The sequence below is a fragment of the Marinobacter sp. NFXS11 genome, from assembly GCF_040148675.1.
GTDB lineage: Bacteria > Pseudomonadota > Gammaproteobacteria > Pseudomonadales > Oleiphilaceae > Marinobacter.
On the sequence record NZ_JAGDDV010000004.1, the window covers coordinates 173015 to 219094 of the forward strand.

The window sequence follows — 46080 nt, forward strand, 5'->3', positions numbered from 1 at the left end:
AAACCGAGGAGTTCTCCGCGACGAATGCCGGTTTCGTAAAGCAGGTGGAAAATCAAAAGATTCCGATACTGGTCACTCTTTGAGCGCCAGGGATTTTCTGGATGGCCAGGCATCAACTTGTTAGTGATGATTTCTATTTGTTCGTCGTTAACCTCGACGTGTTCATTTTTGCCGTGATTTTTCATATTGGGAGCGAGAGATCGCATCGTTGCTTTCACTCGCGCCATTTCTTCCCTTTTGCCACTCTCAGTGGCCAACTGGGAATAAAGCCAATCCATGTACTTTCGGATGGCGGTAACTCGCTGAAAATAAGCCGCTCTCTTTACTTGCATGTAGGCGGTTGGGAGCAACGCTGCGGAGCCAAGCAATTTTTTATGCGTTTCGGCTGTCCACGCGCAGAAGTCCACGAGTCTGTGAATTTCTTTTTCCGATAGGTGCTGATTCTTGGCAAACCGAGCTTCGAGATCGATACCTTCATAGGACAACCAAAGAAATAACACCTTCAGGTTGTGAAGGAACCCCACATGCGTGTTCTTACTCCGCTGACGCATCTCGCTGCTGATGAAAAGGTTTGGGTAATACATCAACAGCCCGTTGTCGGAGATGCTCCCGCGCCTCGTTCCATCCAACATTCTCAACTCGCTTACAGACAAAATCATGCCAACCACCCCATAGTTACAGATTTCATATTACAACTATTAAGCTTGAAAGTCAACGGGCATGCATTACATTTTTTTTCGGCCAGGAATAAAAAAGCCCCGCATCAGCGGGGCCTTAGGTTTTAACGTGAATAGATAACGTTACAAATTACAGAAACTCCGATCTAGAACGGAATGTCATCATCAAAATCGTCAACCGGCTCGGGCATGCTGCCCTGCGAAGGCTGATTGCTGTAGCCACCGGATTGCGGTGGTGGATTGTTCTGCTGTCCAGCCGGCGCGTTGTAGCCGGACTGCTGAGGCCGTCCTGCCGGCGCACCCTGGCTCATTCCGCCTTCGCCGCCACGGCTGTCCAGCATCTGCATCTGGCCATTGATATCCACCACAACCTCGGTGGTATAGACATCCTGCCCTTCCTTGTTCTGCCATTTTCGGGTTTGCAGCTTGCCCTCAATGTAAACCTTTGATCCCTTGCGCAGGTACTGGCCAGCAACTTCGGCGATCTTGCCGAACATGACAACCCTGTGCCATTCGGTTTTTGGCACCAGCTGGCCGGTCTGACGATCCTTGTAGCTCTCGTCTGTTGCAAGGTTCAGGTTTACTACGGCATTGCCGTTGGGGGTGTAGCGGGTATCCGGGTCCTGCCCCAGATTACCGATTAGAATTACCTTGTTTACGCCTCGTGCCATGTTCTGCTCCTGACTCTGTTTTCAGGGACGCCCGCGCTCCGTGCGAACCTCCGGATTTCAAGAATGGTTAGCCTGCCGGACAAAGGTAAAGTCCGCAAGTAACGCTTCATCAAATTGCTGACGATCCACCTTAAGATAGGCGGTGGCAGCGTCTTCCACAATCACCACATCCTGAACGCCCGGAAGGCGGCGGAGATTGTCATCGATGTCGTCGTACTGGTCGTTCATTACCTGATGCAACTGTACCACGAAACTTGTGGTGTGACCGGGCGCGGGCATAGTGAGCGCTATCAGCAGCCAGAGGCCAAGCACTACTACCATGAACCAGAGTACGCCCTGTAGCCCGGCTACCTCCAGGAGGTAGCCGCCGAAAGCGCCCCCCAGAAACGCGCCCATGAACTGGGAGGTGGAGTAGACCCCCATCGCCGTGCCTTTGCTTGCAGCCGGCGCCTCCTTGCTGATCAATGACGGAAGGCTGGCCTCGAGCAAGTTGAAGGCCATGAAAAAGAAAAACAGCACAGCCCAGGCCGCAACCAGGCTGCCGGAAACACCGGTAAACCCGGCAGTAGCCAATGTCAGCAACGCAATCGCGCCGCAAAGCACCGGTTTCATCCTGCGTTTTTTCTCGCCAATGATGATGAACGGCACCATGGCGAAGAAAGACGTGACCATCACGCTCAGGTAAAACCACCAGTGTGAACTGCTGGCAAGGCCAAACTGCTCCTGAAGCATAGAGGGAAACACCAGAAACAGGGCGGTCAGCACCAGATGCAGGGCGAAGATACCAAAATCCAACCGGAGCAGACGACCGTCTGAAAGCACGCGACCCAGCATCTCCCGGGCAGGATGCGTGTCGGGGCTGGTCTTGTGCTGATGGGGCGTCGGAACCAGGCGGTTGACGATCACCAGCGCCACCATGGCCAGCGCGGCCGTGGTGTAGAATATCCCGGACAGTCCCCACCAGGCTCCGAGAAGGGGCCCAAGAACCAGCGATACCGAAAACGACAGGCCAATGGTGATCCCCACCGTTGCCATGGCCTTGGTCCGCTCTTCTTCCCGGGTCAGGTCACTGAGCAACGCCATCAGCACACTGGCGATCGCACCGGCCCCCTGAAGAATCCGACCGGCAATTACAACGTATATGGAATCCGTGGCTCCGGCCAGCAAACTGCCTGCGGCAAAAAGTACCAGCCCGATATAGATCATGCGCTTTCGGCCGACCCGATCAGACAGCATGCCGAAGGGAATCTGCAACAGGGCCTGACTGAGTCCGTAGGCGCCTATGGCGAAACCCAGCAATGCGGGCGTTGCATCCTTGAGATCTTCGCCCAGCAACATGAATACCGGCAGCACCATGAACAGTCCGAGCATGCGCATGGCGTAAACAGACGCCAGGGCCAATACGGAGCGTTTTTCCAGCGCATTCATGGCAATTACGTACCTCAGCCGGGGTTGAAAGCGGTGATATTGAGGGCAGATACCCATCGCAGGCGGCGCATTGTAACAGAAGGGGCGCTGACGGGGGACAACATGAGTGATGCTGGCCCCGGTATCATTTTCGCCGCAGCGGGCCCAACGCGGTATAATTTTCGTTTTTATCCGAGCGAGGTGTTATGGACCATATCCAGATCAAAGGGGCACGAACCCACAACCTGAAGAACATCGACCTGGATATGCCAAGGGACAAACTGATCGTGATTACCGGCCTCTCAGGTTCCGGTAAATCGTCCCTTGCGTTCGATACGCTCTATGCTGAAGGGCAACGACGTTATGTGGAGTCGCTGTCTACCTATGCCCGCCAGTTTCTCTCGATGATGGAGAAGCCGGATGTGGACCATATTGAAGGGCTGTCGCCAGCGATATCCATTGAGCAGAAATCCACTTCCCACAACCCTCGCTCCACCGTTGGCACCATCACAGAAATCTACGATTATCTGCGCCTGCTCTTCGCCCGCGCCGGCGAGCCACGATGCCCCGACCATGGCCAACCCCTGGAAGCGCAAACCATCAGCCAGATGGTGGACCAGGTGGTGGCCATGCCAGAGGACAGCAAACTGATGATTCTGGCGCCGGTAATCCGGGACCGGAAAGGCGAACATCTGCAGGTTATCGAAACCATGCGCAGCCAGGGTTTTATCCGCCTGCGGGTAGATGGCACGGTTTACGATATCGACGACGTGCCGGCCCTGGACAAAAAACGCAAACATCAGATTGATGTGGTCGTCGATCGGTTCAAGGTCAAGCCAGGCCTGGAGCAGCGGCTTGCCGAGAGTTTCGAAACCGCCTTGGGCCTGGCGGACGGGATTGCCCTTGTGGCGTCCATGAGCGGTGAGGGAGAAGAGCACACTTTCTCCGCCCGCTATGCCTGCACCCAGTGCGGTTATGCCCTGAGCGAGCTGGAGCCGAAACTATTTTCCTTTAACAACCCGGCAGGCGCATGCCCTACCTGCGACGGACTGGGCGTTAAACAGTTCTTTGATCCCGAAAAAATTGTCCAGCACCCGGAAGCCACTTTGGCATCCGGCGCCATCAAGGGCTGGGATCGCCGAGCCGTCTATTACTTCCAGATGCTGGGTAGCGTGGCAGATCACTACGGCATCGATCTGGAAACGCCCTGGACGGATCTGCCCGAGGATTTTCGCAACGTACTGCTGTTCGGCTCGGGCGATGAGGATATCCCATTCCGTTATGTGAATTCCCGTGGCCATATCATGGAGAAGGCACATTCATTCGAGGGCATTCTGCCGAACCTCGAACGGCGCTACCGCGAGACCGATTCACAGAGCATGCGGGAAGAGCTCGCCCGCAATCTGAGTACTCAACCGTGCAAAGAATGCGGCGGCTCACGACTGCGCCGCAGCGCTCGCCACGTCTTCATCGAAGAGCACAATATTTCCGATGTCACTCACCTCCCGGTGGGTGAAGCTCATAATTACTTCGAAACCCTCGCTCTACCGGGTCGGAAAGGTGAGATAGCCGAAAAAATACTGAAGGAAGTGCGGCAACGCCTTCAGTTCCTGGTGAACGTCGGGCTGGAATACCTCACGCTCGAACGAAGTGCCGATACACTCTCCGGGGGTGAGGCTCAGCGCATTCGTCTGGCAAGCCAGATCGGCGCAGGCCTGGTAGGCGTTATGTACATTCTCGATGAACCCTCCATCGGGTTGCATCAACGGGACAATGACCGGCTTTTGGCCACCCTCACCCATCTGCGGGACCTGGGCAATACCGTCATTGTGGTCGAACACGATGAGGATGCTATCCGCGCTGCGGATCATGTTATTGATATCGGGCCGGGCGCTGGCGTTCATGGCGGCCAGGTTATCGGTCAGGGCACACCACAACAGATCATCGACAACCCCGATTCGCTTACCGGGCAATACCTGAATGGCGCCCGGGAAATCGCCATCCCCAAACGGCGCAACAAGGGCAGCGGAAAAGCACTGACCCTGTCGGGTGCTACTGGCAACAACCTGAAAGACGTTACCCTCGATTTGCCCCTGGGTATCATGACCTGCGTCACCGGTGTATCCGGGTCTGGCAAGTCCACGCTGATCAACAGCACCCTGTATCCGGTAGCGGCCGCCAAACTCAACAAGGCCACCAGCCTCAACCATGCCCCCTACCAGTCCCTCAAAGGACTGGACCACCTGGACAAGGTCATCGACATTGACCAGAGCCCCATCGGCCGCACCCCCCGCTCGAATCCGGCCACCTACACCGGCCTGTTCACTCCCATCCGTGAACTCTTTGCAGGAACACAGGAAGCCCGCTCGCGGGGCTACAAGCCGGGGCGCTTCTCCTTCAACGTAAAAGGCGGCCGCTGCGAGGCCTGCCAGGGTGATGGCGTCATCAAGGTGGAAATGCACTTCCTGCCGGATGTGTATGTGCCTTGCGACGTCTGCAAGGGCAAGCGATACAACCGCGAGACGCTCGAGGTACGGTACAAAGGCAAGAACATCAACGAAGTGCTGGAGATGACTGTTGAGGAAGGACGCGAGTTCTTCGACGCAGTGCCTTTCCTGGCCCGCAAGCTGCAGACCCTGATGGATGTGGGCCTTTCCTATATCCGTCTGGGGCAAAGCGCGGTGACGCTCTCAGGCGGGGAAGCCCAGCGGGTGAAGCTCGCCAAGGAACTCTCCAAGCGGGATACCGGCAAAACCCTCTACATTCTGGACGAGCCCACAACCGGCCTGCACTTCTACGACATCCAGCAACTGCTAAATGTACTGGAAAGGCTGCGTGACCACGGCAACACCATCGTGGTAATTGAGCATAACCTCGACGTGATCAAGACCGCGGACTGGATTGTCGACCTCGGCCCCGAGGGCGGCTCTGGCGGCGGACAAATTATCGCGGAGGGTACGCCCGAGGACATTGCCGAGAACTCTGCTTCCCATACCGGTCGCTATCTGAAGTCCATGCTGAAGAAGTAATTGGCGGGCATTGGAGAGCTCTGTCGGCCAGGGGATGGGGGTTTATTTTCTGCCGGAAAAAGATGTCTGAGCGAAGCGAGTTATTTTTCCAAAGAAAATAAACCCCCATCCCCTGGCCAGCCACCTAACCTCGAAGACTACGAATTCCCTAAAACCCAGACACAAAAAAACCGGGATCCTCACGGAACCCGGTTTTTTTTGGTTGGCCAAAGCCGAAGATATTAATCCTCGTCTTCGTCCACCTCTTCCGCTTCGATATCCAGCGGACGACCGACCAGCTCAACAAATGCCATCGGGGCATTGTCGCCGGCACGGAAGCCACACTTCAGGATACGAAGATATCCACCCGGACGCTCGTTGTAGCGAGGACCAAGCTCATCAAACAGCTTGGCAACCGCTGCATCGTCACGCAGGCGTGAGAACGCCAGACGACGATTCGCGACCGAATCATTCTTGGAAAGCGTGATCAAAGGCTCAGCTACCCGACGAAGCTCTTTGGCTTTCGGCAGCGTTGTTTTGATCAGCTCGTGTTCAACCAGTGACGCAGTCATGTTACGGAACATGGCCTTGCGATGCGCACTGGTCCTGCTGAACTTACGACCACTCTTACGATGACGCATTGCTCTGATTCCTTACCTTAAACTAATCGGCGATTAACCGCCCAGAACCCGGTCGTCGCCACGAAGGCTAGCCGGCGGCCAGTTATCAAGACGCATGCCCAGTGACAGACCACGGGACGCCAGAACGTCCTTGATCTCGGTCAGCGACTTTTTACCAAGGTTAGGCGTCTTCAACAGCTCAACTTCTGTGCGCTGGATAAGATCGCCGATGTAGTAAATGTTCTCAGCCTTCAAGCAGTTAGCTGAACGCACTGTCAATTCCAGATCATCAACCGGACGCAGCAGGATAGGATCGATTTCTTCCTCCTCCTCAACGCGCTCGGGCTCTTTCTCATGATCGAAATCGACAAACACCGCCAGTTGTTGCTGGAGGATGGTGGCCGCCCGGCGAATTGCTTCTTCCGGATCGATGGTGCCATTGGTCTCCAGGTCGATAACCAGCTTGTCCAGATCGGTCCGCTGCTCTACCCGTGCACTTTCCACGGCGTAAGCCACACGACGAACCGGGCTGAATGTTGCATCCAGCTGCAGGCGTCCGATGGCACGAGTTTCGTCCTCGTCAAGACCGCGCTGGTCCGCCGGCTCATAGCCGCGACCGCGTGCAACACGGAGACGCATGTTCACTTCACCATTCTCGCTAAGGTGACAGATCACGTGCTCCGGGTTGGCAATCTCAACGTCATGATCCAGCTTGATATCACCGGCTGTCACAACGCCCGGGCCTTTCTTGCTGAGCGTAAGCTCGGCATCGTCCCGACCGTTCATTTTTACGGCAACGCCTTTGAGATTCAGAAGAATCTCGATGACGTCTTCCTGGACACCCTCAATGGCGCTGTACTCGTGCAGGACACCGTCAATCTGCGCTTCAGTCACGGCGCAGCCCGGCATCGAAGACAAGAGAATCCGGCGCAGTGCACTGCCCAGGGTATGACCAAAGCCCCTTTCCAGAGGCTCAAGCGTAACCTTGGCACGTGTGGCGCTTGATTCCTTCACGTCAATGGTACGAGGTGTCAATAACTCATGTACTGAACGCTGCATAGACGCCCCTATCTGCTATCGTTGCTAACTGGGCTTTACTTGGAGTAAAGCTCGACGATGAGGTTCTCGTTGATGTCGGCCGGCAGTTCAGTACGCTCGGGTACTGACTTGTAAACGCCGGACATCTTGTTGGCGTCGACCTCTACCCAGCTCACCGCGGCACGGCTTGCAGACAGATCCAGTGCGCCTTTAACACGCAGCTGGTTCTTCGCCTTTTCACGCACGCTCACAACATCACCCGGCCGGACCTGGTAAGACGGAATGTTCACCGACTTATCGTTGACCAGGATCGCCTTGTGAGAGACGAGCTGACGGGCTTCTGCACGGGTAGAACCAAAGCCCATGCGATATACAACGTTATCAAGACGGCCTTCCAGCAGCTGCAGCAGGTTTTCACCAGTTGCACCTTTGCCTCGGGCGGCCTCTTTGTAATAGTTGCGGAACTGCTTCTCGAGAACGCCGTAGATACGACGAACTTTCTGTTTCTCACGAAGCTGTACGCCGTACTCGGACAGACGACCGCGACGCGCGCCGTGCATACCCGGCGGAGTCTCGATGTTGCACTTGGAATCGAGCGCGCGAACACCGCTCTTCAGAAAAAGATCTGTCCCTTCACGACGAGACAGCTTGCACTTCGGGCCTATATAACGAGCCATAATTCACTGTCTCCTGTGTTAGACGCGGCGCTTCTTGGGCGGACGACAGCCGTTGTGGGGAATCGGCGTCACATCTGTGATGTTGGTGATCTTGTAGCCACACGCATTCAGCGCGCGAACTGCAGATTCACGTCCGGGCCCAGGACCCTTAACCTCTACGTCCAGGTTTTTAAGGCCGTATTCAGCAGCCGCATTACCGGCTCTTTCAGCTGCTACCTGCGCAGCAAAAGGTGTACTCTTGCGTGACCCACGGAAACCGGAACCACCAGAGGTGGCCCAGGACAGGACGTTGCCCTGACGGTCAGAAATGGTCACGATAGTGTTGTTGAAGGACGCGTGAATGTGCGCGACGCCATCAACAACCGTCTTTTTCACCTTTTTACGGGTACGTGTACCTGGCTTTGCCATGTTTGCCTACCTGTTACTTACGAATAGGTTTGCGTGGACCTTTACGGGTGCGTGCGTTGGTCTTGGTGCGCTGGCCACGGACCGGAAGGCCATGACGATGACGCAGACCACGGTGGCATCCGAGATCCTTCAAACGCTTGATGTTCATCTGTACTTCACGACGCAGATCGCCTTCGACAGACACCTTGCCCACTTCAGTACGAAGTGATTCAAGCTGCTCGTCGCTAAGGTCTTTGACCTTGACGTCCGGCTTGACGCCGGTTGCATCGCAAAGCTTCTGGGCTGTGGTCTTGCCAACACCAAAGATGTAGGTCAGCGAGACAACAGCATGTTTGTGATCGGGTATATTGACACCGGCTATACGTGCCATCCAAATTACTCCGCGTTCAAAGCTTTGCTGTGTGAATTTTCCGCCACTATAAAAGGGCGCGAAATAATAGCGCCTGACCCCAGGCGGGGTCAAGCGCTATTATTCATACCCTCTACAATGTCAGTTCTGGATCCGATAAGGATCAGCCCTGGCGTTGCTTGTGACGAGGCTCCGAGCAAATGACCCGTACCGAGCCATTGCGACGAATTACTTTGCAGTTACGGCAAATTTTCTTTACCGAAGCGCGTACTTTCATTGTCGACTCCAGTTTTCAAGGGGAACGGGATTAACCGTTCCGACCATAGCCCTTGAGATTGGACTTCTTCATCAGTGATTCATACTGATGGGACATCAGGTGCGACTGAACCTGCGCCATGAAATCCATCACCACGACTACAACAATCAGCAGAGAGGTACCGCCCAGATAGAACGGTACATTCCCGGCCACCATCAGGAACTGAGGGAACAGGGAAACTGCTGCAATGTACATTGCACCGAACAGCGTCAGACGGGTCAGAACACCATCGATATACTTGGCAGTCTGATCACCAGGACGAATGCCCGGAATAAACGCTCCAGAGCGCTTGAGGTTATCCGCAACTTCTTTCGGGTTGTACATAAGGGCTGTATAGAAGAAGCAGAAGAAAACCACTGCTGCTGCAAACAGGATAATGTACAACGGCTGGCTCGGCGCCAGGGCCTGGGATACATCGCTCAGCCATTCCATACCCTCACCCTGACCAAACCACTGCCCCAGCGATGCCGGGAAGAGCAGGATGGACGACGCAAAGATGGGCGGAATCACACCGGCCATATTCACCTTCAGGGGAAGATGACTGGACTGCTGGGCGAACACCCGGCGACCCTGTTGTCGCTTGGCGTAATTGATCGTCAGCCGGCGCTGCCCCCGCTCCATGAAGACCACGAAGCCGATAACAGCAACCGCAAGAACACCAATACCCAGAACTACCAGCAGGCTCATCTCACCATTGCGGGCCTGCTCGAGCGTCTGACCGATAGCACCGGGAAGCCCGGCAACAATACCGGCGAAGATCAGCAAGGAAATGCCGTTACCGACACCCCGCTCGGTGATCTGCTCGCCAAGCCACATCATGAACACGGCACCACTCACAAATGACACGACCGCCACAAAGTGGAAGCTGAAGCTGTCATTGAAGGTGACACCCTGAGATGCCAGACCGACAGAAATACCAAAACCCTGAACCAGGGCAAGGATAACCGTACCATACCGTGTGTACTGGCTGATCTTTCGACGGCCAGCCTCACCTTCTTTTTTCAGCTGCTCAAGCTGCGGACTAACCGCAGTCATGAGCTGCATGATGATAGAGGCCGAGATGTACGGCATGATACCGAGAGCGAAGATACTCATGCGCTCAAGCGCACCACCGGAAAACATGTTGAACATGCTCAGGATTGTGCCCTGGTTCTGTTCAAACAGTGCCGCCAGACGGTCGGGGTTGATACCCGGCACCGGAATGTGGGCACCAATCCGGTACACCAGCAATGCCAGGAAGACAAACCAGAGCCGCGATCGCAGCTCTGCCAGTCCTTTACCCGCGCCCGCAGGCAATGATGCGTTCTTGGCCATTTAGTCCTCGACTCGCCTTAGTCTTCGACTTTACCACCCGCGGCAGAAATTGCCTCGCGCGCGCCTTTGGTTACCCGAAGTCCCTTCACAGTTACCGCACGGCTCAGTTCGCCGGACATGATAACCTTGGCTTCGCGAATCTCCCCGCGAATAATGTCTGCCTTTTTCAGGGCTTCCAGATCCACCACATCGCCTTCAACCTTCGCCAACTCGTTCAGGCGAATCTCAGCAACGTAACGCTGCTGACGGGAGGTGAAGCCAAACTTTGGCAGACGACGGGCCAACGGCTGCTGACCACCCTCGAAACCGGGCGCCACACTGCCGCCGGAACGGGCCTTCAGACCCTTGTGACCGCGACCACCGGTTTTGCCGAGACCGCTACCGATACCACGACCAACGCGCCTTGCGGCCGGACGTGAACCGGGCTCTGGACTAAGTTCGTTCAGACGCATCTTAGTTCTCCTCAACCCGAACCAGGTAATCAACCCGGTTGATCATGCCGCGGATGGAAGGTGTATCTTCCACTTCCACGGTGTGACCGATTTTACGAAGACCCAGGCCCTTCACACACAACTTGTGCTTGGGCTGGCAGCCGATGGGGCTGCGGGTCAGAGTTACTTTGATCGTTTTTGCGTTCGCCATGACTTCAACCCAGAATCTCTTCCACGGTCTTACCGCGCTTGGCTGCAATATCTTCAGGCGCTTGAGTTGCCTGGAGACCCTTGATGGTGGAACGTACTACGTTCACCGGGTTGGTAGACCCGTAACACTTGGACAGTACGTTCTGAACACCCGCCACTTCCAGTACTGCGCGCATCGCACCGCCGGCGATGATACCAGTACCTTCGGACGCTGGCTGCATGTAGACCTTGGAGCCGCCATGCTGAGCCTTGACCGGGTATTGCAGGGTAGTACCGTCAAGCGGAACTTCTACCATATTCTTGCGTGCAGCTTCCATGGCCTTCTGGATGGCAACCGGCACTTCACGCGCCTTGCCACGACCGAAACCAACGCGACCTTTACCATCACCCACTACAGTCAGTGCGGTGAAGGCGAAAATACGGCCACCTTTAACAACCTTGGCGACACGATTGACCTGAACCAGCTTTTCCTGGAGCTCAGGCGCCTTCTGTTCGTTAACGCTCATCTTCTCCACCTCTTAGAATTGCAAGCCAGCTTCACGGGCTGCGTCGGCCAGAGCCTGAATACGGCCGTGATAACGGTAACCGGAGCGGTCAAAAGCAACCTGCTCAACACCTGCTGCCTTGGCACGCTCAGCGATCAGCTGACCGACCTTTTTGGCAGCGTCCACGTTACCGGTTGCACCCTGGCGCAGTTCCTTATCCAACGTGGAGGCAGAAGCCAGCACCTTGCTGCCGTCTGCAGTCGTGACCTGGGCGTACATGTGACGCGGTGTGCGGTGAACGCACAGACGATTGGTTCCCAGTTCACGGATCTTCATGCGCACTTTGCGTGCGCGACGCAATCTTTCGTTATTCGCGCTCATAGTCCCGCCTTATTTCTTCTTGGCTTCTTTGCGTCTGACCTGCTCATCCGCATAACGAACACCCTTGCCCTTATAAGGCTCGGGCGGACGGAACGCGCGGACTTCCGCAGCGACCTGGCCAACCTGTTGCTTGTCGATACCGCGAATCACTACTTCCGTATTGGACGGAGTCTCTGCGGTAATCCCCTCGGGCAGCTCATACTCGACCGGGTGTGAAAAACCCAGTGTCAGGTTGAGCTTCTTACCTTGCGCCTGGGCACGGTAACCTACGCCCGTCAGCTGGAGTTTACGTTCCCAGCCTGTGGAAACACCGGTCACCATGTTGTTAACCAGTGCACGAGTAGTACCAGCAAGAGCGCGGGACTTGGTAGCACCATCACGGGCCGCAAAGCGCAGAACATTTTCTTCCTGCTTTACTTCAACCGCTTGGTGAATGGTGATTTGAAGTGCTCCCTTGGAACCCTTCACATTAATTTCCTGTCCGTTCAGCTTAACCTCAACACCGGAAGGCAGCACGACAGGATTATTGGCAACCCTGGACATGTGTATCTCCTAGAATACGGTGCAGATGACTTCGCCACCCACGCCAGCAGCTCGTGCGGCGCGGTCTGTCATAACGCCCTTGGACGTTGAGACAATCGCGACTCCCAGACCACCGGATACTTTCGGCAGTTCCCCAGCGCCGTTGTACTGGCGCAGACTCGGACGGCTGACCCGCTTGATCTCTTCAATAACCGGCTTGCCGCCGAAGTATTTCAGAGTAATCGTCAGCTCGGGCTTCGCGTCGGCTGAAACGGAGAAATCGTCGACGTAACCTTCGTCCTTCAGGACCTGGGCTACGGAGATCTTCATTTTTGAAGACGGCATCGTAACGTCTGCTTTCGATGCCATCTGTGCATTACGGATACGGGTAAACATATCCGCAAGCGTGTCTTGCATACTCATTGGTATGAGGCTCCTGATCTTTTTAGTTGTGCAGCGGCTTGCCGCACCGCTTACCAACAGGCACCCGACCGAGGTCAGGGTGCCTATCTTACCAGCTTGCCTTGGTCAGGCCCGGAACGTCACCGCGCATGCCGTATTCACGGAGTTTGATCCGTGACAGCTCAAACTTGCGCAGAACGCCGTGGGGGCGACCAGTCACCTGGCAACGATTACGAAGACGCGAAGGAGAAGCATCGCGAGGAAGCTGTTGAAGCTTCATCTGTGCGTCCCAACGGTCATCATCGCTGGTATTCGGGTTCTTGATAATCGCCTTGAGCTCGGCACGCTTCGCTGCAAACTTCGCAACGGTCTTTTCGCGCTTGAGCTCACGGTTTTTCATGGAAACCTTAGCCATTACACTCGTTCCTTATTTCTTGAACGGAAAGCCAAAGGCTTTCAACAGTTCGCGACCTTCATCGTCGGTACCGGCAGTGGTGGTAATGGTGATATCCAGACCACGGATCTTGTCGACTTTGTCGTACTCGATCTCGGGGAAAATGATCTGCTCACGCACACCCATGCTGTAGTTACCGCGACCGTCGAACGACTTGGGATTCAGACCACGGAAGTCACGAATGCGGGGAACCGCAATGTGAACCAGGCGATCAAAGAAGTCCCACATACGCTCACCGCGCAGGGTAACCTTACAACCGATAGGCCAACCTTCACGGATTTTGAAACCCGCGACGGATTTACGAGCCTTGGTAACAACCGCTTTCTGACCTGCCAGGCGCTCAAGATCCGCCACAGCATTCTCAATCAGCTTCTTGTCACCAACCGCTTCGCCGACACCCATGTTAAGGGTGATCTTCTCGATACGCGGCACCTGCATGATGTTCTTGTAGCTGAACTCTTTCTGCAGGGCGGGTACCACTTCCTTACTGTACTGCTCTTTCATGTTAAGCATCGTAACCACCACCGCTTACTGGTTATCGACAGCTTCATTCGTGGACTTGAAGATCCGCACTTTCGCGCCGTCTTCCTTGATCTGGAAGCCTACACGATCGGCTTTGCCGGTCTGCGGATTAAAAATAGCCACGTTGGAAGCCTGGATAGGTGCTTCTTTTTCGACGATGCCACCTGGGGAGCCCAGCATCGGGTTAGGCTTGGTGTGCTTCTTGATCATATTGATCCCTGAAACCACCATGCGGCCATCGTCCTGAACCTTCAGGACTTTACCACGTTTGCCTTTATCTTTCCCCGTGGTGACGATTACTTCGTCATCTCGTTTGATCTTTTTCATAACCGGCCTCTGGTCCTTTAAAGTACTTCGGGTGCCAGTGAGATAATCTTCATGAACTTCTCATTACGCAGTTCACGGGTAACCGGTCCGAAGATACGGGTACCAATCGGTGCGTCCTGATTGTTCAGAAGTACCGCCGCGTTTCCGTCGAAACGGATCAGCGAACCGTCGGGACGGCGAACACCCTTACGGGTGCGTACCACGACAGCCTTAAGGACCTGGCCTTTCTTCACTTTTCCGCGGGGGATGGCTTCCTTGACGGTCACCTTGATGATATCCCCTACGCTGGCATAACGCCGATGTGAACCGCCCAGGACCTTGATGCACATCACCTGACGCGCACCGCTGTTATCCGCGACTTCAAGCATTGTTTGAGTCTGAATCATGGTTGTTCTCCGGGCGAATTACACCTTGGATGCACGTTCAGTGACTTCCACCAGGGCCCAGCTCTTGGTCTTGGAGACCGGACGGGTTTCCTGAATGGTCACAGTGTCACCGATGTTGCACTGATTGCTCTCATCGTGAGCGTGGATCTTGGTTGAACGCTTCATGTACTTACCGTACAGCGGGTGTTTCACCTGACGCTCGACCAGCACCACGATGGACTTCTCCATCTTGTTGCTCACGACCTTGCCGCTCAGAGTTCTGGCAGTTTGGGTAGCTTCGGTCATGTCACTGTCCTGCCTTTTCGTTCAATACTGTTTTCACGCGAGCGATGTCGCGCTTCACCTTGCCGAGAAGGTGAGACTGATTCAGCTGACCTGTCGCCTTACGCATGCGCAGGTTGAACTGCTCCTTCAGGAGGTCGATCAGCTCTTTGTTCAGCTCCTCGACTGACTTTTCACGCAGCTCTGTTGCTTTCATCACATCACCGTCCTCGTTACAAAGGTGGTCTGTACCGGCAGTTTGGCCGCCGCGAGAGTGAATGCGTCACGAGCGATTTCCTCGGAAACACCTTCCATCTCATAGAGCATGCGGCCTGGCTGGATTTCAGCCACCCAATACTCGACAGAACCCTTACCTTTACCCATTCGAACTTCAAGCGGCTTACCGGTGATCGGCTTGTCCGGGAACACCCGGATCCAGATCTTACCGCCCCGCTTGATGCGACGAGTCATGGTACGACGCGCTGCTTCAATCTGGCGCGCAGTTATACGCCCACGGCTCGTAGCCTTCAATCCGTATTCACCGAAGCTCACCTTGTTGGCGCGGTGAGCAAGACCGGTGTTACGGCCTTTCATTACCTTGCGGAATTTGGTGCGTTTTGGTTGCAGCATAAGAGTGCCCCTTTACTTAGAACCTTTCTTCCCAGAGGCTTTCTTGTCAGCACGGACCTGCTCCATACCACCAAGAATCTCACCTTTGAAGATCCATACCTTGACGCCGATTACGCCGTAAGTGGTATGCGCTTCGTAGGTTGCGTAATCAATATCTGCACGCAGTGTGTGCAGCGGAACACGACCTTCGCGATACCACTCGGAACGCGCAATTTCAGCACCCCCGAGACGACCGCCAACCTGGATCTTGATACCCTTGGCACCCTGGCGCATGGCGTTCTGGACCGCACGCTTCATAGCGCGACGGAACATCACACGACGCTCCAGCTGGCCGGCAACGTTTTGCGCTACCAGGCGGGCATCGAGGTCCGGCTTGCGGACTTCTTCGATGTTGATGTGCACAGGCACACCCATCATGTCGCTGACGTCGCGACGCAGACGATCAACATCTTCACCCTTCTTACCGATAACAATACCGGGACGGGCAGTATGGATCGTGATACGGGCGTTCTGAGCAGGGCGCTCGATCACAATCTTGCTGACAGACGCCTTAACCAGACGCTTGTCGAGGAACTCACGAACCTGAATGTCATTCAGCAGGTTCCTGGAGTATTCCTTTTTGTCGGCATACCAGACTGAGTTGTGCTCTTTGATCACACCCAGGCGAATGCCGGTTGGATTTACTTTATGACCCATCTGAGCATCTCCTACTTGTCGGCGACCTTGACGGTGATATGGCAGGTGCGCTTGAAAATACGGTCAGCGCGCCCCTTGGCTCGAGCTTTGATTCGCTTGAGCGTCGGACCCTCATCCACCATCACGGTGGAAACCCGCAGTTCGTCAACGTCCAGACCTTCGTTATGCTCAGCATTGGCGATGGCAGACTCAAGAGCTTTCTTGATGACTGTGGCCGCCTTTTTTGGGCTGAAAGTCAGAATGTTTAGGGCGTCCTCAACAGCCTTGCCGCGTACTTGGTCAGCGACAAGACGTGCTTTCTGAGCTGAGAGGCGAGCGCCCTTATACTTGGCTGCTACTTCCATTTCGATTACCTCAGAATCAGCGTTTAGCTTTCTTGTCGGCCGCATGACCACGATAAGTACGCGTTGCCGCGAACTCACCCAGCTTATGTCCAACCATATCTTCGGTGACATAAACCGGCACGTGCTGCTTGCCGTTGTGGACTGCAATGGTCAGGCCTACCATCTCCGGAAAAACTGTTGACCGACGCGACCAGGTTTTGATCGGTCGCTTGTCATTAGCTTCCAGAGCTGCCTCGACCTTCTTCAACAGATGCAGGTCTATAAAAGGACCTTTCTTTAAAGAACGTGGCACAGCAATTACCTCTATGTAGTCGTTTACTTGGCCGAACGACGACGTACTATCATCTTGTCAGTACGCTTGTTCTTACGAGTCTTATGCCCTTTGGTCGGAACACCCCACGGAGTAACCGGGTGACGCCCGCCAGAGGTACGCCCTTCACCACCACCATGTGGGTGGTCAACTGGGTTCATAGCAACACCACGTACTGTTGGACGTTTACCGCGCCAACGTGATGCACCCGCTTTACCAAGCTGCTTGAGACTGTGCTCGCTGTTGGATACTTCACCCAACGTTGCACGACAATCTACAAGCACCTTTCGCATTTCACCTGAGCGCAGGCGGATGGTGGCATAAGCACCTTCCCGTGCAACCAGCTGTACGGATGCGCCCGCAGAGCGAGCCAGCTGTGCACCTTTGCCAGGCTTGAGTTCGACGCAGTGGATAACAGAACCGACCGGAATATTCCGGAGCGGCAACGTGCTGCCCACCTTGATCGGTGCGTCGATACCGGAGCGCACAGGATCACCAATCTGCATACCTTTGGGAGCGATAATGTAGCGACGCTCGCCATCAGAATACTTCAGCAGTGCAATGTGCGCAGAGCGGTTCGGATCGTATTCCAGGCGCTCAATGACCGCCGGAATACCGTCTTTGGTCCGCTTGAAATCGATGACACGGTAGTGCTTCTTATGACCACCACCAGTGTGACGGGTTGTGATGCGGCCTACATTGTTACGACCACCCGTCTTGTTCTTTCTTTCTACCAACGGCTCGTAAGGGCGCCCAGTGTGCAGATCCGGGTTGTAAAGCTTTACAACGTGACGGCGTCCGGCAGATGTTGGTTTGGTTTTGACGATCGGCATATTACGACCCCTTTACCTTATTCCACATCCAGAAAATCGATGTCCTGACCTTCTGCCAGCTTTACATAAGCCTTACGAATGTCATTACGCTTGCCGAAGCCGCGAACGGTACGCTTAAGCTTACCCTTACGGTTCAGAACCTGAACACCTTCTACGGTGACGTTGAACAGCTGCTCAACGGCTTTCTTGATCTCGGGCTTGGTAGCGTCCGGGGCAACCCGGAAAACAACCTGGCCGTGCTCGGCCACCAGAGACGCTTTTTCCGATACGTGCGGCCCAAGCAGGACCTTGTAAATACGTTCCTGATTCATCCCAGCATCTCCTCGATCTTCTTCAGAGCGGGAACGGTCACAACGACCTTCTCGAAGGCAACCAGGCTAACCGGATCCAGACCAGCAATATCACGCACGTCTACGTGCGGAATGTTGCGCGAAGCCAGATGCAGGTTCTGCTCGACGTTATCGGACAGAATCAGCGCATTGGTCACACCGATATCCTTCAGCTTGGCGTTGAATGCCTTGGTCTTGGGGCTGTCAACGTTCATATCATCGACAACAACCAGACGCTCTTGGCGAACCAGCTCGGAAAAAATGGAGCGCATCGCTGCGCGGTACATCTTGCGGTTAACCTTCTGCTCAAAGCCACGAGGCTTGGCTGCAAAGGTAACGCCACCGGAGCGCCAGATCGGACTACGGATAGTACCGGCACGGGCACGACCGGTGCCCTTCTGACGCCATGGCTTCTTACCGCCACCGCTAACTTCGGAACGCGTCTTCTGAGCCTTGGTACCCTGGCGGGCGCCTGCCATATAGGCAGTCACTACCTGGTGAACCAGCGACTCGTTAAAATCTTTGGCGAACGCGGCGTCGGAAACAGAAATTCCCTTGCCGCTACCTGTAATTGTCAATTCCATCGCACCGCTCCTCAGGCTTTAACTGCAGGCTTGATGACAACATCGCCGCCAGTTGCGCCGGGAACGGCACCACTTACCAGCAGCAGGTTGCGCTCGGCGTCGACACGGACGATTTTCAGGTTCTGCACAGTTACCTGAGCATTACCCATCTGGCCCGCCATCTTTTTGCCCTTGAATACCTTGCCCGGAGTCTGGTTCTGACCAATGGAACCCGGAGCACGGTGAGACAGAGAGTTACCGTGAGTGGCATCCTGCATAGAGAAGTTCCAGCGCTTAACACCGCCCTGGAAACCTTTACCCTTGGACTGACCGATGGCATCAACCACCTGACCGTCCTCGAATACAGAAGCCGTGATCTCACTACCGGCAGCCAGGTCTTCACCTTCGCCGTCGGCAAGACGGAATTCCCACATACCACGACCGGCTTCAACGCCCGCCTTGGCAAAGTGGCCCGCTTCGCTCTTGGTAACACGAGAGGAACGACGAGTACCGACAGTCACCTGAACGGCGCGGTAGCCATCGCTTTCAAGAGTTTTTAATTGGGTAATCCGGTTGGGCTCAACCTCAATTACCGTTACGGGCAGCGCCTGCCCATCTTCCGTAAAAATACGGGTCATACCGGCCTTACGACCGACAACACCAATTGCCATGTTTCACCTCTTAAGTGTACGGGGCTCTCACCCTCTATGGCCTTATGACAGTTACACAGACTAATACCGGGCGGTATTAGCCGAGGCTGATCTGAACGTCTACACCTGCTGCCAGGTCCAACTTCATCAAAGCATCTACTGTCTTTTCCGTCGGCTCAACGATGTCGAGCAAACGCTTATGCGTACGAATTTCATATTGATCGCGCGCGTCTTTGTTGACGTGCGGAGAAATCAATACTGTGTACTTTTCCTTCCGCGTCGGCAGAGGGATAGGGCCACGCACCTGAGCGCCGGTCCGCTTGGCGGTATCGACGATCTCCTGCGTGGACTGGTCGATCAGGCGATAATCAAACGCCTTCAACCGGATTCGAATTTTTTGGCTTTGCATGATGCACCAAACTCCACTCGTAGCAGCTACTAGTTAGCCGACCTTCAAAAAAAGGAGCCGCATTGTATGCATAATACTCAACCCTGTCAACAGCATTGCTGATTGACCGGGTTGAGCTGGCTTTGCGGCTGAAACAGAAAAAGGGGCTGAAGAATCAGCCCCTTTTTCCTGATCAAACGAGCGAATTACTCGATGATCTTGGAGACCACGCCGGCACCAACGGTACGGCCGCCTTCACGAATCGCGAAGCGCAGGCCATCTTCCATGGCGATCGGAGCAATCAGGGTAACACTCATCTTGACGTTGTCACCCGGCATAACCATTTCCACACCTTCCGGCAGTTCGCAAGAACCGGTTACGTCGGTGGTACGGAAGTAAAACTGCGGACGGTAGCCCTTGAAGAACGGAGTATGACGGCCGCCTTCTTCTTTGGACAGTACGTACACTTCGCACTCAAACTTGGTGTGCGGAGTGATGGAGCCCGGTACCGCCAGAACCTGACCACGCTCAACGTCGTCACGCTTGGTGCCACGCAGCAGCGCACCAATGTTCTCACCCGCACGGCCTTCGTCCAGCAGCTTGCGGAACATCTCAACACCGGTACAAGTCGTCTTGACGGTGTCTTTCAGACCAATGATTTCAACTTCGTCACCAGTCTTGATCACGCCACGCTCAACACGGCCGGTCACAACGGTACCACGACCGGAGATAGAGAAGACGTCCTCGATCGGCATCAGGAACGGCTGATCGATCGCACGCTCCGGCTCAGGGATGTAGTCATCCAGAGCTTCTACCAGCTTCTTGACAGCGGTAGTACCCATCTCGTTGTCGTCTTTGCCTTCCAGCGCCATCAGCGCAGAACCGGTGATGATCGGAGTGTCGTCACCCGGGAAGTCGTACTGGCTCAGCAGGTCACGAACTTCCATCTCAACCAGCTCGAGCAGCTCTTCATCGTCCACCATGTCCGCTTTGTTCAGGAACACAACGATGAAAGGCACGCCAACCTGACGGGACAGCAGGATGTGCTCACGGGTCTGCGGCATGGGGCCGTCAGCTGCGGAGCAAACCAGGATCGCGCCGTCCATCTGCGCTGCACCAGTGATCATGTTCTTCACATAGTCAGCGTGGCCCGGGCAGTCTACGTGAGCGTAGTGGCGATTCGGGGAATCGTACTCAACGTGAGAGGTCGCAATGGTGATACCACGCGCACGCTCTTCCGGTGCGTTATCGATCTGATCGAATGCACTCGCAGACCCTGTACCCCAAACTTCGTGACATACACGGGTCAGGGCAGCAGTCAAAGTGGTTTTACCATGGTCAACGTGACCAATGGTGCCTACGTTCAAGTGCGGCTTATTACGCTCAAATTTAGATTTAGACACGGTTACACCTCTTCCTGTTTCTTAAGTCCTGGGGATCAACCCTTTTTAATGATCGCTTCGGCAATGTTCGAAGGCGCCTCTGAATAACCAGAGAACTCCATCGCATAGGACGCCCGGCCTTGCGTTGCAGAACGCAGGTCGGTGGCGTAACCGAACATTTCCGACAACGGAACCTCTGCACGAATGACCTTACCGGCAGGACCTTCGTCCATACCCTGGATAACACCGCGACGACGGTTAAGGTCGCCTACAACATCACCCATGTAGTCTTCCGGCGTCACAACCTCAACTCGCATGATCGGCTCGAGCAGTGCCGGGCTCGCCTCGAGGGCACCCTTTTTCATTGCCATCGAACCGGCGACCTTGAAGGCCATTTCGTTGGAGTCAACGTCGTGATAGGAACCGTCGTACAGGGTTGCCTTGATACGCAGCAGCGGATAACCGGCCAGACAGCCGTTCTGCATCTGCTCTTCAATACCCTGCTGAACTGCCGGGATGTATTCCTTGGGAACAACACCACCAACAATCTCATTCACGAAGATAAAGTTTTCGCCATCTTCATCATCCAGCGGCAACGGCTCAAGCTTGATCTTGACGTGACCATACTGACCACGACCACCAGACTGGCGCACGAATTTGCCTTCGACGTCTACCGACTTGCGAATGCGCTCACGGTAGGCGACCTGCGGCTTACCGATGTTCGCCTCTACCTTGAACTCGCGACGCATGCGGTCAACGATGATATCCAGGTGAAGCTCACCCATGCCGGAGATGATGGTCTGACCGGATTCTTCGTCGGTACGGACGCGGAACGACGGATCTTCCTGAGCCAGCTTGCCCAGGGCAACGCCCATCTTTTCCTGGTCCGCCTTGGACTTCGGCTCAACGGCAACGGAAATTACCGGCTCCGGGAATTCCATGCGCTCGAGAATGATCTTGTGATTCTCGTCGCACAGGGTGTCACCGGTGGTCACACTCTTCAGGCCGATCGCTGCAGCGATGTCGCCCGCGAGCACTTCCTTGATCTCCTGGCGATCTTTGGAGTGCATCTGGACCATACGGCCGACGCGCTCTTTCTTGCCTTTGACCGAGTTGTAGACGGCATTACCGGACTCAAGCTTACCGGAGTAGACCCGGAAGAAGGTCAGCGTGCCCACAAACGGGTCTGTGGCGATCTTGAACGCCAGTGCCGCGAACGGCGCATCATCGTCCGCCTCACGAAGCTCCTCGGTACCGTCTTCGTCTACTTCACCACGGATGGCTTTGACTTCGTCCGGCGCCGGCAGGAACTCGATAACGGAATCCAGAACCGCCTGAACACCCTTGTTCTTGAACGCAGAACCACAGGTGGCCACAACGATTTCGTTCGCCAGGGTGCGCATGCGCAGACCCTTCTTGATATCGTCGATGGAAAGCTCACCTTCTTCAAGGTACTTCTCCATCAACTCTTCGTTGGCTTCTGCGGCCGCTTCAACCATCTGCTCGCGGTACATGGCGACTTCGTCTTCCATCTCCGCAGGAACGTCCTTCTGCTCGTAGCTAGCGCCGGAGTCAGCTTCGTTCCAGTAGATGGCCTTGTTACGAATCAGGTCGACAATACCAGCGAAATTGTCTTCAGAACCGATGGGCAACTGAATAGGAACGCAGTTCGCGCCAAGACGCTTCTTGATCTGCTCAACAACGCGCAGGAAGTTGGCGCCGGCACGGTCCATCTTGTTGACGAACACCATGCGGGGGACTTCGTACTTGTTGGCCTGGCGCCATACAGTCTCGGACTGAGGCTCAACACCGGAGGAGCCACAGAACACCACAACCGCACCGTCAAGTACGCGCAGGGAGCGCTCTACTTCGATGGTGAAGTCAACGTGTCCCGGGGTATCAATGATATTGATCCGGTGCTCGGGGTACTGCTTGTCCATACCCTGCCAGAATGTCGTAGTCGCAGCAGAGGTGATGGTAATACCACGCTCCTGCTCCTGCTCCATCCAGTCCATGGTAGCTGCACCATCATGAACCTCACCGATCTTGTGGGAGATACCTGTGTAGAACAGGACCCGCTCGGTGGTTGTGGTTTTGCCCGCATCAACGTGCGCACAAATACCAATGTTTCTGTAACGCTTGATAGGAGTCTTGCGTGCCACTGTATAAACCTCGGCTGGTTAGAAACGGAAGTGAGAGAACGCCTTGTTGGCTTCTGCCATGCGGTGAACATCTTCACGCTTCTTAACAGCGGAGCCTTTGCTGTCAGCGGCGTCCAGGATTTCACCAGCCAGACGCTGAGCCATGGACTTCTCACCGCGCTTCCGTGAATATTCTACGAGCCAGCGCATGGCCAGCGCGTTCTGACGGGAAGGCCGTACTTCGACAGGCACCTGGTAAGTAGCACCACCAACACGACGGGACTTAACCTCAACCATCGGCTGGATGTTCTCCAGGGCCTTCTCGAACATGTCGATCGGCTCTTCTTTGGATTTCTCGGCAACAATGTCCAGAGCGCCGTAAACAATGCGCTCTGCGGTAGACTTCTTGCCACTTTCCATCACGTGGTTGATGAACTTGGCAAGACGTGCACTGCCGAATTTCGGATCCGGGATAATTTCCCGCTTAGCTGCAACTCTTCTTCTAGGCATCGATAAGCCCTTATATATCTAAAAGGTCTTCAGGAACCCCTGAGATAGCAAATGCTACTCAGCCTTACTCTTACCGTTCTGACAAGCAACGATAAAAGACACCCACTCGGGACATCAGGACTTGGGTCGTTTTGCACCGTACTTGGAGCGGCCCTGCTTACGGTTCTGTACACCCTGGGTGTCCAGCGTTCCGCGAACAGTGTGATAGCGCACACCCGGAAGGTCTTTTACTCGACCGCCACGGATAAGCACAACACTGTGCTCCTGAAGGTTGTGACCTTCACCACCAATGTATGAGGAAACCTCGTAGCCGTTGGTCAGACGAACACGGCACACTTTACGCAGTGCTGAGTTCGGCTTCTTCGGCGTTGTGGTATATACACGAGTGCACACACCACGGCGCTGAGGGCAGGCCTGAAGAGCAGGAACATCGCTCTTGGCTACCTTGCGCTTACGAGGCTTACGCACCAACTGATTAATCGTTGCCATGTAAGCAAACTCCAAAAAACCATATCAATGAAACTTACCCCCTGTGCAGGGGGTAAAATTTAAGGGACGCAAGTGTAAGCCTGCGCCCCTGGACAGTCAAGATGACTGGTCTCTTTTTGACCACCTCCCGGGTAGGTAACTACCCGGAGGCGGTTCGCCGGCCCAACTCAGCTTTCGCGGTTGAGCTCGGCACTCAGAGCTTCTTCCACGTCGGCCGCTGTTACGCCCTGCTCTTCCAGGTCACGCTTGCGACGACGCTCATTGTGGTACGCCAGACCGGTACCAGCCGGAATCAGTCGACCAACCACAACGTTTTCTTTCAGGCCGCGCAGGTAATCACGCTTCCCGGTAACCGCACCTTCGGTGAGTACCCGGGTGGTTTCCTGGAACGAAGCCGCAGAAATGAACGACTCGGTGGCCAGGGAAGCCTTGGTGATACCCAGCAGCAGACGCTCGAACCGCGCAGGCTCTTTGTCGGCCGCATCGGCCTTCTCGTTTTCTTCAAGCACCTGGGTGATTTCCACCTGATCACCGGACAGCAGAGTCGTATCACCCGGATCGGAGATTTCGACCTTACGCAGCATCTGTCGAACGATAACCTCAATGTGTTTATCGTTGATGACAACGCCCTGCAGACGGTAAACATCCTGGATTTCGTTGGTGATGTACTTGGCCAGCTCGACCACACCCAGCAGACGCAGAATATCGTGCGGGTTGGACGGACCGTCAGAAATCACCTCACCCTTCTCAACAGTCTCGCCTTCAAAGACGTTGAGCTGACGGTGTTTCGGAATCAGAACTTCGTAAGCATCGCCATCCTTCGGTGTGATCACCAAACGCTTCTTGCCCTTGGTTTCCTTGCCGAACGAGACCATACCGCTGATTTCAGCCAGGATGGACGATTCCTTCGGGCGACGGGCTTCAAACAGGTCCGCAACCCGTGGCAGACCACCGGTAATATCCCGGGTCTTGGAGCTTTCCTGCGGAATCCGCGCTACCACGTCCCCCAGCTCAACTCGCGCGCCATTGGCCATGGTGACCAGCGCGTTTGCGGGCAGGAAGAAGATCGCAGTACCACCACCTGGCAGTTCGACTTCTTCGCCTTTTTCGTCAACCAGCTGAATGGCCGGACGGATGTCCTTGCCAGCCGCGGGACGCTCCTTGGGATCAATGACCTCCATGGTGGAGAGACCGGTCAACTCGTCGGTCTGGGTACGGACTGTGATGCCCTGATCCATGTTGACGAATTTCGCGGTACCACCAGCTTCAGCGATGATCGGGTGGGTGTGCGGATCCCACTTGGCAACCACAACACCGGCTTCAACCGCGTCACCGTGCTTGACGGAGAGAACGGCGCCATACGGCAACTTGTACCACTCGCGCTCACGACCCTGGTCATCGGCAATGGCCAGAGCAGAGGAGCGGGAGATCACCACCAGGGAGCCATCGGCCTTTTCGATAGACTTCATGTTGTGCAGGCGTACGGTACCACCATGCTTGACCTGGATATTGTCGACCGCGGATGCCCGACTCGCAGCACCACCAATGTGGAAGGTACGCATGGTCAGCTGGGTACCCGGCTCACCGATGGACTGAGCAGCGATAACGCCTACAGCCTCACCAACGTTGACCTGATGACCACGAGCCAGATCACGGCCATAGCACTTGGAACAGATGCCGTGGCGGGTCTCACAGGTAATCGCAGAGCGAACCCAGACTTCGTCCACACCGGCCCGCTCAAGGGTTTCAACGGCCTTCTCGTCCAGCAGCGTGCCGGCAGCAATAACGGCGTTGTCCTTGTCGGTCGGAGTAAACGCATCACGTGCGGTCACACGACCCAGAACCCGGTCGCCCAGAGGCACTACAACGTCGCCACCTTCGATGTGCGGCGTCATCAGCAGACCTTCGTCGGTGCCACAGTCTGGCTCGGTAACGACCAGATCCTGGGACACGTCTACCAGACGACGGGTCAGGTAACCGGAGTTCGCGGTCTTCAGAGCGGTATCCGCCAGACCCTTACGGGCACCGTGGGTGGAGATGAAGTACTGGAGTACGTTCAGACCTTCACGGAAGTTCGCAGTGATCGGCGTTTCGATGATAGAGCCGTCCGGCTTGGCCATCAGGCCACGCATACCGGCCAGCTGACGGATCTGGGCCGCGGAACCCCGGGCGCCGGAATCGGCCATCATATAAACCGAGTTGAACGACTCCTGCATCAGGTATTCGCCGTCTTCACCCTTCACCGGCTGTCCATCAGGCCCGATAACCTGCTCCTTCGCCAGACGCTCCATCATGGCTTTGGAAACTTTATCGTTGGCACGGGACCAGATGTCGATAACCTTGTTGTACTTCTCGCCCTGGGTCAGGAGACCGGACGCGTACTGGGTCTCGATGTCCTTCACCTCAGCGGATGCGGCATCGACCAGCTCGTACTTCTCCGGCGGAATCTCGAAATCGTTGAAACCGATCGAGATGCCGGACACGGTCGCGTAGTGGTAGCCCATGTACATCAGCTGGTCCGCGAAAATGACGGTGTCTTTGAGACCGGCATCACGGTAGCAGGTGTTGATCAGGTTAGAGATCGCCTTCTTGACCATCGGCTTGTTGACCAGCTCATAGGAGAGGCCATCCGGCACGATGTCAAACAACAGCGCCCGACCAACCGTGGTATCAACAATCTTGTATTCTTCGGAGCGCGAACCGTCCTCGGCAATTGTGACTTCCTTTACCCGAACTTTCACAATAGCTTGGAGATCCACCATTCCGGCGCCATAGGCCCGGTGAGCCTCTTTGACGTCAGCAAACACCATGCCTTCACCGAGGGCGCTCTTGCGCTCACGGGTCATGTAGTACAGACCAAGTACCACGTCCTGGGACGGTACGATGATCGGCTCGCCGTTGGCCGGCGACAGCACGTTGTTGGTGGACATCATCAACGCACGGGCTTCGAGCTGGGCTTCCAGGGTCAGCGGTACGTGGACCGCCATCTGGTCACCGTCAAAGTCCGCGTTGTAGGCGGCACAGACCAGCGGGTGCAGCTGGATCGCCTTGCCTTCGATCAGAACCGGCTCGAACGCCTGGATACCCAGACGGTGCAGGGTCGGCGCTCGGTTCAGCATGATCGGGTGTTCGCGGATGACTTCGTCCAGGATATCCCAGACCACGCCTTCCTCGCGCTCGACCATCTTCTTGGCGGCCTTGATGGTGGTCGCCAGGCCGCGATGCTCCAGCTTGGAGAAAATAAACGGCTTGAAAAGCTCCAGAGCCATCTTCTTGGGAAGACCGCACTGGTGCAGGCGCAGGTAGGGACCTACCACGATCACCGAACGACCGGAGTAATCCACACGCTTACCAAGCAGGTTCTGACGGAAACGGCCCTGCTTACCCTTGATCATGTCAGCCAGGGACTTCAGCGGGCGCTTGTTGGTGCCGGTAATGGCACGGCCTCGGCGACCGTTATCCAGCAGCGCATCGACTGCTTCCTGCAGCATCCGCTTCTCGTTGCGCACGATGATATCAGGAGCATTAAGCTCCAGAAGGCGCTTGAGGCGGTTGTTCCTGTTGATCACCCGACGGTACAGATCGTTCAGGTCAGAGGTCGCGAAGCGGCCACCGTCCAGCGGTACCAGTGGGCGAAGATCCGGTGGCAGAACCGGCAGCACGGTCATGACCATGTCGCCTGGCTTATTGCCGGAGTAAAGGAACGCCTCAAGAATCTTCAGACGCTTGCTGAACTTCTTGATCTTGGTTTCGGAGTTGGTCTGCGGAATCTCTTCACGCAGGGCATCAACCTCTTCCTGCAGATCGATACCTTCCAGCAGTTCCTTAACCGCTTCAGCACCCATGCGGGCGTCAAATTCGTCACCGAACTCTTCCAGGGCTTCGTAATACTGCTCATCGTTCAGCAGTTGGCCCTTCTCCAGGGTGGTCATCCCCGGATCGATAACAATAAAGGATTCGAAGTACAGGACCCGCTCGATATCGCGCAGGGTCATATCCAGCATCAGACCGATACGGGACGGCAGTGACTTCAGGAACCAGATGTGCGCGACCGGGCTGGCGAGCTCGATGTGGCCCATACGCTCACGACGCACACTGGCCAATGCGACCTCAACGCCACACTTCTCGCAGATAACACCGCGATGCTTCAGGCGCTTGTATTTACCGCACAGGCACTCGTAGTCCTTGATCGGGCCGAAGATCTTGGCACAGAAAAGACCGTCGCGCTCCGGCTTGAAGGTACGGTAGTTAATGGTCTCAGGCTTCTTCACTTCGCCAAAGGACCAGGAACGGATCATGTCAGGCGACGCCAGGCCAATGCGGATAGCGTCGAATTCCTTGCTTTGGTTCTGGCTCTTGAGAAGATTCAGCAAATCTTTCATCAGTAAAAGCTCCGGATGGCGTTAATCTCGGGCGGGCACTGGTCGTGCCCGCTCACGCTGCCAAAAACAATTCGGCTCACTCGGATTCCAGCTCGATGTCGATACCCAGCGAGCGGATTTCCTTGACAAGAACGTTGAAGGATTCGGGCATGCCCGGCTCCATCCGATGATCGCCATCGACAATGTTCTTGTACATCTTGGTCCGACCGTTCACGTCATCAGACTTGACGGTGAGCATCTCCTGCAGCGTGTAAGCTGCACCGTAGGCCTCGAGAGCCCAAACTTCCATCTCACCGAAGCGCTGGCCACCGAACTGCGCCTTACCACCCAGCGGCTGCTGGGTAACCAGGCTGTAAGAGCCGGTGGAACGAGCGTGCATCTTGTCGTCGATCAGGTGGTTCAGCTTCAGGATGTACATGTAGCCAACCGTCACCGGGCGGTCGAACATATCACCGGTGCGACCGTCATACAGCATGGTCTGACCGGTGGTGCTCAGTCCCGCAAGCTCAAGCATGCGCTTGACCTCCGCTTCCTTGGCACCGTCGAATACCGGTGTTGCCATGGGCACACCGCCGCGAAGGTTGTGGCACATCTCCAGGATTTCCTTGTCGGACAGGGAATCCAGGTCCACCTTGAACACTTCGTCTGAGTGATTGTAGATCTCATCCAGCAGCTTGCGTAATTCAGCCACCTTGCGCTGCTCGTCCAACATCTGGCTGATACGCTCACCCAGACCCTTGGCTGCAGCACCCAGGTGAGTCTCAAGCACCTGACCTACGTTCATCCGCGAGGGAACACCCAACGGGTTCAGAACCACGTCAACGGTATTGCCATGCTCGTCGTAAGGCATGTCTTCGATCGGCATCACCGAGGAAATAACACCCTTGTTACCGTGACGACCGGCCATCTTGTCACCCGGCTGGATACGACGCTTGATAGCCAGGTATACCTTGACGATCTTCAGTACGCCCGGTGCAAGGTCGTCGCCCTGCTGAAGCTTGCCTTTCTTGTCATCAAAGCGCGCTTCGTGCTCTTTCTTGCGGTCCTCTAGCCCCTGCTCGGATTTCTCCAGCAGCTCGTTCAGGCTCTCGTCTTTCATCCGGAGCTTGAACCAGTCGGAACGCGGCAGCTCGGCCAGGTAGCTCTCTTCGAGGGTGGCGCCTTTCTTCAGACCCGGCCCACTGATCACTTCCTGCCCTTTCAACGCACTGTTCAGACGCTCAAAGGTCGCACCTTCAACAATCCGATACTCGTCTTTCAGATCCTTGCGATACTGGTCCAGCTGCTCTTTCTCGATGGACTGGGCACGCTGATCCTTCTCGATACCGTCGCGGGTAAAGACCTGAACGTCGATAACGGTGCCGCGGGTGCCAGTCGGCACGCGGGAGGAGGTATCCTTAACATCGGACGCCTTCTCACCGAAGATGGCACGCAGCAGCTTTTCCTCCGGCGTCAGCTGGGTCTCACCCTTCGGTGTGACCTTGCCTACCAGAATGTCACCGGGGCCCACTTCAGCACCAATGTAAACAATACCGGACTCATCCAGCTTGGACAGCGCACTTTCACCAACGTTCGGAATATCCGCGGTGATTTCCTCGCTACCCAGCTTGGTGTCCCGAGCCACACAGGTCAGTTCCTGAATATGGATAGTGGTCAGGCGATCTTCCTGCACCACTTTCTCGGAAATCAGAATGGAGTCCTCAAAGTTGTAACCGTTCCAGGGCATGAACGCGATACGCATGTTCTGCCCCAGGGCCAGTTCACCCAGATCAACGGACGGACCGTCTGCCAGAACGTCGCCACGGGCAATCACGTCACCCTGACGCACAATGGAACGCTGGTTGATACAGGTATTCTGGTTCGAACGGGTGTACTTGGTCAGGTTGTAGATATCCACACCTGCGTCACCCGCTTCTGTCTCCTCGTTGTTGACACGAACCACGATACGGGCCGCGTCGACACTCTCAATCACACCGCCACGGCGGGCCGTGACACAGACACCGGAGTCCTGTGCCACCGTGCGCTCTACACCAGTACCTACGAGAGGTACCTGGGAGCGCAGGGTCGGAACTGCCTGACGCTGCATGTTCGCACCCATCAGTGCCCGGTTGGCGTCGTCATGCTCCAGGAACGGGATCAAGGATGCTGCGACCGATACTACCTGGCGCGGAGATACATCCATGAAGTTAACGCTCTCCGGCGGAGTAACGGTAAATTCGTTCTGGTGCCGAACGGTAACCAGCTCGTCGGTCAGACGCTTGGTCTTCTCGTCCATGGCAGCACTGGCCTGGGCGATGACGTAGTTGCTCTCCTCGATTGCGGACAGGTAAACCACTTCATCGGTTACCACGCCGTTCTCAACCTTACGGTACGGACTCTCAAGGAAACCGTACGAATTGGAACGGGCGTAAGTCGCCAGCGAGTTGATCAGACCGATGTTCGGACCTTCCGGCGTCTCGATCGGGCATACACGGCCGTAATGGGTCGGATGCACGTCACGGACTTCGAAGCCTGCACGCTCACGGGTCAGACCACCTGGCCCAAGAGCCGAGATACGACGCTTGTGCGTGACCTCGGACAGCGGGTTGTTCTGGTCCATGAACTGAGACAGCTGGCTGGACCCGAAGAACTCTTTAACCGCGGCAGCTACCGGCTTGGCGTTAATAAGATCCTGAGGCATCAGGCCTTCGCTTTCAGCAAGGCTCAGACGCTCACGAACCGCGCGCTCAACCCGAACCAGGCCAACACGGAACTGGTTTTCCGCCATTTCGCCAACACAACGAACACGACGGTTACCCAGGTTATCGATATCATCCACATTGCCCTGGCCGTTACGGATATCGATCAGGGTCTTGAGCACGTCGATGATGTCTTCGTGGGTCAGGGTGCCCTCACCTGTGCTTTCTTCACGGCGCAGACGGCGGTTCAGCTTCATCCGGCCAACCGCAGACAGGTCATAGCGCTCTTCAGAGAAGAACAGGTTGTTAAACAGGTTCTCAGCCGACTCCTTGGTGGGCGGCTCGCCCGGGCGCATCATCCGGTAAATCTCAACCAACGCTTCCAGCGGGGTGCGGGTCGGATCGATACGCAGGGTGTCAGACATGAACGGACCGCAATCCAGATCGTTGGTATAAAGGGTTTCGATATCCTTCACGCCAGCGTCGAGAATCTTGGTGACCAGTTCTTCGGTCAGCTCGGAGTTACACTCTACCAGGACTTCACCGGAAGCCTGATCGATCATGTCTTTCGCCAGTACACGCCCATACAGGTACTCGGTCGGCACCTCGAGCTCGTTGATACCGGCTTTTTCCAGCTGTTTGATATGGCGGGCCGTAATCCGGCGACCTTCCTCGACAATCACGTTACCGTCATTGTCCTTGATATCAAAGGTTGCGATATCGCCACGCAGACGACTCGGCACCAGCTCCAGCTTGCACACTTCCGCGCCCAGGCTGAACTTACTGGTTTCGAAAAACATCTCCAGCATTTGCTCGGAGGTGTAGCCCAGGCCACGCAAAAGAATGGATGCCGGCAGTTTGCGACGACGGTCGATACGAACGAACACGGAGTCCTTCGGATCAAACTCGAAGTCCAGCCAGGAACCACGGTAAGGAATCACCCGGGCAGAATACAGCAGCTTGCCGGACGAATGGGTCTTGCCCTTGTCGTGATCGAAGAACACACCCGGAGACCGGTGGAGCTGGGAAACAATAACGCGCTCGGTACCGTTGATAACGAAGGTACCGTTCTCGGTCATCAGGGGCATCTCGCCCATGTAGACTTCCTGCTCTTTAATGTCCTTGATCGCCTTGTTGGACGATTCCTTATCGTAAATGATAAGGCGGACCTTCACCCGCAGCGGCGCTGCATAGGTTACGCCCCTAAGCTGGCATTCCTTGACATCAAAAACCGGCTCGCCAATACGGTAGCTCACGTATTCGAGCGCGGCATTGCCAGAGTAACTGACAATCGGGAATACGGATTTGAATGCTGCGTGAAGACCGGTTTCCCGGCGGTCTTCAGCAGCGGCTTCCATTTGGAGGAAGTCCCGGAACGAATCCAGCTGAATAGACAGCAAATAGGGGACGTCCATCACGGAAGGCAATTTACTAAAATCTTTGCGAATCCGCTTTTTCTCAGTGTAGGAGTAAGTCATCTGCATTCCCCAGCTTTAGACCTGATACCTGGTATCAAGAAGCAACCAATGTTCTGCTTCGGGGCCGAATTGCTCGGCTTATCGCGCCGTCTTGAACAAGACTCTGGCTGTAGGTTATAGATCTGACATCAACCTGCAATTGCTCACCAGACTCTATAGCATATACAACAGAAAAAGGCCGGTGGCCCGAAGCCACCAGCCTGTCCATGCTTATCGCACGGTTTCGATCAACAGCCGACTCTTACTTGAGCTCAACAGAAGCGCCTGCTTCCTCGAGCTTCTTCTTGGCTTCTTCAGCGTCGCCTTTGCTAGCTGCTTCCTTAACAACGGAAGGAGCGCTGTCGACCATTTCTTTGGCTTCTTTCAGACCCAGGCCGGTCAGTTCACGAACGGCCTTGATTACGTTTACTTTCTTCTCACCAGGACCGGTAAGTACAACGTCAAACTCGGTCTGCTCTTCAGCAGCGGCTTCGCCACCACCAGCAGCAGCCGGAGCAGCAGCAACGGCTGCAGCGGCAGAAACACCGAATTTCTCTTCCATTGCTTCAACCAGCGCAACAACGTCCATTACGCTCATTTCAGCAATTGCGTTCAAAATGTCTTCGTTAGACAGAGCCATGACTTTCTCCCAAAAATATAAAAAATGGTGTTCAACAGAATCAAGCAGCTTCTTGCTTCTGGTCGCGAACTGCCGCTACAGCACGAGTCACTTTCGAAGGAACTTCGTTCAGTGTCCGTGCCAGCTTGGTGATCGGTGCCTGTGTTACAGCGGCCAGCATTGTCAGCGCTTCGTGACGCGTTGGCAGCTTGGCAAGACGATCGATCTGGTCTGCACCCATCAGCTCTCCGCCGACGGCCAGTCCCTTGATCTCGAACGCCTCTTTCTCTTTGGCAAAATCCTTCAGCAGACGCGCTGCCGCGCCCGGATCTTCCATAGAGAATGCCAGAATGGTCGGGCCGACCAGAGCTTCGTCAATGCACTCGAACTCGGTACCGCGAATCGCGATCTTCGCCAGGTTGTTACGAACAACCTTCAGACGCACGTTTTCGGCACGAGCCTTGGCACGAAGCGCCGTCATGTCACCAGAGGTAACACCACGGTAGTCAGCCATAACCACAGACAGAGCACCACCGGCAGTCTCGTTGACTTCAGCGACGATCGCTTTCTTGTCTTCGAGTCTAATTGCCACTGGATTTCTCCTCGATTTCGCCGGGTCTTCCCGGCAAACCCACATATACCCCTCGCGGGGCTCCTAACGGTGTTTGGGTTCAGAGAGAACGTCTTCACACCGTCTGCGCAGGCGTTGCTTTAACCCTTGCAGCACTTCCAGTTTGACCGGAAGTGCTTCGGGGGCCTGCGGTCTTTGACAGCCTTGGCTTCCGCCCAGACTACAAAGTAACCACCGATCAAAGGATCAAATAGCGAGACCGCTCTGATCGATAGTCAGGCCAGGACCCATAGTCGAGGAAATGGTGATCTTCTTGAGATACACGCCTTTCGCCGACGACGGCTTGGCCTTTTTCAGATCTGCCACCAGAGCTTCAAGGTTTTCCTTGATGTTCTCGGCAGAGAATTCAACGTTACCCAGCGGAGCGTGGATAATGCCGTTCTTGTCGGTGCGGTAGCGAACCTGACCGGCCTTGGCGTTCTTGACCGCAGTCTCAACGTCAGGAGTCACAGTACCCACCTTCGGGTTCGGCATCAGGCCACGGGGACCAAGAATCTGGCCCAGTTGACCAACGACACGCATGGCGTCCGGAGTGGCGATGACCACGTCGAAATCCATGTTGCCTTTCTTAACTTCGTCAGCCAGGTCGTCCATGCCCACAATATCTGCACCAGCGGCCGTTGCTTTCTCAGCATTGGCACCCTGGGTAAACACAGCAACGCGAACGGTCTTTCCGGTGCCGTGAGGCAGAACAGTGCTGCTACGAACTACCTGGTCCGATTTACGTGCGTCAACGCCGAGGTTAACGGCCACGTCCACAGACTCTTTGAACTTCACGTTCTGGCCCAGCTCAACCAACAGTGCAACTGCGTCGTCTACAGAGTAGGAACGGGTAGAGTCTACCTTTTCACGAATAAGCTTCTGACGCTTGCTCAGCTTTGCCATGTTACAGGCCCTCCACGTTCAGGCCCATGCTGCGGGCGGTTCCTGCAATGGTACGTACCGCTGCATCCATATCGGCTGCAGTCAGGTCCGGCTCCTTGGTCTTGGCAATTTCTTCGAGCTGCTCGCGGGTCACAGTACCGACTTTATCGGTATTCGGACGACCAGAGCCGCTCTTGATGCCAGCTGCCTTCAGCAGAAGAACCGGCGCAGGCGGAGTCTTGGTAATAAAGGTAAAGCTGCGATCACTGTAAACGGTGATCACGGTCGGAATCGGCAGACCAGGCTCCATGTCCTGAGTCTGGGCGTTGAACGCCTTGCAGAATTCCATGATATTCACGCCGCGCTGACCCAGAGCGGGACCAACGGGGGGACTCGGGTTGGCCTTACCGGCAGCAACCTGAAGCTTGATGTACGCTTCAATTTTCTTTGCCATGATAGATCTCCTATGGGTTCAAGCGCCTCTCGGCTCCCCGTTTTTTACAACTGCCAAAAGCAGACACAAAAAGCCCGCGTCGCTTGAGCGCGCGAGCTTTCAGCTTTCCTGTTACCGGTCAGTCTTTCTCGACCTGCCCAAACTCCAGCTCCACCGGAGTTGAACGACCAAAGATCAGAACAGCAACCTTGACTCGACTCTTGTCGTAGTCAACTTCCTCAACCACACCATTGAAGTCCGCAAACGGACCCTCAACAACGCGAACAACCTCACCCGGCTCGAACAGCGTCTTCGGCTTGGGTTTGTCGGCACCGCTCTCCACTCGACGAAGGATCGCTTCCGCTTCCTTTTCGGTAATCGGTGCCGGCTTGTCCTTGGTACCACCAATAAAACCAAGAACACGCGGAGTATTCTTGACAAGGTGCCACGTCGCATCGTCCATTTCCATCTGGACCAGTACGTACCCGGGATAGAATTTGCGCTCACTCTTGCGCTTCTTCCCTTCTCGCATTTCGACGACTTCCTCGGTCGGAACCAGGATCTCGCCGAAACGGTCTTCCATCTCGTGCAGCGCAACGCGCTCCCTGAGAGTGCGCATTACCTGCTTTTCGAAGCCAGAATACGCATGAACGACGTACCAGCGCTTAGCCATTGCCCACTCCTGTTAACCGATAAACCCGGCGACCAGCAAGCTGATCAGCGAATCCATACCCCACAACAACAGAGCCACAACCAGCACAAACACCACAACAATCGCTGTCGTCTGCACGAGCTCGGGCCTGGTGGGCCATACCACTTTCCGGATCTCGACTCTCGCTTCCTTCAGCAGCGTCGCGAAGCGACGGCCACGGTCGGTCTGGAGGGCAACAAGCGCCGCTACAATTGCGAGACCTACAAGAGCCAGAACCCGATACAGCAGAGACTCGGCACTATAATACTGATTCCCCACCACACCGATGGCGATCAGAACGAAAACAACCAGCCACTTCAGGAAATCGAAACGGCTGGCTGACTGAACGGCTTTTGACTCCATAGGAATCAACTTATGTATCCGGATGTTAAAAAATGGCAGGCCAGGAGGGAATCGAACCCCCAACCTGCGGTTTTGGAGACCGCTGCTCTGCCAATTGAGCTACTGGCCTGCACCGAAACAACTCAGTGCACTTACTCTCGAGTCTATTACTCGATGATCTTGGAGACCACGCCGGCACCAACGGTACGGCCGCCTTCACGAATCGCGAAGCGCAGGCCATCTTCCATGGCGATCGGAGCAATCAGGGTAACACTCATCTTGACGTTGTCACCCGGCATAACCATTTCCACACCTTCCGGCAGTTCGCAAGAACCGGTTACGTCGGTGGTACGGAAGTAAAACTGCGGACGGTAGCCCTTGAAGAACGGAGTATGACGGCCGCCTTCTTCTTTGGACAGTACGTACACTTCGCACTCAAACTTGGTGTGCGGAGTGATGGAGCCCGGTACCGCCAGAACCTGACCACGCTCAACGTCGTCACGCTTGGTGCCACGCAGCAGCGCACCAATGTTCTCACCCGCACGGCCTTCGTCCAGCAGCTTGCGGAACATCTCAACACCGGTACAAGTCGTCTTGACGGTGTCTTTCAGACCAATGATTTCAACTTCGTCACCAGTCTTGATCACGCCACGCTCAACACGGCCGGTCACAACGGTACCACGACCGGAGATAGAGAAGACGTCCTCGATCGGCATCAGGAACGGCTGATCGATCGCACGCTCCGGCTCAGGGATGTAGTCATCCAGAGCTTCTACCAGCTTCTTGACAGCGGTAGTACCCATCTCGTTGTCGTCTTTGCCTTCCAGCGCCATCAGCGCAGAACCGGTGATGATCGGAGTGTCGTCACCCGGGAAGTCGTACTGGCTCAGCAGGTCACGAACTTCCATCTCAACCAGCTCGAGCAGCTCTTCATCGTCCACCATGTCCGCTTTGTTCAGGAACACAACGATGAAAGGCACGCCAACCTGACGGGACAGCAGGATGTGCTCACGGGTCTGCGGCATGGGGCCGTCAGCTGCGGAGCAAACCAGGATCGCGCCGTCCATCTGCGCTGCACCAGTGATCATGTTCTTCACATAGTCAGCGTGGCCCGGGCAGTCTACGTGAGCGTAGTGGCGATTCGGGGAATCGTACTCAACGTGAGAGGTCGCAATGGTGATACCACGCGCACGCTCTTCCGGTGCGTTATCGATCTGATCGAATGCACTCGCAGACCCTGTACCCCAAACTTCGTGACATACACGGGTCAGGGCAGCAGTCAAAGTGGTTTTACCATGGTCAACGTGACCAATGGTGCCTACGTTCAAGTGCGGCTTATTACGTTCAAACTTAGACTTAGACATTCGACCAATCTCCCTAATCAACCAGGATCGTAACGTTGACCGGATAAATAATGGAGCTCATGGGCGGATTTGAACCGCCGACCTCACCCTTACCAAGGGTGTGCTCTACCAACTGAGCTACATGAGCATTTCAAAACAAATTGGAGCGGGCAGCGGGAATCGAACCCGCGTCATCAGCTTGGAAGGCTGAGGTAATAGCCACTATACGATGCCCGCGAGCAATTTAGTGGTGGAGGGGGCAGGATTCGAACCTGCGAAGGCGATGCCGTCAGATTTACAGTCTGATCCCTTTGGCCACTCGGGAACCCCTCCGAGTCGGATTTGCGTGAGCAAATCCGTCAAAACTTAAAGTGGAGCTGGCGGACGGAATCGAACCCCCGACCTGCTGATTACAAGTCAGCTGCTCTACCAACTGAGCTACGCCAGCTCACATTCGCCTCGTCAGCGAGGGCGGTATACTACGGATTTTTTTCTGGCGTTGCAACACCTTCACAAGGCCTGATTTCAACGAAATCGAAATTGCTGCCGTAATCCGCTTTCACCGCCTGAACCAGTTCTTCAGCGAGTTCCGGTTCAGCCTCAAAAGAGAGCGCGTAGCTTATCTGATTTCGGGGGAAGTTGACCAGTACCGCATTAAGATTCTGACGTTTTTTTTCTTCCAGCACGGAAATTGCAGATTCGCGAGACTCGAACAGCCCCAGTGAAATGGCATTGCGGTTTTCGCCCTCGGTGACCAGATAGGAGTCGATTCCCTGCCTTTGAATGTCACGAAACTGGCGCAAAGCAACAGCCTCGGGCTGGGGCGGAATAAGAACCCAGTGCAGGGGCGCCAGCTCTCTTTCGACTTCTTCAACCCTGAAACCAGCTTCCTCCGCAAGAGGTTGACTGTCCACCAGGCTTTGGGCGCGCTCCGCGGTTTCGAGCCATCCGAGGCGGGCACACGACATTTCGGATTTACCGGCCGGTGCACCAGGCCCGACACCGGAGTCTTCCGGCCCCGGTGATTTGAGGCTGGCCACCCTTGGCAGGCTGCCACTGGCAACGTTGGTCATGCCGCCCGATGGCCCCACGAAGTCCGGCAGGTAATAGATAGCAATACTCACCAGCACCAGCACCAACGCCAACCACCTCATCCGCGGGCTTCCTCCGCATGAATTGCACGAAGGCCCGATAACACAAGGTCCGGGCGAGAAATACCGGGCAGACCAAGACCGATAAGCCGGTCTGCGTCGCCGCCAGTAACCAGAACCTCGGACAATGATAGTTTACGGGCGTCAGCGATCACCCGCTCAATCATCGCTGCAGACAGCCAGGCAAGACCATGGTTCACGCATTCTCCGGTACTCTTGCCGGGGTCCGTTGCCAGCCCCTGGTCTGGGTCGAACCAGATCCGGGCGGCATCGGTCCGGAGACTGCGCAACATCATCTGCAGACCAGGAAGAATATAACCACCCAGATGCTGACCATGCCGATCAACGTAATCGACAGTAACGGCACTGCCTGCATCCAGGACCGCAAAGCCCTGCTTGTGATCGAGCCAGGCACCGTACATCCCATGCCAACGATCGGCCCCCATTCTGGAGACATCCTGGTAGGCGTTCATGAGGCCACTCCGGGACCGCTCGGACCAGTAAAAGCGAACCGGCGCCTGACAAAGCTTCGCGATGGAGCCCGCCAAATGACTTCGCCTCTCTTCAGACGCAACTGTGGATATGGCGACAGACACCACCTGTCCGATCAGTTCGCCCGACAATCCCAGGGGGTTCTCGTCTTCGAGAGAGCCGGCCCCTGAGGTCAGAACCCCATTCTGGTTTGCGAGACACCATTTCAGTCGGGTATTACCAGCATCAATAAACAGATTCATTTTGCCCATCGCAGACTGATTTCCCCTGCGCGCACCGGAACAAGCCCGTTTTCGGTCCGGATTTGATAGTTGCCGGCGTCATCAATGCCACAACCGACACCTTCAACATCTCCGCCCCGGGCCTTGAGCGATTTTCCCATAAACACATCGCGACGCTGCCAGGACTCCCGAAAATCTGCAAACCCGATATCCGAGAACAGGGCCACAGCATCGAATACAGCATCAATGATTGCACCGCCGATCTGGCTGCGCGACCATTCGACTTGAGGGCAGGCCCTGGCGAGGCTGCTCCAGGGTTGATCAACGCCGTCGGCCCGGGACATGTGTACATTCAATCCGATGCCCGCGATTACTTGCACCACCCCTTCCTCCAGCTCGCCCTGGAGCTCCACCAGGATGCCGCCAAGCTTGCCGTCCGGAAGAAAAATATCATTTGGCCACTTGAGTCCGACTTCTGGCACTCCCAGTCGTTCCAGGGCATTGGCCACCGCAACGCCGAGCACCAGGCTCAACCCATCCAGTACACCGAAGCCGCCGTGGAAGGTTAGCCCCAGGCTAAGGTACAGGTTTTCGCCCCGAGGGCTTTGCCAGACACGCCCCCGTCGACCGCGGCCGGACGTCTGGCAGTCGGCAATAACCACCGGGATACCCTTGCTTCCGGCGGTAATCTGCCTGATCACCTCGGCATTGGTTGAGTCAACCTCGTCGAGGACTGTCAGTGAGAGCTCCTGTTCCCGGCCGGCGGCTATTTCACCAAGCACCCGGGCCCGATCGAGCAGGTCGACCCGGGACACCAGCTGATATCCACGTCCGCGAATCGTGGCAATGTCAGCACCTTCTTCCATCGCGCGACGAATCTGCTTCCAGATTGCGGTACGACTAACCCCGAGCTTTTCGGCCAGCGCGGCTCCGGAATGAACCTGACCGTCACTGAGCAGCTCTATAAGTGCTTTGGATTTCATAAGATGCATCCAGCCATGGAATTGGGTAAGGCCGGATTAAACACCAGGGAAGGGAAAAAGACAAAGTTGGCGGCGTCGCTTTGCGAACCGCCTGCCGGAAGATCAGGGAATCGGGGTTGCGGTCAGATTGGCCTTGATATCGAAGTTCTGCATTTTGACGCCATAGACGGCCGTCTGAGCACCGCCAACGGGATGAACCAGATCGATATTGTTGATCGAGAGTTCCTTGAACCGGCTTCTCGCCTTCACCGCAAACCCGAGCGGTCTGTTGTCGGCCTCGGCGAGGGTTGGATTGGAGACATAGCGGTAACCGGCAGTGGACGAACCATCCATAATTTTTTCATCGCCCCGGTTGCCCGATACTCCCATCGCATCCGGACCGTCCGCCTTCTTCACAACCCGGGTTTGATAGACATCCACGGAAAGATCGGTGCGTAGCCCAAACGAGTTATCGTCTACGCCGTCACCATCGAAGTCCCCACCATCGCTGGTGTGGATATCGTTCAGAACGAGGCTCGTCCCGGTTCCGTTCATGGACTCACCAACTCCGCTGCTTTGCCGGTTGGTTTCCCAGGTCAGCGAGTTTTTCCGGGCTTCATTGATGGCCTTGGCAAGCACCTGCTTCAGGCGGACCGTCAGCCCCTCCTCACCCCGGGTTTCCCAGACGCCTCCGGAAGCCGTACAGGCGGATGGACTATCACCCATGCCACCAGCACAGACATCACCGGCCCCGCCCGGGACGACGGTCATGCTGCTGCCGGTTTCGTATTTCTGAATCACGAACCTCCCGAAACTCTGACCGGATTCCTTGTCGCCGATTCTCAGATTGCCGATATCCATGGTGCTCCAGGATTCGCCCTTGATAACCGCAAGCCCCTCCTGGCTGACATCAACGGTCATGTCGCGCACATGCGCGTCATAATCCAGTTCGGTAATCCAGAGGCCCTTCTGGGGAATCTCACCATTACCTTCATCGTAGGGCGCCGCGATAATCGCAGCCTTGCCGTTCCTGATGCTGACATCGGAATTGATGGTAATCCCCTCACCCGATGCGCCTCCTGCACCGAGCGTCACATGGCCATCAAGCTCGAATTCGTAGGCCGGATAGAAACCCAGTGCCAGCAGCAGCTCTGTGCCACCCTGCAAGGGGGCGTCGTCACTCCCTACTCGCAGACCGTTGATCCGGTAGCCGGCCCTGATGTCCTCGAAACCAATCCGCAGACCATCGAAGAACTCGGTACCGTTGGTGACGCCATCGCGAGTTACATTGACCGTTACATCGCCCTGCCCCCAGGACTGCAGTCCACTGAAGATCACCCGGTTGCCGTCTTCGGTGTAGCTGAAATCAGCAAGCCGAAGACTCCATTCAGTCGCAAGTCGCAAGCCCTGCGGGCCGGCGTCAGGGTGTCCACCCCCCTGCAGATAGATCGCATTGGAATAGCTGCGGCCGTTGAACACCTGATCTTCAAGCAAAAAGCTGACATTCACCTGACCGATACTCTTGCCATTGCCACCCACCTCAATAGCGCCAATGCTGAATTCACCATCCATGGAGCCAAGGGTCAGGGCCAGGGCCGATCTATTCTGCCAGTCGGTCGCCACATCGAGCCGGAGGTCGTTAATCCGATAGACGCCAGTGATGTCTCGAAGCGCGAAGGCCTTTCCGTCATCCCTGTATAGAAAAGCGGCCGAGCGTATAACGGTCTCGTTATCGATTCGAAGGCCCTCCCCGGATCGGCCGCCGGCAGTCAGGTTGGTGCTGGAGGAAAGCTCGTAACTTCCACTCAGGCTGCCATAGCTGGGCAGAGGCTGTCCGTTGCCGGAATCGACAGATACGCCATGATTCAGGGGGTTGCTGCTGTAACGAATCGCGCCGACCTCCCAATCCCCAGTTATTCTGGGCGCATTCAGAGCCAGAGTGTCGCCGACCACATCCAGAGTTACTCCCAGTGCCTCCACATTCATGGTGATATCGTCCAGAAAAACTTCATTGCCATTGGTGCGATACCCCAGACGGCCGGCAGTCATCGTGTAGGCGGAGTCAAAGGTATAACCGGCCCCAGCAACGGAACTGCCCTGGCTTATATTCAAATACCCTTCCAGAGAATGATCGAAAAAGATCCCCCCCATACTGACACCGGGGGCCCCGGCGAGCCGGATATCACCGAACTCGATCCGTCGGTCTTTCACCAGGTAATCGAGATTAAGGGATGCATCCTCCTCAACATCGATGCGAATCAGGTGGAATGCCTGACCAGAAGGATCAACGGCCGAACCAATGCGAAAACCGTCCAGATGGATGCCGTTGCCATCATCAACATAGGACAGCCGATCTGCCGTCAGGCCAAGATCGAGCTCTACGGACAGACCACTCTGGCCACTGATGTTTGCCAGAGTGGAATCGTCCAGGCTTTTCATGTCAGCGACCACCGGGGAGGCGAGGACCACACAAAACAGCCCAGTGGCAATCGGGGCCTGTTGTTTGATTCTGTCTGGCGCGCCCATAACCGTTAACCCCTTCAATCTCACGGATTCCCCGCCGGAAACACGAGCAGGTTTCCTTCCATCACAACGTCCCCTCGCATATCAACAGAGAATATGTCGGTCTGCTGAAAGCCGGGGTCGGTCGGCCGGGCCGTGCTGCTGGAAGAAATCTTGAATTGGACGTCGTTGAACCGAACAGTATTGGGCAGCCCAAGCTCCAGCACATCCCGATTGAACAGTTCGCCATCACCACCGAACCCCGAATCGACTTTGCGGACCCGCAGTGTCAGGCCCTCAAACGCGAAATTGCCCCGAATATCATCAAGCACCATCCATCCGCCGTTTTCTTTCAGCCGGTAAGCAAAACGGGCGCCACACTTCTTGTCCACGTCATCACAACGTCCGAAATAACTGTTCTCAACCGGACCGCCCATTTCATTGATGCTGATGTCGCCGGACAGGTAGATCCCACCCTGTCCGGAGATATCCGAGAGAGCTTCATCTCCCAGGCGGGCGAGTTCGGCAAGGCTGGGGAGTGAAAACAGAAAAACAGGGAGAGCAAGTATTGTTCTGCGCAGAAACGATTTCATTGGCTCAGATCCCTGGTCTTAATGTTCAAGTGTTGTATCAGCATTCCCTGGACGCGGGCCGAACCAAAATCGCGGTCGCCAACACTGAAATTTCCGATCTTGAGATTGCTGCGAAACTCCGGGTTCGTGTAGTAGGACTCGTAGAAATCCCAGGCGTCCGCATCACTGCTGCCGCGGAGACCGTCGGCACCGATCTCGCCCGGCTGAGGGCGCCGAATTGCAGCAACCTCCACTACAAAGTTTCCACTGCCATCAACATCGAAGAATACCGGTTGAAGCTGGTTGCCAATCGCCAGCTCGAGCGCAAAATTGCTCATCAATATTCGTGATCCGCAGGTGGAACCGTTCTGTGCGCAGGCATTGATAGAAAGTTCCGGGGAATAGAAATTCAGCTTGAACTGGCCGACCATCTGGCGCCGATCGTTATCGCCCCAAAGGCGCAGATAGCTACCATCGATGACAGCACTCTTTGCGTGGATATTGATATTGGCAGACCGGTCGTCACCAACTGCCACGTTCATCTGCATGCCGATGTCTGCTCGCTCTCCGATGTATCCGGCAGACGCCGGGCGACTCGAGCAGGTGCCGCTGCCAGGACCGGCCCCGGAGTCCATGCAGTCATAACCCTGGTCGCTATTGACCATGGCACTGGCTGAGAACTCCAGCACCGCCTTGTTAGCGATACCAATATCATTGCCATCCACCACATCGATTTTCCACGGGTTCAGGAGTCTACCGAGATTGACCGGGCCCAGGGTCTCTCCGTAGTTGCTATTGGCCCCGGCGATGTAGAGATGGTTTACCGTAATATCGACATCACGACCGTCCGTGCTTTTGATCCCGCCAATCCGGAAAATGCGTGCCTGCTCTCCCGAGGCATCCGGCTCATCCGTTCCATGAGAGAATTTGAAATTCTCCAGTACAAGGCCAATCCCGGCTCCATCAATCGAGGACATTTCAGTTTCCGAAAGTCCCTGAAGCTCCGCCTCAACAGGCACTGGGGCAGTCAGAACAGCCGCCATCACCGGAAAGAGCCGCGCGAAAACAGGAAGCTGACTGAAATTGAACCATTTCATACGAAGCCCCTCAGAACAGACCTTTGCCGCGGTCGATGTATTCGGTGCGGTAACGCTGGGTACCATAGAGCGCCTCATTGAGATTCACCTCAGTAGCGCCGTTGGGAATATTGAAGAAGGCACCTGATGTGGCCTTGATAAAATCTTCGGGCGTGAAGTCTGTTTTCTTTACATCCTTCAGCCAATCAAGATCTTTGGTCTGGAATGAGATAAAAGCACCGTCGGCCGGCCCGGTGATACGTCGCTCGCCATTGACCTCACCAACCTCCCCTACCGGGAAGCTGTTATAGATATCCAGGTCGAAACAGGAATCTATTCCAAGGACCAGGCAGTCCTCCGCGTAAACATAAATGTCACCGCCTGAACAGCTGAAAAAGGAACAATCCGGAACCTCGATTCGGGAACTCGACCCCCAGCCGATCAGGTTCTTTACCGACCAGCGGGTAAAGCCGCTTGCGCCTTCGAGAATGAACCGTTCGCCATCCGGGATACCGATGTATTCCGCTCTTACCGGGTCCAGGGAGCCAATGTTTGGATCGCCCTCCGCACCGTAAACCAGCTCTGCCTTGGTGGATAATGGACTACCGCCTTCGAGTAGAGGGGTGAGGAGCACGATGATTTGGTCAAAAAGGTTACCGCTTGAGCTGGCCTGGCTCAGCCCTTCACCGCGGTCAATGATGTCCACGTTCACATTGCCAGTTAGCGTTTCAATCTTGCCGGACAGGACACCCATGGATTCACCGAAACCCAGTCGGAAGCCGACCACTTCTTCGGTTTGTTCATCGAAGGCGAACTCCAGAAACGGATTCTGGATCAGGAAAGGAACGATTTCCCCCTCGGCATAGGTACTGCCATCGGGCTTTCGCTGTCTCGGAGCTTCGGGATTGGCGTCAAAGTAAGCCTGATTGTTAATGTAACCTAGAGCAAAATCTTCAATATAGACATCCGAAGTGCCCGGTTTCTCACCTTCCCGGTCGTAACGGCCCATTTCCAGCACATCTACATTGGTCTGGATTTCAATGTCCATTCCGAGATTGACCCGGGTATAGGCGGTGTTGTCGTTGGCATCAGGATGGTACTGGCGGTCAACCGATACAAAGGCCTGCCCTGTGACTTCAGACATCTGTCGATCTGAAATCGGGCGCAGTTCGGCGTTGACCCCCGAAGCCAGTAAAGGCAGGAGGAGAAGCGAATAAAATGGTTTACTCATAGTCACATCTCACCGCGGCCGCTTCTTGTTATTGGCGGCTGATTTAAAGATGACTGATGAGCGTCTCTGAGGCTGGCTTGGATTTTTGATGTTGTTTTAGCCAGTTCTTTTACAGAAGTGTAACCCCGGTTACATGTTGTCACTGTGCGCAGCGTCATGGTTTTGGCATTTGCCAAATTTCAGGCAATAAAAAACCCCAGCATCGAGGATGCTGGGGTTTTCGGTATTAGGCGCCTGACGATGACCTACTCTCACATGGGCAACGCCACACTACCATCGGCGCTGGTCTGTTTCACTTCTGA

52 protein-coding genes and 5 tRNA genes (1 of these 57 running past the window's edge) are annotated in these 46080 nt (G+C 55.5%); 1 reads left to right on the plus strand and 56 read right to left on the minus strand.

Annotated elements, in window-relative coordinates; genetic code table 11:
- The 3 genes from J3362_RS19455 to J3362_RS19465 all read right to left on the minus strand — a co-directional run.
- Positions 1-659, minus strand: partial view of a site-specific integrase gene (locus J3362_RS19455; RefSeq protein WP_349521863.1) — the 5' portion only. The gene continues 544 nt to the left of window position 1, outside the view; only the first 659 of its 1203 coding nucleotides appear in the window; the start codon lies at positions 657-659; the stop codon falls past the left edge of the window.
- 164 nt (positions 660-823) lie between these two features.
- A complete protein-coding gene (ssb, locus tag J3362_RS19460) occupies positions 824-1348 on the minus strand; it encodes a single-stranded DNA-binding protein (protein ID WP_008174919.1) in 525 nt (174 codons plus the stop codon).
- 57 nt (positions 1349-1405) lie between these two features.
- The gene (locus J3362_RS19465; protein ID WP_349521864.1) at positions 1406-2776 is read right to left on the minus strand and encodes an MFS transporter; all 1371 of its coding nucleotides are present in this window, start codon (positions 2774-2776) and stop codon (positions 1406-1408) included.
- A 185-nt stretch (positions 2777-2961) separates the two neighbouring features.
- Between J3362_RS19465 and uvrA the strand changes: the two genes are divergently transcribed.
- Positions 2962-5784 (plus strand): excinuclease ABC subunit UvrA, encoded by a 2823-nt coding sequence (gene uvrA, locus J3362_RS19470; protein WP_349521865.1) that lies wholly within the window; start codon positions 2962-2964, stop codon positions 5782-5784.
- A 221-nt stretch (positions 5785-6005) separates the two neighbouring features.
- Here the strand turns inward: uvrA and rplQ are convergent, their stop codons facing one another.
- The 53 genes from rplQ to J3362_RS19735 form a co-directional block, all read right to left on the minus strand.
- The gene (rplQ, locus tag J3362_RS19475) at positions 6006-6404 is read right to left on the minus strand and encodes a 50S ribosomal protein L17 (protein WP_008174913.1); all 399 of its coding nucleotides are present in this window, start codon (positions 6402-6404) and stop codon (positions 6006-6008) included.
- Positions 6405-6437: 33 nt separating this feature from the next.
- Positions 6438-7442 (minus strand): DNA-directed RNA polymerase subunit alpha, encoded by a 1005-nt coding sequence (locus tag J3362_RS19480; RefSeq protein ID WP_008174911.1) that lies wholly within the window; start codon positions 7440-7442, stop codon positions 6438-6440.
- A gap of 35 nt (positions 7443-7477) precedes the next feature.
- On the minus strand, positions 7478-8098 hold the full coding sequence (gene rpsD / locus J3362_RS19485) for a 30S ribosomal protein S4 (protein WP_349521866.1): 621 nt from the start codon (positions 8096-8098) through the stop codon (positions 7478-7480).
- Between the two features lie 18 nt (positions 8099-8116).
- Positions 8117-8506, minus strand: coding sequence for a 30S ribosomal protein S11 (gene rpsK, locus J3362_RS19490; protein ID WP_007153992.1), 390 nt, complete (start codon positions 8504-8506; stop codon positions 8117-8119).
- 13 nt (positions 8507-8519) lie between these two features.
- A complete protein-coding gene (rpsM, locus tag J3362_RS19495) occupies positions 8520-8876 on the minus strand; it encodes a 30S ribosomal protein S13 (RefSeq protein WP_148607567.1) in 357 nt (118 codons plus the stop codon).
- A 142-nt stretch (positions 8877-9018) separates the two neighbouring features.
- Positions 9019-9132 (minus strand): 50S ribosomal protein L36, encoded by a 114-nt coding sequence (gene rpmJ / locus J3362_RS19500; protein WP_008174902.1) that lies wholly within the window; start codon positions 9130-9132, stop codon positions 9019-9021.
- A gap of 30 nt (positions 9133-9162) precedes the next feature.
- Complete coding sequence (gene secY / locus J3362_RS19505) at positions 9163-10485, minus strand: preprotein translocase subunit SecY (RefSeq protein WP_008174899.1); 1323 nt, start codon at positions 10483-10485, stop codon at positions 9163-9165.
- A gap of 17 nt (positions 10486-10502) precedes the next feature.
- Positions 10503-10937 carry a 50S ribosomal protein L15 gene (gene rplO / locus J3362_RS19510; RefSeq protein WP_088829375.1) on the minus strand — a complete coding sequence of 145 codons (435 nt, stop codon included), beginning with the start codon at positions 10935-10937 and terminating at the stop codon, positions 10503-10505.
- A 1-nt stretch (position 10938) separates the two neighbouring features.
- Positions 10939-11127: a 50S ribosomal protein L30 gene (gene rpmD / locus J3362_RS19515; protein ID WP_012139786.1), complete on the minus strand. Its 189-nt coding sequence runs from the start codon at positions 11125-11127 to the stop codon at positions 10939-10941.
- Between the two features lie 4 nt (positions 11128-11131).
- Positions 11132-11632, minus strand: a complete 501-nt coding sequence (gene rpsE / locus J3362_RS19520; RefSeq protein ID WP_008174892.1) for a 30S ribosomal protein S5 — start codon at positions 11630-11632, stop codon at positions 11132-11134.
- A gap of 12 nt (positions 11633-11644) precedes the next feature.
- Positions 11645-11992 (minus strand): 50S ribosomal protein L18, encoded by a 348-nt coding sequence (gene rplR, locus J3362_RS19525; RefSeq protein ID WP_041341459.1) that lies wholly within the window; start codon positions 11990-11992, stop codon positions 11645-11647.
- Positions 11993-12001: 9 nt separating this feature from the next.
- Complete coding sequence (rplF, locus tag J3362_RS19530; RefSeq protein WP_148607564.1) at positions 12002-12535, minus strand: 50S ribosomal protein L6; 534 nt, start codon at positions 12533-12535, stop codon at positions 12002-12004.
- Positions 12536-12544: 9 nt separating this feature from the next.
- A complete protein-coding gene (gene rpsH, locus J3362_RS19535; RefSeq protein WP_008174886.1) occupies positions 12545-12937 on the minus strand; it encodes a 30S ribosomal protein S8 in 393 nt (130 codons plus the stop codon).
- Between the two features lie 88 nt (positions 12938-13025).
- The gene (gene rpsN / locus J3362_RS19540) at positions 13026-13331 is read right to left on the minus strand and encodes a 30S ribosomal protein S14 (RefSeq protein WP_008174884.1); all 306 of its coding nucleotides are present in this window, start codon (positions 13329-13331) and stop codon (positions 13026-13028) included.
- Between the two features lie 12 nt (positions 13332-13343).
- Complete coding sequence (rplE, locus tag J3362_RS19545; RefSeq protein ID WP_008174883.1) at positions 13344-13883, minus strand: 50S ribosomal protein L5; 540 nt, start codon at positions 13881-13883, stop codon at positions 13344-13346.
- A gap of 15 nt (positions 13884-13898) precedes the next feature.
- A complete protein-coding gene (gene rplX, locus J3362_RS19550) occupies positions 13899-14219 on the minus strand; it encodes a 50S ribosomal protein L24 (protein ID WP_008174881.1) in 321 nt (106 codons plus the stop codon).
- 17 nt (positions 14220-14236) lie between these two features.
- Positions 14237-14605 (minus strand): 50S ribosomal protein L14, encoded by a 369-nt coding sequence (gene rplN / locus J3362_RS19555; RefSeq protein ID WP_007154005.1) that lies wholly within the window; start codon positions 14603-14605, stop codon positions 14237-14239.
- Positions 14606-14623: 18 nt separating this feature from the next.
- Entirely contained in the window at positions 14624-14890 is a 267-nt protein-coding gene (gene rpsQ, locus J3362_RS19560) for a 30S ribosomal protein S17 (RefSeq protein WP_008174879.1), read from the minus strand.
- 1 nt (position 14891) lies between these two features.
- On the minus strand, positions 14892-15083 hold the full coding sequence (gene rpmC, locus J3362_RS19565) for a 50S ribosomal protein L29 (RefSeq protein WP_008174877.1): 192 nt from the start codon (positions 15081-15083) through the stop codon (positions 14892-14894).
- The gene (rplP, locus tag J3362_RS19570) at positions 15083-15496 is read right to left on the minus strand and encodes a 50S ribosomal protein L16 (RefSeq protein ID WP_008174875.1); all 414 of its coding nucleotides are present in this window, start codon (positions 15494-15496) and stop codon (positions 15083-15085) included. The genes rpmC and rplP overlap by 1 nt, the downstream gene beginning before the upstream one ends.
- 12 nt (positions 15497-15508) lie before the next feature.
- The gene (gene rpsC / locus J3362_RS19575) at positions 15509-16192 is read right to left on the minus strand and encodes a 30S ribosomal protein S3 (protein ID WP_349521867.1); all 684 of its coding nucleotides are present in this window, start codon (positions 16190-16192) and stop codon (positions 15509-15511) included.
- 11 nt (positions 16193-16203) lie between these two features.
- A complete protein-coding gene (gene rplV / locus J3362_RS19580) occupies positions 16204-16536 on the minus strand; it encodes a 50S ribosomal protein L22 (RefSeq protein ID WP_048497742.1) in 333 nt (110 codons plus the stop codon).
- Positions 16537-16552: 16 nt separating this feature from the next.
- The gene (rpsS, locus tag J3362_RS19585; protein ID WP_007154011.1) at positions 16553-16828 is read right to left on the minus strand and encodes a 30S ribosomal protein S19; all 276 of its coding nucleotides are present in this window, start codon (positions 16826-16828) and stop codon (positions 16553-16555) included.
- A gap of 23 nt (positions 16829-16851) precedes the next feature.
- Entirely contained in the window at positions 16852-17679 is an 828-nt protein-coding gene (gene rplB, locus J3362_RS19590) for a 50S ribosomal protein L2 (RefSeq protein WP_349521868.1), read from the minus strand.
- A 17-nt stretch (positions 17680-17696) separates the two neighbouring features.
- Positions 17697-17990 (minus strand): 50S ribosomal protein L23, encoded by a 294-nt coding sequence (gene rplW, locus J3362_RS19595; RefSeq protein ID WP_100641158.1) that lies wholly within the window; start codon positions 17988-17990, stop codon positions 17697-17699.
- Positions 17987-18592 (minus strand): 50S ribosomal protein L4, encoded by a 606-nt coding sequence (gene rplD / locus J3362_RS19600; RefSeq protein ID WP_008174860.1) that lies wholly within the window; start codon positions 18590-18592, stop codon positions 17987-17989. Before rplD ends, rplW begins: the two co-directional genes overlap by 4 nt.
- 11 nt (positions 18593-18603) lie before the next feature.
- Entirely contained in the window at positions 18604-19242 is a 639-nt protein-coding gene (gene rplC / locus J3362_RS19605) for a 50S ribosomal protein L3 (RefSeq protein ID WP_148607561.1), read from the minus strand.
- Between the two features lie 76 nt (positions 19243-19318).
- Entirely contained in the window at positions 19319-19630 is a 312-nt protein-coding gene (gene rpsJ / locus J3362_RS19610) for a 30S ribosomal protein S10 (protein WP_004580743.1), read from the minus strand.
- Positions 19631-19815: 185 nt separating this feature from the next.
- A complete protein-coding gene (gene tuf / locus J3362_RS19615; protein WP_349521869.1) occupies positions 19816-21012 on the minus strand; it encodes an elongation factor Tu in 1197 nt (398 codons plus the stop codon).
- Positions 21013-21047: 35 nt separating this feature from the next.
- On the minus strand, positions 21048-23153 hold the full coding sequence (fusA, locus tag J3362_RS19620) for an elongation factor G (protein ID WP_349521870.1): 2106 nt from the start codon (positions 23151-23153) through the stop codon (positions 21048-21050).
- Positions 23154-23171: 18 nt separating this feature from the next.
- A complete protein-coding gene (rpsG, locus tag J3362_RS19625) occupies positions 23172-23642 on the minus strand; it encodes a 30S ribosomal protein S7 (RefSeq protein WP_008174847.1) in 471 nt (156 codons plus the stop codon).
- Positions 23643-23756: 114 nt separating this feature from the next.
- The gene (gene rpsL / locus J3362_RS19630; RefSeq protein ID WP_008174844.1) at positions 23757-24131 is read right to left on the minus strand and encodes a 30S ribosomal protein S12; all 375 of its coding nucleotides are present in this window, start codon (positions 24129-24131) and stop codon (positions 23757-23759) included.
- A 167-nt stretch (positions 24132-24298) separates the two neighbouring features.
- On the minus strand, positions 24299-28513 hold the full coding sequence (rpoC, locus tag J3362_RS19635) for a DNA-directed RNA polymerase subunit beta' (protein ID WP_349521871.1): 4215 nt from the start codon (positions 28511-28513) through the stop codon (positions 24299-24301).
- 76 nt (positions 28514-28589) lie between these two features.
- Positions 28590-32669 (minus strand): DNA-directed RNA polymerase subunit beta, encoded by a 4080-nt coding sequence (gene rpoB, locus J3362_RS19640; RefSeq protein ID WP_349521872.1) that lies wholly within the window; start codon positions 32667-32669, stop codon positions 28590-28592.
- A gap of 241 nt (positions 32670-32910) precedes the next feature.
- Positions 32911-33288 (minus strand): 50S ribosomal protein L7/L12, encoded by a 378-nt coding sequence (gene rplL, locus J3362_RS19645; protein ID WP_349521873.1) that lies wholly within the window; start codon positions 33286-33288, stop codon positions 32911-32913.
- A 40-nt stretch (positions 33289-33328) separates the two neighbouring features.
- Positions 33329-33859: a 50S ribosomal protein L10 gene (rplJ, locus tag J3362_RS19650; protein WP_064228578.1), complete on the minus strand. Its 531-nt coding sequence runs from the start codon at positions 33857-33859 to the stop codon at positions 33329-33331.
- 225 nt (positions 33860-34084) lie between these two features.
- On the minus strand, positions 34085-34783 hold the full coding sequence (rplA, locus tag J3362_RS19655) for a 50S ribosomal protein L1 (protein ID WP_349521874.1): 699 nt from the start codon (positions 34781-34783) through the stop codon (positions 34085-34087).
- Between the two features lies 1 nt (position 34784).
- Positions 34785-35216, minus strand: coding sequence for a 50S ribosomal protein L11 (rplK, locus tag J3362_RS19660; RefSeq protein WP_064228580.1), 432 nt, complete (start codon positions 35214-35216; stop codon positions 34785-34787).
- Positions 35217-35334: 118 nt separating this feature from the next.
- The gene (nusG, locus tag J3362_RS19665) at positions 35335-35868 is read right to left on the minus strand and encodes a transcription termination/antitermination protein NusG (protein ID WP_088558168.1); all 534 of its coding nucleotides are present in this window, start codon (positions 35866-35868) and stop codon (positions 35335-35337) included.
- 12 nt (positions 35869-35880) lie between these two features.
- Positions 35881-36249, minus strand: a complete 369-nt coding sequence (gene secE / locus J3362_RS19670; protein ID WP_349521875.1) for a preprotein translocase subunit SecE — start codon at positions 36247-36249, stop codon at positions 35881-35883.
- 33 nt (positions 36250-36282) lie between these two features.
- Positions 36283-36358, minus strand: a tRNA-Trp gene (locus J3362_RS19675).
- A gap of 37 nt (positions 36359-36395) precedes the next feature.
- A complete protein-coding gene (gene tuf, locus J3362_RS19680) occupies positions 36396-37592 on the minus strand; it encodes an elongation factor Tu (protein ID WP_349521869.1) in 1197 nt (398 codons plus the stop codon).
- A gap of 51 nt (positions 37593-37643) precedes the next feature.
- A tRNA-Thr gene (locus tag J3362_RS19685) sits at positions 37644-37719 on the minus strand.
- Positions 37720-37733: 14 nt separating this feature from the next.
- Positions 37734-37808 (minus strand) — tRNA-Gly (locus tag J3362_RS19690).
- A gap of 11 nt (positions 37809-37819) precedes the next feature.
- A tRNA-Tyr gene (locus tag J3362_RS19695) sits at positions 37820-37904 on the minus strand.
- A gap of 39 nt (positions 37905-37943) precedes the next feature.
- A tRNA-Thr gene (locus J3362_RS19700) sits at positions 37944-38019 on the minus strand.
- Between the two features lie 31 nt (positions 38020-38050).
- A complete protein-coding gene (locus J3362_RS19705) occupies positions 38051-38725 on the minus strand; it encodes a hypothetical protein (protein WP_349521876.1) in 675 nt (224 codons plus the stop codon).
- Positions 38722-39456 (minus strand): type III pantothenate kinase, encoded by a 735-nt coding sequence (locus tag J3362_RS19710; RefSeq protein ID WP_502882453.1) that lies wholly within the window; start codon positions 39454-39456, stop codon positions 38722-38724. The genes J3362_RS19705 and J3362_RS19710 overlap by 4 nt, the downstream gene beginning before the upstream one ends.
- On the minus strand, positions 39453-40418 hold the full coding sequence (locus tag J3362_RS19715; RefSeq protein WP_349521878.1) for a biotin--[acetyl-CoA-carboxylase] ligase: 966 nt from the start codon (positions 40416-40418) through the stop codon (positions 39453-39455). The genes J3362_RS19710 and J3362_RS19715 overlap by 4 nt, the downstream gene beginning before the upstream one ends.
- 102 nt (positions 40419-40520) lie before the next feature.
- Complete coding sequence (locus tag J3362_RS19720) at positions 40521-42923, minus strand: DUF6160 family protein (RefSeq protein WP_349521879.1); 2403 nt, start codon at positions 42921-42923, stop codon at positions 40521-40523.
- A 20-nt stretch (positions 42924-42943) separates the two neighbouring features.
- A complete protein-coding gene (locus tag J3362_RS19725; protein WP_053114291.1) occupies positions 42944-43492 on the minus strand; it encodes a hypothetical protein in 549 nt (182 codons plus the stop codon).
- Positions 43489-44568 (minus strand): hypothetical protein, encoded by a 1080-nt coding sequence (locus tag J3362_RS19730; protein WP_349521880.1) that lies wholly within the window; start codon positions 44566-44568, stop codon positions 43489-43491. Before J3362_RS19730 ends, J3362_RS19725 begins: the two co-directional genes overlap by 4 nt.
- Before the next feature lie 10 nt (positions 44569-44578).
- Positions 44579-45778, minus strand: a complete 1200-nt coding sequence (locus J3362_RS19735; RefSeq protein WP_349521881.1) for a hypothetical protein — start codon at positions 45776-45778, stop codon at positions 44579-44581.
- Between the last annotated feature and the right edge of the window lie 302 nt (positions 45779-46080).

Bases quoted from the DNA above. Each gene is read 5' to 3' on its own strand.
- rpmC (WP_008174877.1), bottom strand. From the start codon at position 15,083: ATGAAAGCAACAGAGCTGCGTGAAAAGTCAGTCGAGGAGCTGAACAAA.
- J3362_RS19705 (WP_349521876.1), bottom strand. From the start codon at position 38,725: ATGAGGTGGTTGGCGTTGGTGCTGGTGCTGGTGAGTATTGCTATCTAT.
- J3362_RS19480 (WP_008174911.1), bottom strand. From the start codon at position 7,442: ATGCAGCGTTCAGTACATGAGTTATTGACACCTCGTACCATTGACGTG.
- rpsL (WP_008174844.1), bottom strand. From the start codon at position 24,131: ATGGCAACGATTAATCAGTTGGTGCGTAAGCCTCGTAAGCGCAAGGTA.
- rpsG (WP_008174847.1), bottom strand. From the start codon at position 23,642: ATGCCTAGAAGAAGAGTTGCAGCTAAGCGGGAAATTATCCCGGATCCG.
- secY (WP_008174899.1), bottom strand. From the start codon at position 10,485: ATGGCCAAGAACGCATCATTGCCTGCGGGCGCGGGTAAAGGACTGGCA.
- J3362_RS19725 (WP_053114291.1), bottom strand. From the start codon at position 43,492: ATGAAATCGTTTCTGCGCAGAACAATACTTGCTCTCCCTGTTTTTCTG.
- rplN (WP_007154005.1), bottom strand. From the start codon at position 14,605: ATGATTCAGACTCAAACAATGCTTGAAGTCGCGGATAACAGCGGTGCG.
- J3362_RS19465 (WP_349521864.1), bottom strand. From the start codon at position 2,776: ATGAATGCGCTGGAAAAACGCTCCGTATTGGCCCTGGCGTCTGTTTAC.
- J3362_RS19720 (WP_349521879.1), bottom strand. From the start codon at position 42,923: ATGGGCGCGCCAGACAGAATCAAACAACAGGCCCCGATTGCCACTGGG.
- rpsC (WP_349521867.1), bottom strand. From the start codon at position 16,192: ATGGGTCATAAAGTAAATCCAACCGGCATTCGCCTGGGTGTGATCAAA.
- tuf (WP_349521869.1), bottom strand. From the start codon at position 37,592: ATGTCTAAGTCTAAGTTTGAACGTAATAAGCCGCACTTGAACGTAGGC.
- ssb (WP_008174919.1), bottom strand. From the start codon at position 1,348: ATGGCACGAGGCGTAAACAAGGTAATTCTAATCGGTAATCTGGGGCAG.
- rplE (WP_008174883.1), bottom strand. From the start codon at position 13,883: ATGCTTAACATGAAAGAGCAGTACAGTAAGGAAGTGGTACCCGCCCTG.
- rplD (WP_008174860.1), bottom strand. From the start codon at position 18,592: ATGGAATTGACAATTACAGGTAGCGGCAAGGGAATTTCTGTTTCCGAC.
- rplO (WP_088829375.1), bottom strand. From the start codon at position 10,937: ATGCGTCTGAACGAACTTAGTCCAGAGCCCGGTTCACGTCCGGCCGCA.
- rplR (WP_041341459.1), bottom strand. From the start codon at position 11,992: ATGAGCGCGAATAACGAAAGATTGCGTCGCGCACGCAAAGTGCGCATG.
- J3362_RS19730 (WP_349521880.1), bottom strand. From the start codon at position 44,568: ATGAAATGGTTCAATTTCAGTCAGCTTCCTGTTTTCGCGCGGCTCTTT.
- rpmJ (WP_008174902.1), bottom strand. From the start codon at position 9,132: ATGAAAGTACGCGCTTCGGTAAAGAAAATTTGCCGTAACTGCAAAGTA.
- J3362_RS19735 (WP_349521881.1), bottom strand. From the start codon at position 45,778: ATGAGTAAACCATTTTATTCGCTTCTCCTCCTGCCTTTACTGGCTTCG.
- rpsM (WP_148607567.1), bottom strand. From the start codon at position 8,876: ATGGCACGTATAGCCGGTGTCAATATACCCGATCACAAACATGCTGTT.
- rpsJ (WP_004580743.1), bottom strand. From the start codon at position 19,630: ATGCAAAGCCAAAAAATTCGAATCCGGTTGAAGGCGTTTGATTATCGC.
- nusG (WP_088558168.1), bottom strand. From the start codon at position 35,868: ATGGCTAAGCGCTGGTACGTCGTTCATGCGTATTCTGGCTTCGAAAAG.
- J3362_RS19715 (WP_349521878.1), bottom strand. From the start codon at position 40,418: ATGAAATCCAAAGCACTTATAGAGCTGCTCAGTGACGGTCAGGTTCAT.
- rpsK (WP_007153992.1), bottom strand. From the start codon at position 8,506: ATGGCAAAGCCAGGTACACGTACCCGTAAAAAGGTGAAAAAGACGGTT.
- rpsD (WP_349521866.1), bottom strand. From the start codon at position 8,098: ATGGCTCGTTATATAGGCCCGAAGTGCAAGCTGTCTCGTCGTGAAGGG.
- rpsN (WP_008174884.1), bottom strand. From the start codon at position 13,331: ATGGCTAAGGTTTCCATGAAAAACCGTGAGCTCAAGCGCGAAAAGACC.
- rpoB (WP_349521872.1), bottom strand. From the start codon at position 32,669: ATGACTTACTCCTACACTGAGAAAAAGCGGATTCGCAAAGATTTTAGT.
- rpoC (WP_349521871.1), bottom strand. From the start codon at position 28,513: ATGAAAGATTTGCTGAATCTTCTCAAGAGCCAGAACCAAAGCAAGGAA.
- rplC (WP_148607561.1), bottom strand. From the start codon at position 19,242: ATGGCAATTGGTGTTGTCGGTCGTAAGGCCGGTATGACCCGTATTTTT.
- rpsH (WP_008174886.1), bottom strand. From the start codon at position 12,937: ATGAGTATGCAAGACACGCTTGCGGATATGTTTACCCGTATCCGTAAT.
- rpmD (WP_012139786.1), bottom strand. From the start codon at position 11,127: ATGGCGAACGCAAAAACGATCAAAGTAACTCTGACCCGCAGCCCCATC.
- rplP (WP_008174875.1), bottom strand. From the start codon at position 15,496: ATGCTGCAACCAAAACGCACCAAATTCCGCAAGGTAATGAAAGGCCGT.
- rplB (WP_349521868.1), bottom strand. From the start codon at position 17,679: ATGCCGATCGTCAAAACCAAACCAACATCTGCCGGACGCCGTCACGTT.
- rplV (WP_048497742.1), bottom strand. From the start codon at position 16,536: ATGGAAGTAGCAGCCAAGTATAAGGGCGCTCGCCTCTCAGCTCAGAAA.
- uvrA (WP_349521865.1), top strand. From the start codon at position 2,962: ATGGACCATATCCAGATCAAAGGGGCACGAACCCACAACCTGAAGAAC.
- rplX (WP_008174881.1), bottom strand. From the start codon at position 14,219: ATGAAAAAGATCAAACGAGATGACGAAGTAATCGTCACCACGGGGAAA.
- rplA (WP_349521874.1), bottom strand. From the start codon at position 34,783: ATGGCAAAGCTGAGCAAGCGTCAGAAGCTTATTCGTGAAAAGGTAGAC.
- rplK (WP_064228580.1), bottom strand. From the start codon at position 35,216: ATGGCAAAGAAAATTGAAGCGTACATCAAGCTTCAGGTTGCTGCCGGT.
- rpsE (WP_008174892.1), bottom strand. From the start codon at position 11,632: ATGAGCGTTAACGAACAGAAGGCGCCTGAGCTCCAGGAAAAGCTGGTT.
- secE (WP_349521875.1), bottom strand. From the start codon at position 36,249: ATGGAGTCAAAAGCCGTTCAGTCAGCCAGCCGTTTCGATTTCCTGAAG.
- rplQ (WP_008174913.1), bottom strand. From the start codon at position 6,404: ATGCGTCATCGTAAGAGTGGTCGTAAGTTCAGCAGGACCAGTGCGCAT.
- rplL (WP_349521873.1), bottom strand. From the start codon at position 33,288: ATGGCTCTGTCTAACGAAGACATTTTGAACGCAATTGCTGAAATGAGC.
- J3362_RS19710 (WP_502882453.1), bottom strand. From the start codon at position 39,456: ATGAATCTGTTTATTGATGCTGGTAATACCCGACTGAAATGGTGTCTC.
- rplF (WP_148607564.1), bottom strand. From the start codon at position 12,535: ATGTCCAGGGTTGCCAATAATCCTGTCGTGCTGCCTTCCGGTGTTGAG.
- rpsQ (WP_008174879.1), bottom strand. From the start codon at position 14,890: ATGACCGAAGCTACCCAAACTGCCAGAACTCTGAGCGGCAAGGTCGTG.
- rplW (WP_100641158.1), bottom strand. From the start codon at position 17,990: ATGAATCAGGAACGTATTTACAAGGTCCTGCTTGGGCCGCACGTATCG.